We start from the raw sequence: 56047 nt of genomic DNA, 5'->3' as shown, positions 1-56047 counted from the left end.
CTATCCCGAACTGCATATGGCGACCCTCGCGGGCAACATGAGCAGCGCGGCATCGATCCGCGCACACGTCGTGGCGGACAAACCGGTGGTCGCCGAATGCGGCGGCATGCTCTACCTGCTCGACACCCTGACCGACGCGCAAGGCACGAGCACGCGGATGCTCGGCCTGCTGCCCGGTCACGCGACGATGCAAACGCGCTTCACGTCGCTCGGCATGCAGCAGATCGACGGCCTGCACGGCACGCTGACCGGCCACACGTTCCATTACTCGAAGCTCGCGACACCGCTCGAACCGCAGCGCTTCGCCACCCGCGCGCACAGCGAGACCCCCGGCGAAGCGGTGTTCCGCGTGGGCCCGATTGTGGCAACCTATATGCACGCTTACTGGCCCTCCAACCCGGCTTTCACGGCCGCCCTCTTTCATGGCGAAGCCTTTTGACGACTCCGAGCGCGAGGCGGTCTATCGCGCGATTTACGAACGCCGCGACATGCGCCACTTCGTACCCGATCCGGTCGATCCGGGCGTGCTAAGGCGTCTGCTCGACGCGGCGCATCACGCGCCGAGCGTCGGCTACATGCAGCCGTGGCGCATCGTGCGCATCACCGATGCGGCGCTGCGCACGGGCTTGCGCGACATCGTCGAGCGCGAACGGCTCGCTACCGCCGACGCGCTCGGCAAGCGCCGCGACGAGTTCATGAAGCTGAAGGTCGAAGGCATGCGCGACTGCGCGGAGCTGCTGGTGATCGCGTTGATGGACGGGCGCGAGCGGCACGTGTTCGGCCGTCGCACGCTGCCGGAGATGGACCTCGCGTCGGTCGCGTGCGCGATCCAGAACATGTGGCTCGCCGCGCGCGCGGAAGGACTCGGGCTTGGGTGGGTGTCGCTGTTCGATGTCGACGCGGTGCACCGGCTACTGGCGATGCCGGAAGGCGCGCGGCCGGTCGCGATTCTGTGTCTCGGCCACGTCGATGCGTTCTATAGCGAGCCGATGCTCGAAACGGAGCGCTGGGCGAGCCGTCTGCCGCTAGCCGATTGTGTGTTCGAAAACCGCTGGCCACGCGGCGAACCGGTGCCGGAATAACCGACACGCACGGCTCCGGCGACTCGAAGCTGCGTTGTTTAGCGCTGCAGCGGCTCCATCGACTCGACGTTCGGCGCACCGCTCGCCTTGTCGATACTGAGCTTCACACGCCAGTCGGCCGGCGCGTCGTACGGCAGCTTCGCAAGCGCGGTTTTCACGAGCAGCGGCAGCGCATGCAGCGGGTCCGCGTCGCGATCGCTATACACCGCGCTGACCTTGTACCGCTCGGTGCCGCTCGCATAGTCGAAAAACCGCAGCGTCAGCGCGTGCAGATACTTGCGCCCGAACAGCAGCGCGCCCGGACCGTCGCTGCCCGCGCCGCAATCGGCGGGCGCACAATCCCCACCGCCAATGCCGATCGACGCCGGCCGCGTGCTATACGCGATCGACAGCAGATAATGCGCGGGCTTGCCCGCCGTATCGACGAAGCCGTGTTTCGCCAACTCGTCGCGCAGCAGCTTTTCGACTTGCGGATGGTCGGCGCTGACGTCCTGTGACTGTGTGCGCGCGAGCGAATAGGTCTGCTCGCCTTGCAGCACGACGGCGCGATCGGCGCCGTTGGCGGAGACGGTGTGCACGTCGGCGCCGAGGCCCGCGCAAGCGGTGAGGCTCGCCGCGGCCAGCGCGGCACAGAGGTGAGCGATCTTCGCCATTTTCTGTCTTCTCTCTAGTCCATCGAATCCATCAGGAGGCATCAGGCGCGCGGTGCGCTCGTTTCATCGAGCGGCGCGTCGTCGAGCGCGGGCAGCCAGATCGTAAAGGCCGTCCCCTCGCCGGGCGCGCTGACGACTTCGACGCTGCCCCCGTGGCGCGTAACGACGGTTTTGATGAACGCCATGCCGAGTCCCGCGCCGCCCACGTCCGGCCGCTCTGCCTCGTGAAAACGGCGAAAGCGCTCGAATAGCCCCGCCTGCTGCTCCTTCGGGATGCCATAGCCCTGATCGCGAATCGTGCACGCCACGCGTGCCGCCCCGCTGCCCTCGCGCCTCGCCGCCGGCTGGCTCACGAAGCTGCACACGATGCGCGTGTCGGGCGGACTGTACTTGACCGCGTTGTTCAGAATATTGACGAGCGCGCGTGTCATCAGTGAGCGGTCGGCGCAAATCCAGGGATCGTCGTTGCTGTCGTCGCCGGTTTCCGTATGCAGCGTAATGCGCTTCGCGTGCGCCTGCGGCCAGACCTCGTCGCTCGCATCGATGACGAGTTCGGTCAGGCTCAGCGGCTCGAGCACATAGGCCTGCGATTCGGCGCGCGCCAGTTGCACGAAGTCGTCGGCGAGCGTGAGCGCGCGTTGCGCGTAGCGTTCGATGCGCTCGAGCACGCCGCGCGCGAGCGCCGGCTCGGTCCGCGCGCGCTCGATCTCGACTAGCGCAATGATCGACGCCTGCGGCGAGCGCATATCGTGCGACAGCAGCCGCAGCGCGTCCTCGCGCTGACGCTCGGCCGCATGCAGCGCCGATACGTCGACCAGACCGGCGATCCAGCCGGTCGTCTCGCCCTGCGCGTTGGTGCAGGTCGCATAGCGCAGCAGATGATCGCGCTCGTTCGTGTCGCGCACCTCGACACCCTGCGCCATCAGCGCCGCGAACTCGCCGCGCGTCGGATCGAGCGGCGCCGGCCAGTGCGCGTGTGCGTGCACGTTGCGCTGGTTGTCCGAGGCCGCGCCGGTATCGATCGTCTTCACGAGCGTGAGCCCGCCGAGCACCTTATGCATCGGCTGGCCCTCGGGCATCGGCGCACCGAGCCGCGCGAAATGCGCTTTCGCCGCGTGATTCGCGATCAGCACGACGCCGCCCACATCGCTGACGAGAATCGGCTCCGGCATGCTGTCGAGGCTGTCCCACACGAAGCGCTTCATGTCCTGCACCCGTTGCGCGGCCTCAGCCATCAGCGCCATGTGCTGCGCGAGCACGTCGCCGCCGAACTCGCGGCGGCGCCTCGGCGTTTCTGGCAACAGATGCGGCTCGTCGGCGAGACGTTGCAGCTCGCCGCGCAGATACGCCATCGTCATTTCGAGGCGTCGCCAGTTCCAGATCGGGTAGACGATCGCGACGCCGAGGATCGCCGGCACCGGCGACATCCACAGCCTGCCGCCGTACAGCAGCAGCGCGCTGCCGGCCACGGCGAGCAGCACCAGCGCGCCGGTCAGCATCAGCGAGCGGCGCGGCGACAGCACGAGGAAGCCGCCGAGCAACGCGGCGAGCGGCGCGAGTGCCGCCGCGAACACGATCCACAGCGCGACCGGCTGGATCTCGCGGCCGGTCAGCAGCGTGTCGAGCACGTTCGCGTGGATGTAGACGCCTGGCAGCGGACCGAGCTCGCCCGACACAGGCGTCGCGAAGCGGTCGTACAGACCCGACGCCGTCACGCCGATCACGACGATGCGCCCGCGCAACTGATCGGCCGGCACCTTGCCGGCGAGTACGTCGGCGAAACTGAACCTCGCGTAGTTCGCAGCGTTTGGGCCGAACGGAATCAGGAAGCGGTCTTCGCGGCCGTCGTCGCTGCCGCGCGCGGGCTCGTTCGAGCGACGCGGCGGCAGCCCGTTGCGCAGATGCAGCTTGCCGTGTTCGACCGCGTCGGCGGCGAGCACCGTCAGTTGCGGCCAGCGCGAGTGCTCGTCGCCCTGGAAGCGCGCGACGCTGCGCACGATGCCGTCGCTGTCCACTTCGAAATTGATGTGACCGAGCCCGGCGGCTGCCTGCGCGAGCGGCGTGACGGGTTCATCGACAGTGCGCTCGCCGCTAGCATCGGGCGGTGTCAGCAGCACGGGCAGATAGGTCGGGCTCAGCGCGATGGCGTGGGCGAGCCGGGCGTCGTCGAGGTTGGGCTCGGTGAACAGCACGTCGTAGATCACCGCGGCAGGTTTGGCCGCGGCGAGCTGCTCAAGCAGCCGCGCATGCACGCTGCGTGGCCACGGCCAGCGGCCGAGCGCGTCGATGGTCGCATTGTCGATCTCGACGACGACGATGTCCGACAGCAGCGGCTGCGCGCGCAACTTCAGGAACTGGTCGTACACCAGCAGATCGATGCCCGCGCCGACGCGCCCGAACGAAGTCAGCAGGATCACCGCGAGGCCGAGGCAGCCGACGCTGAGCCACTCGATCAGAAAGCGCCGGCCGGCCCGCCGTCCGAGACGGGCGCGCGGATCGAGGCTCAGTCGCGTAGAAGTGGCGGGCAAGGGACGATATAGTTGGGAACCAGAGGACGGACCGGCCAGCAGGCCGGCTCCGAGAATCTACCAGCGTCAGCGCGCCAGCGTAAAGGAGCGGACCGGGCTGCTTTTTTCGTAGAAGCGCCCGTTGTCGAACTGCTCGGCGACGATCGTCCAGTAGTAGACACCTGGCGGCAGATCGCTGATCACGAGCTCGCCGCCTGCGAGATCGGTGCGATCGATCACGGGATGGCTTAGATCAGCCGTCTTCGCCAGCACGAAGCGAAAACGCGTCGGCACGTTGCTGTGGCTGACGAACCAGCGGAACTCGTAGTCGTGGCTGCCCGCGCGCTGCGCGGCCGAAGCGTCCAGCCCGAGTTGGCGGCGCTCGAACGCATACACGCTTGGCAGGCCGTCGAGGCCGTTGCTATCGGTCGACGCAACACGCACGAAGTACGTGCCGTCGGGCAGATCGCCGAAGTCGGCGTGCGGCACGCTCACGCGTAGATCGCGCACCAGGTCGAGCTGATCGGCATCGTGCGAAATCTGCAGCCGATAGCCGAGCGCGTTCTCGGCCGGGTTGACGTCGAATGCGACGGTCTTGCCGTCCTGCACGCGCGCGGGCCGCGCGAGCGAAGGTGCCGGCAACAGTTGGAGCGGACTGCCGACCGCTTCGCCCGAGTGCGTGACGTTGCCGAAGCTTGCCTTGACCAGTTGGTCGGACGCCTGCAGCGGCCTGCCCGGCGCCGGCGTGGCGCTCTGGCCGTGCTGCGTGGCCGGATCGACGCCGACCGCGCCATCGAGCACGGCCACCGCGGTGGTCTGCGTGTCGCCGTTGTAATCGACGCGGAAGCGCGTACCGCGCACCCCGGCGACCACCGAAGGTGATCGGATCTGGAAACGATCGTCGCGTCGCGTCGCACGCGTGACCTGGCTTTCGACCTCGCCCGAACGCAACTGGAAGATGCGATCTGCCGCGCCGGTCAGCGTGATGTGCCGCAGCCTCTCAATATTGAGTTCGCCGTTTTGCGCGACCGTCACATACGAGCCGTCGGGCAGTTCTAGCGTCGCGAACCCGTTCACGCCGGTGCGCAAGTGATCGCCTTCGGCAAGCGTTTCACCGCTTTTCAACGGCAGATAAGGACTCGTGTCGAACGCGTGCTCGACCGGACCGCTGGTCGCGACCACGCGCGCCGTGTCCCGATCCTGGCGCAGCCTTTGGAACGGCAAACGCAGCACGATGCCGGCCGGCATGCGGCGCGGCGCGGGCACGTGATTGAGCCTGCTCAGCAGCGCCCAGTCGGACGGCTCGGCCATGTAGCGGGCGGCGATGTCGTACAGCGTGTCGCCTTCGCGCGTGGTGTACGAAGCGTAGACCGGCAACGCCTTCGCACCGGCCTTGCCGCGCGCGGGCTGCGCGTGCGCGAGCGCGCTCCAACCGGTCGCGCCCGTTGCGATCAGACAGGCCGCGGCAAGCCACGCGGCGGCGCGGCGGCCGGAGATAGCGCCGCTGCCCGACGCCGCCCCACCCACGCAGACGGTCACGCCTCCCCCGCTTCTTCAGTGGGTTCGTCGTCGGCGGTAGGTGGTGTGTCGGCTTCGATCCGCTCAAGGCGGTAGCCATAGCCGTAGATCGGTGTGAGCCGATAACCCTGCTCCGGGCGCAGACCGAGCTTGCTGCGCAACATCGACACGTGGGTGTCCATCGTGCGCGACGGGATGTCGGTGGCCTGCTTCCAGATCACGTCGAGAATGTGTGCGCGCGACAGCGGCCGGCTCATATGCTGAAACAGCAACAGCGCGAGTTCGAACTCTTTCTGCGTGACGGAGACCGGCGTGCCGCGCACGACGACGTGCTTCGCGCTCAGGTCGAACTCGAAGTCACCGAACACTTCCCTGGTTGCCGGCGGCTTCAGGTAATACGCGCGCCGCAGCAGCGAGCCGACCCTGGCGAGCAGCACCGCGCCCGACACGGGCTTGACGAGATAGTCGTCGGCACCGATATTCAGAATCGAAGTGATGTCGGATTCCCGGCCGCGGCTGGTCATGAACAGCACCGGCAGGCGCTCGGACAGGCTCTCGCGCACCCAGCGAAGCACCTCTTCGCCGGACATGTCCGGAACGTTCCAGTCGAGCACGAGCAGGTCGAAGGTCTGGCGACGCAACTGGCGCACCAGTTCGCGCCCTGCGCCATACGCATGACAGACGTGTCCGGCGGCGGATAGCGTTTGACACACAAGGTCGGCCTGAGCCGAATCGTCTTCGAGGACAGCAATTCTCATAACACCCCACAACGTAACAGCGCCTTTCGCGGCTGACGGCCGGCGCACCGGCTGACGACCGGGATGACGACATAGCGCCGCCGATCCGGCTTTCCATAAAATTCTGGCTGCTACTTTCTGACTAATGGTCCCTCGCCGTACCCTGCCATGACGCTGGTTTCATGAAGCGAAATCAGCGCATAAATGTAATTTCCATAGCGATTTATGCAGGGCAGATCATGATAATCGAAAACCCTCTTTCATCCCGCTTACCGGGTACCCAGCAATTCGTCGCGAAAAACCCCAATTGAAAAACGATTGCCGTGTTTCTTAGGTTTGCTCCAGTCTGCCAGCAGTGCGAGGCACCCGGACGGACGTCACAATGCGGACCGCAGACCCTTGCTGGAGCGGCTTTTCGGCGATGCCGCTTATCCGCCTTAAGATTCCTTTCAGATACTCTTATTTAACAATTGCTTGTTCAGTATAAGAATAATCTCAAAATAAATCGTTTAAAGATTGTTAGATTTCGTCTCGGGGCGAGTTGTCATTTGACGCAATCCTTATGCAGGTGCGCGAGACGCGCAGCCCGTTTTGGTATGAGGCGTTCGAGTGCTTCACATTGAATGGCCAATGCGATGACGCAATGCGTCAAAGGCAGTCAGCGGATGATGCGGGGCGCGCGTGTCGCGGGCAAAAAAAAGCGGCGTTGCCCCTGTCGAAGCAACGCCGCCTAAAGAACACTACACACGCTCGCCGGGGTCTAGCCGCACGAGTAATGTCACGTTAGCCCGGCGCGAAGCCGCGCTCAAGAAGAAAGAATTTCCTTTGTAACCGCTGGGAAAGTAGTTATTACGCATGGTCCGGAAGCACGCGACGCGCAAGTCTTGCACAGCGCGAGTTCGAAATTGGTATGAGTTGAAGCCTCCCGCGGCGGCCATTTACACACGCAGACGTTTTGTTACAGTCCGGCCCCCTTTAACGTTGCTGCAGCGCATCAGATTCCCCCGATGGATGCTGCGCATTGCCCCAGCATTGCCTCGTTCGATCATCCGCTCGCGCTCACCGCGCGCCCTCGATTTCCGGTATCGGTGCGAACAGCGCGTCGAGATCGTCGTCCGAGAACTTCGCGGCGCCTGCCGCGTCTTCCGCGAGAATGCTGTCGGCGAGCCCGGCCTTGTGTTCCTGCAGCTCGACGATCTTTTCCTCGATGCTGCCGGCCGCGATCAGCTTGTAGACAAATACCGGCTTGTCCTGTCCCAGCCGATGCGCGCGGTCGGTCGCCTGGTTCTCGGCGGCCGGGTTCCACCACGGGTCGTAGTGGATCACCGTGTCGGCGGCGGTCAGGTTCAGCCCCACGCCGCCCGCCTTCAGGCTGATCAGGAACAGCGGCACCTCGCCCTGCTGGAACCGCTCGACCGGCGTCACCCGATCAGCCGTGTCGCCCGTCAGCATCGCGTACGGGATCGCGGCCTCGTCGAGCGCCTCGGCGATCAGCGCGAGCATGCCGGTGAACTGCGAGAACAGCAGCACGCGACGACCTTCCTCGATCAGCTCGGGCAGCATCGACAGCAGCAGATCGAGCTTGGCCGAGCGCATCGCCCGCTCGCCGCCGCTCGCGGCCGCGCCGTCCGTGATGCCACTCGGGGTGCGCACGAGCCGCGGATCGCAGCACACCTGGCGCAGCTTCAACAACGCATCGAGCACGATGATGTGACTGCGCGCGAGCCCCTGCGCGCTGACCGCAGCGCGCACCTTCTGCTGCATCGCCGTGCGCACGGTTTCGTACAGGTCGCGTTGCGCGCCTTCGAGATCGACCGGGCACACGATCGTCGTCTTCGGCGGCAGTTCCTTCGCGACCTCGTCCTTGCGCCGGCGCAGCGTGAACGGCCGGATGCGGCGCGCGAGCAACGCGCGGCGCACGTCGTCGCCGTTTTTCTCGATCGGGTTGCGCCAGCGTCGCGTGAAGTCCTTCTGGCTGCCGAGAAAGCCCGGCAGCAGAAAATCGAACTGCGACCACAGCTCACCGAGATGATTCTCGAGCGGCGTGCCCGTCAGACACAGCCGATGCCGCGCCCGCAAGCCGCGAATCGCCTGCGCGGCCTTGGTGGTCGCGTTCTTCACGTACTGCGCTTCGTCGAGAATCAGCAGATGATAGTCGTGCTCGCCGAGCACCTTCTGATCGCGCCACAGCAGCGCATAAGTGGTCAGGATCAGCTCGTGTTCGCCGATCTGCTCGAAGCGTTCCTTCCTGTGCGGCCCGTTCAGGGCCAGCACCTTCAACTCCGGTGCAAAGCGGCGCGCTTCCTCGCGCCAGTTGTGCACCAGCGTGGTCGGCACGACGATCAGCGCGGGCTGCGTGAGCCGCCCCGCTTCCTTCTCCGCGAGAATGTGCGCGAGCGTCTGCACGGTTTTGCCGAGCCCCATATCGTCGGCGAGCACCCCGGCCAGATCCTGTTCGCGCAGGAACTGCATCCAGTTCAGGCCCTGGTGCTGATACGCGCGCAGCTCGGCCTTCAGACCGCGCGGCACCGCCACTTCGCGCAAGCCCGGTCCGGCTTGCAGACGGCGCGCGAGCTCGCGAATCGAAGCGTCGCCGCTGAACTGCCAGCGACCGGTGTCGTGCAGCGCATCGAGGCGGCCGGCATCGACCGCGGGCACGCGCAGCGGCGCGCCTTCGGCAAGCGCGCCGCCGAGCGAATCGAACAGATCGACCAGCACCCGCACCACCGGCTTCAGCCGATCGGCGCGCAACCTCAGACGCTTGTTCTCCTCGGTCTTCAGCTCGATCGGCTCGTCGTCGCGGATGCTCTCCAGCGCGCCAGACAGCCAGCGCCGGTCGCGCCGGAACAGATCGGCCAAGAGCGGCTCGAGCCGCACGTTGCGCTCGCCGACGCGGATGCCCATCTCCAGGTCGAACCAGCCGTCGCCGGCTTGCTGCGCGGTGCCGTCGATCGAGTCGATCTCGATCACGTTGTAGCGGAACTCGGGCGCCATCGTCACGCGCCAGCCCTTCGCGACCAGATCCGGCACCGCGTCGTTGACGAACTCGGACCACGCGTCGGCATCGGGCAGACCGAGCATGGTGTCGGGCAACAGACGCGCCGCCTGCATATTGCGCGTCGGCACCTTCTGCAGACCGGTCTTGCGCAATTCCAGCAAGCGCTTTTTCTCGACGTCGTAGCGCCGGCGGATGTGAATCACGTCGCCGCCCGGCAGCGGCACCAGCGTCACGCTGCTGTCGGCGTTGATGCTGACGCCGTCGTATTCGAAGCTCGCCGCGGCCAGCTCGACCGCGGCGGACTTGTGCTCGGCGGCCTTCGCGGCCTTCGCGGTTGTTGCGGCCTTCGCCGTTTTCATGCCCTTCGCGGTGCCCGGCAGCGCGTGGCTGTTCAGCGTCAGCACCGGCACCGGCTCGACATCGATCACCCGAATCGCGGGCGCGTCGTGGGTCGGCGGCAGCGGCAGCTCGGGCGCGATCTCGCGCAGCACCGACGCGACGAGCGGCGCCTCGGCGAGCGAGATCGGCGGCATCGCGAGGTAGTCGGGCAATTGCTGGAACGGCAGCGACAGCGGCACGACGCCCGCCTCGTTGGCGACGCCGTCCACGTACCAGACCGGCTCGGTCGGCAGCACCATGCTCGCGCGCGGTTCGGTGCGCAGCACCGGGCGCAGGCGCTCGTCGGCGAGCGGCTCCCATTCGATGCGCCCGGGCCGGTCGGCGGCGCGCGCGAGCGGCGTCGGTCGGGCCTTGCCCGGCGCGATCCTGAAGTCGAAGAACAGGCGGCCGGTCGCGATCAGCTTCTGCAACGTTTCCGCGCCACTCGTGCCGCGCAGCACGAACTGGCCCAAGTCCTCGCGCGAGCGGCCAAGCCACAGGCCGCGCAGAATCGACAGGTCTTCGTCGGACACGAAGCGCGGCTGCCTGAGCAGCGCGCCTTCGACGTCGCCCCAGCTGTCGCCGACTTCGACGATCACGCCGTCGGCGTCGCAACGCGCGCGATGCAGCACGACCTCGTGGCGCAGATGAAAACGCGACCAGTTGAGCCGATAGGCGAGCGTTTCCCTGCTCGGGGCCTCCACCTTGCGGGCGGCATTTTTTTCGGCGGCGGCGTCAGCCGCGCGGGCTCGCGCGCGAAAACGCTCGAGCCAACTGACCAGTTCGGGCCGCACACCTGGAGTCGAAGATGATGATGGTGATGGCGCCGGCGGCACGCCAGGGACCGTGATCCGTCGCGTGACGAACAGCTCCGAGGTGGCCGGGTCGCTGTCGTCCTCGACCTGCGTGATGATGTGATCCATCTCGTCGTGGTAGTCGAGTTCCGCGAGCAGCAGCGCCGCGACGTGCTTGCAATTGCGCCCGACCGGGCACGTGCATTCGCCTTTGGCCCACGGCGACCCGCCATCGGTCCGAAATCGGACCCGTGTCCGGTAAGGCTGGGGCTGCGAGCCCTGCACGTCGCCCGACAGCGTCTCGCCCTGCCATTTGACGTTGCTGACCGCGCCCACCGAGCGCGCCTTGGCGACGGTGTGCTCACCGAGCCATTCCGCAATGCTTTCCCGATCGAAGAAAACTGACGACATCCGCGTGCATTCCTGTTCAAACCGGCGAAGGCAAGCGCGCGCGGGTCGAACCATGCGACGGGAGACGCTCGCTCGCGACGCCCGGCCGATTCTGTCCAGCTGCGATTTGCCTGTGGTAACCGGCCATTTTACGCGTTGGACGAAAATCGCTGGGCCGGCCGATTCGCGCCGGTATCAGCGTCCTGCGCGGGCCATGCTGCCCCACACCCCGTCGCGCAGGATCAGCCCATGCAGCAACGCCGCCGCCAGATGCAGCAGCACCGTTGCGAACAACGCGAACGCGAGCCACGTATGCAGCGCGCGCAGCAGCGCGAACAGCGCGACGTCGTGCGGTGCGATCGGCGGCAGATGCAGCGGACCGAACAGCGTGACCGGATAGCCGGCCGCCGACAGCATCGCCCAGCCGATCAGCGGCATCGCGAGCATCAGCCCGTACAGCACGACGTGCGACGCATGCGCCGCGATTCGCTGCGGCTTCGACATGCGCGCGGGCAATCGCGGACTGCCGCGCGTCACGCGCACCGCGAGCCGCAGCAGCACGAGCAGCAGCAACGCGATGCCGAGCGGCCGATGCAGCGCGACCAACGCATCGTGGCTGCGCGATACCGTCGCGACCATGCCCACGCCGATGAACAGCATCGCGACGATCAGCGGCGCCATCGTCCAGTGCAGCAGCCGCGCGAGCGGACTGAAGTGAGTGCGATCGCCGGTCATGAGTGCTCTCCGTTTGGCTGGGTTCGATGGACCTCGGGATGCAGCGCCTCCTCGCGCGTGCGGCGTTGAAACGACTGCGCGTAGGCCGCCGAGCGCGCGGCGAGCAGCGGATCATTCGATGGCGCGATGCCGGCCGGCACGATCGTCGGATCGAAGTTGACGTCGCGGCAGGTGCCGTCTTCCTGCGACGTCGTGCGTTCGATCACGAGCGTCCCCGCGTCGATGCGCTGACGATCGTCGGGCCATTGCAGCGTCGCGTCGTTCGTCGGGTCGCCCGGCTGCGCGACGGTCAATATCAGATGCCAGCGCAAGGGGCCGTGTTGCAGACGCTCCTCGAGATCGGCGGCGAGGAAGTTCTTTGCGGCCTGCTGCTCGGCGGTGATCGGCGCGTATCGCGAATCTGGCACGACGGCCCAGCGCACCGCGCGCGTCGTGCCGTGAGCATCGGTAAACAGAAACGCGTCGATGCCGTAGTACGCGGCGTTCGCGAGGCTCGACGACGGCGCGTGCGACTTGACCCAGCGCTGGAACGGCTGCGTTTCGGGATTGGCCGCGTAGAACGCCTTCAGCTTCGCGGGGTCCGGTTTGCCGGTCGCGGGGTCGGGCTTCGAGGCCAGCAACTGCTGATAAAACTGCGCGGGCGTGTGCACCGCGAACACCGGCGTCGAGTTCATGCCGGTACGCCACTGTTCGCCATCGTGAAGCCGGAACTGCAGCGCGAGACTGCGCACCGGCGAGCTCGTATCGGGCGCGGACGGATTGCCGCCGGGCACCGCGAAGCGCCCCGACACCGGCGTGCGGCCCGGCGCGAACACTGCCGCGTGCGACAGCGCCGCGCCCTTGCCGTTGCTGTCGAAATAGCCGTCCACGCATAGGCCTTTGGCGTGATTGCGTCGATAGCCGGGATGCTGGCCCGCGACTGCTTCGAACGTATCGATGATGCGCGGAGCGGTGAGACGCGCGGGCGCGAGCCAGCCCGCGGTGTACGCGAAGCCGCCCGCAAGCGCGAGCACGACCGCGCCGATCGCGCCGAGCCGGCATGACACGCAGATCGGCCGCGGGCCGGAGCCGGGGGGATGGGGTTTGGGTCGGGAGGGTTGTGTCACGGAAACTCCTTGCCGGATGGATACCAACGTACGGGCAAACACGCCGCGCAACGATCTATTCCATCCGGCACCGGCGCGCCCGTTCAAACCCATTCGCGCGCCGGTGGCCGATGCTTCAACGGGTGCCAACAGCCGGCGCGCCCGAGTTCGCGACGTGGCTCGCGGCGGCCGCCGCTTGCGTGGCAAGCGCAATCTTGTGCTGCGCGACCTGACGTGCGAACACGGGACTGACGTCGGGGTACGACGCGTCGGTGACGTAGTCGAGACCGTTCTGCTGGGCCTCGATCAATTCCTGGTACACCTGAGCGCGTGTCTTGGACTGCGCAAACGCGCTCGACGAAGCGGCCAGAACGACGAACGACAAAGCGACGAACGAAAGCTTTTTCATGATCGACTCCAGTGAGTGTTGTGCGGGTTCGCACCAGGGAGAACCACGAGTCGGCAGCGTTTATTCCTGTATTCGCCGCGTGAAAAAAACATCGCCGGCGCGGGGAATAAATGCGCAAGCGCCTGTGTTTGCACTCGGATAGCAGTAATCAACACCGCGCATCACCATGACCTCGACTCATCGCCCGTCCGGCACTCCGCCGTCCGAAGACGACATCCAGGCCTATGCCGACGGCACGCTGACGCCCGAACGTGCCGCGGCGCTGCGCGACTATCTCAACAAGCATCCGGCGGAAGCACGGCGGGTGGCCTTTTACGACCGCTTGAACGCACAGATCCAGGCGACGTTTCGGACCACCGAGGAGCCCGCGCATGAGTACCTGGGCGGATCGCGCCGGCTTCGCATGCGCGCGCAACCGGCCGGTCCCGCGCGTCGAACGCTTGTCGCATTCATAGGCCTCGCGCTGATGGTGATCGCCGTCAGCGGCTGGCTCGCGGCGGCGCAGGTATCAGCACAAGCACTCGACAACGCCGCCGTGATGGCGCTCGCCGAAGCCAGCGCGCGGCCCTTTTCGTCGGCATCGCCGACGCGAGCCGATCCAGCCGCGCCGGATCTCGGCGCGATCGGCCTGCGCCTCGTCGAGCAACGCGTGCTGCGGCTCGGGCCATTGCAGGGCGTGGACGAGCTCGTCTATCTGAACGGCGATCAGCAGCCGGTGGTGGTGCTGTCGGCGGCAGCGCCGTTTGCGCGCGAAGAGCCGCAGTGGGCTGCGCGCCGCATCGGCGAATTGCGGCTGCTGACGTGGACCGCGCGGCGGCAGCGTTTCGTCGTCGCGGGCGATGCGCGCACCCACGGCCTGATGCGGGCCGCCGATCTGATGACCGCGCGCTGACGCCGGTGCGCGCGGGCCTCGCGGAATAAAATGCGCTGACAGGTGTTTGCAGTACGAACGCATCGCGCGACGGAAGCTTCCGCGACCGGCCCGGTGCGTATCGATACCGACGCGAGTGAAGCCGATGCCACCCCCACGCCCCCTGACCGGGACCGACCATGGATGTCCGTGACGAGCTGATCGAGCACGTGCCGCGTCTGCGGCGCTATGCGCGGGCGCTGATCAACAATCGCGAGCTCGCCGACGATCTCGTGCAGGACACGCTCGAGCGCGCGCTCGGCCGCACCCGTCTGTTCCAGCCGGGCACCGATCTGCGCGCATGGCTGTTCACGATCATGCACAACGTGTTTGCGAATCAGGCGCGCAAGGCGGCGGCGCGCGCGGTCCACGTCGCGGTCGACGACGACAGCATCGCCGAAAGCGAGCTCTCGGTGCCGTCGGGCCAGACGCGTTCGCTCGAAATGCGCGACCTCGACTACGCGCTGCAGCGTCTGCCGGTCGAACAGCGCGAGGTGGTGCTGCTGGTCGGTCTCGAGGAGATGAGCTATGCCGACGTCGCGCTCGCGCTGAACATTCCGATCGGTACGGTGATGTCGCGGCTGTCGCGCGGACGCGAACGGCTGCGAGCTTTGATGGCGGGCGCCCAGCCCGGTGCGAAATTACAGGTGGTGCGATGAGCGAGCCGCAAATGCCGATCGGCGAAGAAGACTTGCACGCGTACGTGGACGGCACGCTGTCCGGCGAGCGCCGTGACGAGGTCGACCGCGCGCTCGAACAGAATCCGGAGCTGGCCGCGCGCGTCAGCGATTACTTTTCTCTCAATGGGCTGCTTCACGACCGCTACGACCGCGTGCTCAGCGAGCCCGTGCCGAAGCGTCTGCAGACCGGCGCGCCGCGCCGCTCGCGGGCGGCCGCGAACTGGCCGCGTTATGCCGCGCAGTTCGCGGGCATGGCTGCCGCGCTCGTGCTCGGCCTGGGCATCGGCATGCACAGGAACGATCTGATTCCACCCGTTGCGATCGATCGAACCGATACCCGGGCCGACACCCAAGCCGGCGATCGTGCGGTCAGCGCGGACAGCGCCGAGGGCTTCGCGCGCCGGGCGGCGGTCGCGCATGTCGTCTACATGCCGGCGATCGACCGGCCGAGCGACATGAGCGCCGATCACGAGCAGGACTTCGTGCAATGGCTCGCGGACCGGCTCGGCACCGAGGTCCATCCGCCGATGCTGTCGAAGAGCGGTTTCATGCTGTCGGGCGGCCGCCTGCTGCCCGGCGACGATGGACCGACCGCGCAGTTCATGTATCGCGGACCGAACGGCGAGCGTGTCACGCTGTGCATCTCGCATCGTCGCGAGAACGCGAATACAACGGCGTTCAAGCTGTATCAGGCGGGGCCCGTCAACGTGTTCTATTGGGTCGACGGCGATTTTGGCTATGCGGTGTCGGGCGGAATCGATCGCAACGAGCTGTTGCAGCTCGCGCATGATGTCTATGCGCAGTTGACGGGTGCGGCGCATGGTTGAATCGAATGCGTTCCGCGCCGCGCGGTTCCGCGCATCAACGTAGTGTCTTCGCCTGCTCCGACGTCACCGCGTCATCGCGCGTGGCGCCGCGCAGTTCACGCGGCGTTGCACCCAGCAGGCGCGACATCCAGTGCGCCATATGGCTCTGATGCGCAAAGCCCGTCTCTAGCGCGATCTGGCTTGCGCTGAGGCGTCCTTGCAGCAGCAGCGTTCGCGCGCGCTCCACCCTGCGCTGTACCACGTACTGATGCACGGGCACACCGAGCGTGTCGCGAAACAGCACCTTGAAATGCGGCACGCTCAGTTGCGCCTGCATGGCGAGCTCGTCGAGCGTCAGACGCTGATCGAGATGCGCGTCGATAAACTCGATCACGCGCGCGGCCGTGCGCGGCGCGAGCGTCCGCCGCCGGTTGGCGGGCAGCGGTTCGACGCCGATCAGACGCACCAGCATCGCCGTGCACAGACTTTCGGCGTACAGCGGATCGGATGCATCGTCCGCTTCGAGCTCCGCGCGCAGCGCCCAGGCGAGATGCTGAAAGCGCGCATCGCGCATCTGGAAGCGCGGACGCAGCTGCGCGTCGGCCGGTTTCAATGCGAGTTGCTCGACGGTCCGTTGCGCGAAGTCCTCGGCAAACCAGACGCTGAAAATCGTGCAGGCGGCGTCATCGCTCCACTGACCTTCGAGCCCCGCGGGGATCACGTCCGCGTCGCCGTGCGCCTGAATCCGCGTATGGCGGCGCGCATCGCACAGACAGCGCGCGGTCACCGGCGCGCCGACGTGCACGCCCACACGGTGATGGATGAACGCCGGCATCCGATGCAAACCGGCCGACACGTTGACCAGATCCGCACCGAAGCCATGCCAGCCGAGCGCCCTGCTGGTGCGTACGGCGATGCGCGAGCCGCTGTGCGGCGCAGGCGCGGGAATCGGGGTGACGGCATTCATCGCTGGTCTCCTGAGTGACTTGAATGACGGCGAGAAACCTGCATTGTGCGGTGTTTTCGGCGGCTTCGCCGGCGTGACGAAATTTCGTAACGCGCCAACCGCCCACGCGATCCGCGCGACCTGCGCGGCATCGCAGTAAATAATCATCCATATCTGCGCAATGTCATCCGGATCTGAGCGCCTCGCGGGCACCGCGTCCCTACCATCACGCCATAGCGATCCTCACAAGGAGCACAACGTGTTCGTCATTTTCGGAGCGGCCGGTCATGTGGTACAGGCGAGCGCAGCCGCGTTGCGTCGCGCGGGCCAACCAGTACGCGCGGTGGTGCGCGACGCAGCACAAGCCGAAGCACTCGCGGCAATCGGCTGCGAGATCGCGCTCGCCGACCTCAACGACGCGGGATCGGTCGCGCGCGCGATCGACGGCGCGCAGGCGGTGCAATGGCTCTGTCCGGTGCCGCGTGCGCATGACGATCCCGCGGCCGCCATGCGGCGCATCATCGACGCGGGTGTCGGCGCGTTGCGCACGGCCGCGCCGCCGCGGCTCCTCGCGCTATCCGACTACGGCGCCGAACACTCGGACGGCACCGGCATCACGACGCTGTTCCACTACCTCGAAACGCAGTTGCGCAACGTCGCGTCATCGCTGATCTTGCTGCGCGCCGCCGAGCACATGCAGAACTGGGCGCGTGTGCTGCCGGTCGCGCTCGGCCGGGGCGTGCTGCCGAGTCTGCATGATCCGCTCGACAAGCTGTTTCCGACCGTCGCCGCCGAGGACGTCGGCGCGCTAGCCGCGCAGTTGCTGCTCGATGAAGCGCCGTCGCACGAGACGCCGCGGGTGGTCAGTATCGAAGCGAAAGAACGGGTGAGCGCGCTCGACGTCGCGCGCACCCTGGCGGAACTGTCGGGGCGGCCGGTGATCGCCCAGCGGGTGCCGCGCGACGAATGGGGTGGCGTGCTGCGCGGCGCCGGGCTCGGCGAGCGTCACGCGCAATTGATCGTCGATCTGTACGACGCGCACAACGCTGGCCGCATCGACGTGGAGGCGAACGTGAGCGAGCGACGCTTCGGCGCGACGACGTTGCGACAGGTATTGGAGGCGCTGCTATCGCGCGTGGGCGGTACGCAAGCGGCGGCGCGGTGAGCTGCATGGATGTCCGGCAAGCGGACGGCGTGGCGCGAGCAGCGGCGTACCCAGACTCACGCGGCGAGTGCTGGCTGCGCGCGGCGATAACGCTTTCGAGCCTGATCGGCTGCCGCGCGCTTGCGAACCTGCTCGCCGCGATTCCCGATAGCAACGACGATTTCGGCGTGTTCTAGGTTGCTGGCGTTCCGGCTTACTGCAGCTTTTGTCACACTGCGCGCGGCGCGGTCACCGTGGCCCATCTCTCGACAATCCTGCGATTCGCAAATCGCCACAGCACGAAGCCGTGGAACTCGATCTTCTGCCCGGACGCCGCGTCGGTCGCGCGCCAGGTGTTTCTGACCATCACCTTGTCCCGCCCAGCGAGGATGTCTTCGACAGTGACATGCAGGTCCGGCCATTTTTTGTAAAGCTCCGTCATCATCTCAATCGCGGCTTCGGGGCCGACCTGGGGACCTGACGGTTCGTCGTGGTCGAGGAAATCGGCGCTCAGGTTCTGCCGCGCAACTTCCGCTTTCTTCCGGTTCACGAAGTTCTCGAAGTGCTCGATCACGAACTGCTTCATTTCTTCGAGCGTGAATCCCGGATCGCCTGCCGGTGGCACGGGTAATGGCTGCATGGCTCACCCCTCGCTGGTCAATAGCTTGAACGCATGCCGCCATTCGTTGCGCAGGAAGCCCGGCAGACACCACAGCATGCAAAGCGGTTCGAGCGCGCGTGCCGAGACAATGCTTCCGCAATCGTAGGGTTCCCAGCCGAACTCGCGGATGATCGCGGCAACCCGTTCCTTCGCCTGTTCGTCGTTGCCGCAGAGGAACATGGTCGGCGTGCCTTGCGGGAACTGCGGATCCACCATCAGCGCATTACCGACGCTGTTGAATGCCTTGACCACGTGCGTACGGGGAATCTGGGCCTGAATCTGCTCGCCGACTGATTCGTTCGGACCTGTCGTATATTTCAGCACGCCGTTGACCGGTGGCTCATCGGCGAGCGGATTGGTGGCGTCGATCAGGGTCTTGCCGGCGAGATTGTCCGCTCCCGCAAGCTCGATCACGTTTCCCGCAATGCGGCCAAGGACTGCCAGCACCACGATGTCGCCGAAGCGGGCGGCCTCGTCGAACGTACCGGTCCTTGCGCCGGCGTGATTGCGCGCCCATTCCTGCACGTCGTTCTTGCCGGGCGTGCGCGTACCCAGCATCGCTTCGTGCCCATGCTTGAGAAAACCTGCCGCCAGTGCCCGCCCGACATCACCTGAACCCAATACACCAACTTTCATTTCACCCTCTCCTCCGCCGGCGATCGCCAGCATCACCTGCGCGATCAGGAACGCGCGCCGCCAGGCAGTTTCCCGCTATATCGCGCAATAACGAGAAGCCGATTCTCGTGCCGAACCCGCGTGTGTATGCGAGTTGTACGAGCAGCATGGCAGCAGGTTCAGTGTAGCGCGCAAGCGTGAGGGGACCGGCGTCGATCGGCTCGGCGCCGATGTCGCCAACCAGTTGCGCGACGACCGTCCGTGCGTTTGCGTCGTCGCCGCAGACAAACACACCTACCCGCTCGCCACCGACTCTTACTTCCGTCGCATGCAGCAACTCCGCGAAAGGCGGGATGGCCTTGACCACTGTTGCCCAGGGGGCCAGCTTCGCGATCTCTTCGGCGCCGGAAGTCGTCGTGCCGACGACGAGACCACTCATGTCGGGCCTCAGCGCATTGGTACAGTCCCACAACACCTTCCGCCCGGGTGGCGTGCCGACCTGCGCGAGCGCGTCGGCCGCGGCGCCCCAGGGCGTCGCCAGCACCGCGACATCAGCGAATCGCACCGCTTCGGCGACGCCGCCGACCTCCGCGCCCAGCTCCGCCGCCGTTGCCCGGAGCTTCTCTGTGTCGAGACTGAAACTCAGCATCACTGAGTGCCCCTTGCCGAGCAGATGCTTCGTGAGACCGGTTCCGACATTTCCCGCACCGATGATGCCGATTTTCATGGTCGAGCCTCCTACCTATCGTCAGGCCTGCGAAATGTTTGCCCAGATGGACTTGTATTGCGTATAGCTCTCGAGCGCTTCGGCACCTTGCTCGCGGCCGTAGCCTGACATCTTGTAGCCGCCGAAGGGTCCGCTCGGGTGGTACTTGTGCCAGGTGTTGATCCAGACCGTGCCGGCCTCGATGCGATCCGCGAGCCGCAATGCGCGGCCCAGATCGCGAGTCTGGATGCCTGAGGCGAGCCCATACGGCGTGTCATTCGCGATGCGCACGGCCTCCTGTTCGCCCTGGAACGGAATGACCGGCAGCACCGGTCCGAAAATCTCCTCGCGGCTGATGACCATATCGCTCGTCGCGTCGGCAAACACCGTGGGCTCGATGAAGAGCCCCTTGCCGTTGATCCGGCGGGTGCCGCCGCCGGCTACGAGGCGGGCCGTCGATGACTTGCCGGCGTCGATGTACCGCTGCACCTTGTCGAATTCCGCCCTCGACGCAATCGGCCCGACCTGTGTGCGCGGATCGAGCGGATCGCCCAGCACGGCGGCCTGCGCCATCCGCGCCAGCTTTTCGACGACCTCGTCGTAGACCGGCCGCTCCACGAGCAGTCGCGAACCGGCGACGCAGACTTCGCCCTTGTTCCAGAAGACACCCCAGAAGGCCGTCTGGACTGCCGCATCCACATCGGCATCTGCAAACACGATGTTCGGCGACTTGCCGCCGAGTTCCATCGTCGTGTGTTTCAGCGTGTCCGCGCCGTTGCGCATAATCGTCTGGCCGACAGCGGTCGAACCGGTAAAGGCGATCTTGTCGACGAGCGGGTGTTTCACGAGCGCGTCGCCGAGCGATCCGCCGGGTCCCGTGATCAGGTTGTAGACGCCTTCCGGCACCCCTGCATCGAGCATCACCTGAGCGAGCGCGAGCGCGGTCAGTGGCGTATCGGACGCCGGCTTGTGCACGAGGGTGTTGCCGGCTGCCAACGCCGGCGCAACTTTCGAGCAGGTGAGCGCCAGCGGAAAATTGAAAGGCGTGATCGCTGCGACCACGCCTAGCGGTTCGCGACGCGTCAGGATACGGATGTGTGGTTCGTATGACGTGCGATAGGCGCCTCCCATCGCGTGCATCGCGATCCCGCCGAAGAAACGGAAAAGGCCCGCGCAGTGGGGCATGATGACGTCGACGAAATCGCGGTACGGCATGCCCATATCCATCGATTCACGCAACGCGAAATCTTCCGCCCGCTCTTCGAGCAGGTCGGCCACGCGAAACAGGATTCTTGCCCGCGCTTCATGATGCATGCGCCGCCAGGCGCCAGTCTCGAATGCCCTGCGTGCTGCTTTGACCGCCGCGTCGGCGTCCGTCACGGTCGCCTTCGCGAACTCCACGACCGTCCCTTCGGTGGTCGGATCAATGCTCGAAAGGGTTGATCCGTCGGATGCGTCACGCCAGTTGCCGTCGATAAGAAGCTGACCGCGCGGCATGCACTTGCGCCGCGGGAGCGCCGTCGCTTCCTGGACCATGATCGATCTCCTGACTGTTGCCAAGTGGAGACCATTTTCAGCGCCGGGGCAGTGCTCGTCTATGCTACCCGGAGAGAAAACAGTTGTGAGCGGAGGTGCAAAATGAAAGCGGACGGAGCCAGCTCGATTGACCTCTTGCGGGCATTGAAGACCTTTACCGCGACGGTCGATCTGGCGAATTTCTCGGCCGCCGGCCGCCAGCTCGGGGTCACACCCGGCGCTGTGAGCAAACAGATTGGCATGCTCGAGGCGCTGGTCGGCTGCCGGCTGTTTCAGCGGACCACGCGGCAGCTGTCGGTCACCGAGCAAGGGCGGCGGCTCTACGCGCAGGTGCGGCAGCCGACGCAGCAGATCGAGGACGCAATCACGACGTTGTCATCCGACGAAACGCAGTTGAGCGGAGCCGTGAAGGTATCGTTGCCGATCGCATTCAGTCGCGCGGCGCTGCTGCCCGTGCTGGGCCGATTCAGGGAGCGCTTCCCCCAGATCGAGCTCGATCTGCGTTTCGATAATCGCCGCGTGGACCTGATTTCGGAGGGCTATGACTGCGCGATCGGTCAGCTCAAGGATACGGATTCGAGTGTGGTCGCGCGAACGCTCGCACCGTTGACGTTGATTCTCTGCGCGGCGCCGGCATACCTTGAACGGCATGGGGAGCCCTCGTCCGTCGAAGAGCTGGAGCACCACGAGCTTGTTTCGTTTCGTTCGCCGAATACCGGACGAATTCAGACGTGGAAGTTTCAGGCGCGCACGAGGGAGATCGTGCTTCAGCCTCGCTCCCGGCTCGTCGTGACGGACACCGAGGCCTTGACCGAACTCGCCGTCGCGGGCTGTGGCATCGCCCTGTTGGGCGCACATCACGCGGCGCCGTTGATCGACGCCGGCAGACTGAAGCATGTACTGCCGGGATGCGCCGAGCGGCGCAGCGACATCTGCGTCTACTACCCCGCTCGCAGGCATCTGCCGCCACGCGTCACGGCATTTGTTGAATTTGTCGTGGCGCAAGTGCGGGAAAGCGAACCGGTGAAGCGCGCGATCGCGATCGGACGGCGGCACGAGGCCACGCAGGCGGAAACACAGGCTCCCGGGTAGGCTGCCGGGCGGCGGAACGGGGAGCGGTCCTTTCCCAATCGACAGCTGGTTCGCCGCCTTGAAACCTCCGATCAAGGTAGCAAGTCATCGCGCTTCGCGCGGGCACTTACCGGCCTCAACGGAACACTTCCCGGACGGGCCTCCGCCCGCATACCTATGCCAAAAACTACGCTTAATTCCCTCGCAACTCCTTCGCATATTGGTGTCGCATTTCGGCAACAGAGAAACCGGAGGCGCTGGACTTGGCCATGCATGGCCGGACAAGCAGTTACTAGCCAAGAAAGATCGTCCAAACCATGCATCTCCAAGGAACTCACGTCAATGAACAAGTTTTTCCGTTGTGAGACGTTCGCAGCGTTTCTTGGCGAACGGCAGATTCCGTAGTGCGACCGCCCTTCACGATGCCTCGTCGCTGATAATCCCTCGGATACCTGCGACGCCCTACGACATCGGTTGGCAAAACACAGCATCGAAAAGACCCCCGTCAACCGGTCTCATGCTGCTCCCAATTGGCCGAGTCGCTGATAGAGCGATGGTAGTAGAAGACGGTTGCAACTGGCCTCGCGCTGCGTGAAATCATGAAATGACAAGAGACTATCGTCCCCGCGTGCAACCGCGCTGCTGATGCCGAGCAGGACGAAGTCCGAATTCTGGTGGGGCGCCTCGTCGTTTCCGTCGAAGCCATCGGCAATCCGGAGCGGAGCCAGCGGCGAGTTGGAGAGCGAAATACCCTGGCCGGCAAGCATAACGGTGCCGTCTAGCCGAACAAGCCCTCCACCCCTTCCAAGAGCGCCGCCGCAGTTCTCGCGATCATGGCCAATTGTCCCGCCGCCACTACGTTCATAACGTGCCGGATTGGGCCAACCATTCGGTGGCGTCTTGGGGAGTGGTCAATGCACCAAGCACCCGCAATAAATCCCTGCCCTCGTTCGTAATCGAAAATTCCTGCCAACCCGGTTCGCGCTCAATCCGTTGCGCGAGTCCCGCATCGTGAAGCGCAGTCATGTCAAGATCCTCCACTTCCACGTCGACCTTGACCGGCGCATTGGCGAGCAGCATCAATGCCGCCATCTCGTGCGCGCTCAGACGCGGCGAACCTGACTCCGGATTCTCTACACCTGTTTTTTTCATCAGCATTCCTTCTTAAATGGAGCGATGTCAGCCCCTTTGCGGCAACCACATGCGCTGCGATGACTCCGCATGACGCACGACGCAAGTCGGACACGCGGCCAGATTCCGCTTGCTTGCTACCGAAACCCGTGCAAGGTTCGAAGTGGCCGCACTTCGCCCACGGACAGTCGCAATACCACTATCTACGTGGCGCGATAAGATACCTGGAAAGTAATTACGATGTGCACCGCCTGGCTGATTTGCAAGACGGTGGCTCAAAGGAAAGAGACGCAGACGTCCTGCCTGTCAGGCAGCGAAACTATTCGGGGGACGGGAACTTCAGATGGCGCTCATATGAACGGCTTCATTTTTGGATATTCAATTACGCAGTGGCGGACCGGCAATTAAAAACATCCTAAAGACCCAAAACTACTCTGCCGCGGCAAATCCGTCCTCCCATTCCACATGCAGCACGACGAGCCAGTGGCGCGGGCATTCCGGCCGGATCACGACCGCGCTGCCGCGGGCTATCGCGGCGGGGCTGACGAACCCAGATTCGACCGCGTCCTCCCACGCGTGCTTCGCATCCGTCCGAATCGGCGTCAGTTGTTATCGAAGTGGGCGTGCACCGCATAGCGCCTCCTGCCTCACCGGGAAAGGATGATCAGCGGCGCAAGCGATGCGAGGTATGCAGCAAGGCCAACAACGGCCCAGCCCGACGCGACCGCGAGACAGGCAACGAGCGCACCCGCGGTACCGATCGCGCGCATGAATTGCAGACGTGCGCACTGGCGATCAAATCCCATTCCAGAATCGTCCGGATTTCGACGACTGGTTCGAAGTGTAAAGCGCACCAAAGTAGACATGCGGTAGACCTGTTGGAGCATTGCGACTTTCCATGCACTAGAGCTTACGACACTCAATCTAAAAATCGCGTAAAAGGGATTCGGCGCTCCATAAACGTTCTGTTTCTGCCGACGCGTTCCACCTGATTCACCGGGTTGCCCCTTAATGCGCCGTGCCGACGGCCACCCGATGCCTGACGAAGATGACCCTCTAACACCCTCCAGCCTTTATGAGGTTTATCCGATTTTTACGTGCACTACTGATTTTTTTGGAAAACTTCAACGATATCGTCTTTACAGTGCTTGCATCCGGGCTCCTCCCTGATCATATGCACGAACATAAACCTGGTGTTGCCAAAGCATGTCGGAAGTACGCAATATTGCGCCTTGCCTTGATGACGGTGGCCCTCGCACTATGCAGCCTCTTGCACTACGCGCATGCGCAAACGTTAGGCGCCTCTGCTGCAAGCGAGGCTCGTCCCTTTTCGAGGCCCGACGACATCGTCGCAGCGCTGCGCGCGCAGTTTCGCGTGTCGGCTGCTGACTCGTTGAAGATTGCACACGCTGTCCTGACCGAAGCGAACCGCTATTCGATGTCCCCTATTCTGCTGTTGTCGGTGATGGCTGTCGAATCCGGCTTCGACCCGCATGCGGTGAGCGCGGTCGGTGCACGTGGGCTGATGCAGATACTGCCCGCCGCCCATCCGCAGGCGTTCGCTAGCGTCAACGAACTCGACGATCCCGCCGTCAATGTCCGCATCGGCTCGTCGATATTGCGCGATTACCTTGACGCTTCCGGGGGCGACGTTAACGCCGCGCTGTGGCGGTACAGCGGCGGCGAAAAGGGCTATGCGCGCCGCGTTGGCATGCATATGCAGCGTTTTGCGATATTGCTGGGCACACAAAATGAGTAACGAACGATAGGATCAAAACCGCTCCAATTCGACCACCAACCGTTGGGGAACAGTACAAAGCGCTTCTTCGTTTCCTCGAGGCGAAAGACTACTTCTGAAGAACACAAACGGGACCGTTAGGTGTGTGGACGAATCTTGCTTACAGTTGACGTTGCATTGAACTGCCTTGCTCCCGGTCCGTCACGTACCGCAGCATCTTGCGCCTCGAAATCGGCAAAGAGTTGACATACAGCGTGCGGGTCCGCGCAGGCGCGGAGTCGCTCCCGGAACCGTTGGTCACAAAAGCGCTCAGCCACTTCAGCGAGTAAATGCAGATGCGTCATGTTCGCCCACTCCGGCACAAACAGCACTACCAGGTCGGTCACGGGCTCGCCGTCCGGCGCATCGAATGGAATCGGCATGACAGGACGCACATACAGCACCACGGGACCCTGCAGTCCTTTGATCTGGCCGTGAGGCACGGCCACACCCTGACCGAGTGCAGTCGAGCCCAAAGCTTCGCGAGCAGAAAGGCCGGCCATCACGGCCGGTGCCTCCAGGCCATAGCGTTGCTCCAGTAGTTGTGCAAGACGTGCGAAAAGCGATTCGCGATCAGCAGCCGCCAGATTGAGCCAGACATGATTTTCGGTCAGCAACTGTGCGATCGTATCCCCGTCCGTAACTCGTCCCTTCCGTCCGCCAAGGGCGTCGGCATGCGGCGACTCCGGGCGTTGTATCAGCTTGCTCCACCTATCGGTGGGTGTATCTGGCACTTCCAGCAATTGCGCAATCTCCGCGGTCGGCGCCAGATGGGTCACGCGCTGCATCGCCTCCTTCAACGCCGATCTCGGCAGGTAAAGTATGAGTCGCACCCGGTCCGTTCCGTGCAGTGGCGTCATGCGGATCGTCCACGACTGGCCGGCGCAGTCGCGGATCAACGCCAGACGCAACGGCATCGCATGCCGTGCGTCGAGCGTGATGCGCATCACCACATCGCGGCCTGTAGCCGGCTGGGACGCGCGATGAGATGCGATGTGTCTCAGAACAAAGAGGGCCTTCAGGCCTGCCAGAGAGTGTTTCATGTTGTGCCTCGATTTACCGTTGCCCTTTTTGTTCGATTCCGCGGCTTTTGGCAGCGACTATGCAGGCGGACCATACCGGTGGCGCAGCTCGAGGTTAATCTCGAGAACGTTGACAAGAGGCTCGCCGACCAGCCCGGCAAACGGCGCGTAGTTCGCAGCGCCCAACGTCGATGACCCCGACGCCGAGGCATCGTATGAGACCGCCGATGGCCGCGACTGGAAGTATTCATCCTTCGTGAACGGCTGGGCGATCAGTAGCGAACCAACCGGCTTCCCGTCGGGACCATCCACGATGCTGCCGTTCGCCTGAAACCGGAACGCCGTTTGGCCGATGACCCACAGGATGCCGGGATAGATACCGCACACCAGCACAACCGCGAATCCCAGTGTCACGCACGGTGTGCCCGCCTGTCTCTGCAGGTTCGCTACAGGTATAGAACGGCCAAAATAAAAATGGTGTAAATCTGGGGAGCTGCAAACGTATCGACCGTATAGACGTGCTGCCTCGCCACACTCTTTACGACATTTTTTCTTGTGGCACGCCGAGGCCAACCCTAGACTGCGGAAAAGAAACGAAAGTCTGGAGAGATCTCATGTCGAGGCCACGTACGACCGGCGCTGAACACATTCCCCTAGCTCACATCAAACGGGGTATTCGCAATGTGGTGCTGAGACGCTTCGATCCGTCGTGCGACTCATACGCTCAGCTCACCACGATGCTGCATCTTGCGTTTTCGCGGCTCGGCACGATGGGACTGAACTGTACCTGTGTGGATCAGGATGTGGCTGTCACGGCGCGGCGCGCGCAGGCCGGCGACTGCTTTGTGGTGGTCAGCGACGAGAAGGTGGTCGGCACGATGACACTGTATGCGCCCGACAGTGAATCGGCCTGTGAACATTATCATCGGCGCGACGTCGCGACGATCCGACAACTGGCCGTCGATCCGTCATGGCACAACCGCGGCATTGGCAAATCACTTCTGGCATTCGCCGAACACTGGGCCGCGACGCGCGGCTACTCGGAACTCGCCCTCGACACACCATATCCGGCAGCGCACCTGGTCGCCTTCTATCGCCGCCAGGGATTTCGCATTGTCGACGCGGTGCATTTCGCCGGAAAGGTCTACGAGAGCGCGATTCTCAGCAAGGCGCCCGTGGTTGCGCGAACGCTGGCCGCGTGGACCCATCAGATCGCGCTCCCCAGCGCTCGCTTCGTCCGCTTTGCCGCGTGAAGCGCAGCCGTATGCACGAACCTCCGCGTCGCAATGACAATCGAGGACCGAACGATGTGCAGGACAGCGCTCGCCAGAAGACGGCAATGCGTGCGCGCGGCTGGCGCAAGCTCGTGCTCCTGACCGTCGCCGCCAATCAGGTGTTGACCACCGCCTTCGTGTTTTTTGCGCAGCAGGTCGATTCCGGCCTGACGATGATGGACACGCTGATCTTCAGCTGTGTGACGTGCGGACTTGTCAGCTCCTGGCTTCGGACTGACGCGCAGCGTGCGTGGTGCAACGCCGTGGAGAAAGGCTATGTCGGCCAGCGCCATGCCACCACCGGAGAAGACGTGCTGAAGATCGCCGAGAAATGTCCTCGACGCTGGCTCGTTGTGCTGCACATTGAACTGAACCCGGAACTCGCAGGAACCGCCTGACACGACAAACAACGCTCTCCCGATCCCGCATTGACGAGATTTTTACGAGGCGCACTACGGTCTTTTCATCGAATTGACGTCTCACGAGCTGAAATACAGATGGAACACCGCTTTTCCTTCTGCGGTGTCTGCGGGGAGGGGCATGATTGCAAGTGCCGGCTTTCAGATTGGTCTGTTCCTAGTCGTCCTGATCGCACTCGTGAAGCCGCTCGGGCTTTATATGGCGCGCGCGGCCGACGGCCAGGCACCGTTGCTTGCCCGGTTCGGGCGGCCGCTCGAGCGGCTGATCTATCGCGCCGCCGGCATTGATCCGAACGCCGAGATGGACTGGAAGACCTACGCGGTCGCGCTGCTTCTCGTGAATGCCGTGGGCCTGTTCTTCCTGTATGCGGTGCAACGCGTGCAGCAATGGCTGCCGCTCAATCCCCAGACGCTGCCGGCCGTGAGCCCGGATTCCGCATTCAACACGGCTGTCAGCTTCGTGACGAATACGAGCTGGCAGGGCTACTCAGGTGAAGCAACATTGAGCTACCTGAGCCAGATGCTCGGAATTACCGTGCAAAGCTTCCTCTCCGCCGCGAGCGGCATGGCCGTGATGTTCGCGCTGATGCGGGGGCTCGCGAGGCGTGGCGCGCAGACCGTCGGCAATCTGTGGGTGGATCTGACCCGCTCCACGCTCTATGTGCTGTTGCCGCTTTCGGCCGCGTTCGCACTGGCCTTCATCGGGCAAGGCGTGATCCAGAACTTCGACGCGTCTCGCGAAGTTCACACGTTGCAGGCCGTCACGTGGCAGCAGCCCAAACTGGATACGCAGGGCCAGCCCATGCACGACGCTGCGGGCAACGTGCTGCAGCAGTCCATCACATCGCAACAACAACTGCTGCCGATGGGCCCCGTCGCCTCGCAGGAATCGATCAAGCTGTTGAGCGGCGATGGCGGCGGCTTCTACAACGCAAATTCCGCGCATCCCTACGAAAACCCCACCCCGTTCAGCAACTTTCTGCAGATGCTTGCGATCCTGCTGATTCCGGCCGCGCTGTGCTACACGTTTGGTGTGGTGGTCGGTGACCGGCGGCAAGGCTGGGCGCTGCTCGCCGCGATGAGCGCGATGTTCGTCGTCGCCGCTGCGATTACGATTCACGCGGAACAGCATGGCGTCACGCATCTATTCGCGCCGGGAGCCGGTGCGACACACAGTGCCGTCATTCAGGGCGGCAACATGGAAGGCAAGGAGCAACGGTTCGGCGTCGTGACCTCGGCGCTTTACGCCACCGTGACGACGAGCGGCGGCGACGGCGCCGTCAATGCGATGCACGACTCGTTCACGCCGGTTGGCGGACTCGTGCCGATGGTGCTGATGCAGACGGGCGAAGTCGTGTTCGGCGGACCGGGCTCCGGCCTCTTCAGCATGGTCGTCTATGCGATCCTGGCCGTCTTCGTTGCTGGACTGATGATCGGGCGTGCACCGGAATATCTCGGCAAGAAAATCGACGCATTCGAGATGAAGATGGTCGCAGTCGCGCTTCTCGCGACGCCGATGCTGGTGCTCGCCGGCACTGCGATTTCCGTGCTGTTACCTGCTGGAGTCGCGGGTATCGCGAACCCCGGCGCGCACGGGTTCAGCGAAATTCTCTATGCGTTTTCTTCAGCGGCGAACAATAACGGTAGCGCGTTCGCGGGCCTGTCCGCCAATACTCGGTACTACAACTGGATGCTCGCCATTGCCATGTGGTTCGGCCGGTTCGCCGTAATCGTCCCAGTGCTGGCGATTGCCGGATCGCTCGCGGGCAAACTGCGGCGCACGGCGGGTCCGGGTACGCTGCCGACGCACACTGGGCTCTTCGTCGGGTTGCTCGTTGGCACGGTCGTCATGGTTGCCTCACTGACTTACCTCCCAGCGCTCGCGCTGGGACCAATCGCCGAACAATTGAGCATGGTGCTCACCCACTAGTGCGTGGATTCGCGTCTGGCGCGTGCCGTATCCAACACCATGCCCCGTCCATTTACGACGTTCATATCTAGCCGTACTAGAGGACAGTTGCGCGTTAAGCGGTTCACTTACTCGTACCCCGCAGTCTGCAACCGGAAAAATTGCCTGTGTCAGAACTCCGGATCGGCCATCCTTGCGAATTTACACATTTTTTACTTCGCCTCGCCTAGTTTGGACAGTGGCGATTCTCGCTGCCTTCCGGCTGTGCCGGGTCAGTTATGGAGAACGGAGATGGACGTGATCTACATCGCCGGCATCGTTGTCTTCTGCGGACTTTGCCTCGCGCTCGTCAACGGCTGCGAAAAACTGCATCGGCGCGTATCGGGGGGCCGGCCATGAACGCATGGATGATCTGGCTCGCCTCTGCTGCGACGCTTCTATTGCTTGTCTACCTCGTGTACGCGCTGCTGCGTGCGGAGGACCTGGAATGAACGCGCATAACACCCTCTATCTGGCACTCTTCGTCGTGGTGCTGATCGCGGTCGCGATCCCGCTCGGCCACTATATGAGCGCTGTGCTTGACGGTTCATCGGTTGTCGTACGCAAGCTTGGGCGACCGGTTGAACGAATTCTTTACCGGCTTGCAGGGGTCGATCCCGACGCTGAAATGTCGTGGAAGGAGTACGCGTTCGCCGTACTCATTTTCAATGCGCTTGGCACGCTCGCCGTGTACGGCTTTCTGCGGCTGCAACAATGGCTGCCGGCCAACCCGCAGGGTTTTGGTCCGATGACGCCAGACGCCGCTTTCAACACCGCAGTGAGTTTCGCGACCAATACTAACTGGCAAAACTATACGCCGGAATCCACGGTCAGCTACCTCACCCAGATGGCGGCGCTCACCGTGCAGAACTTCCTGTCCGCAGCGACGGGTATTGCGGTGGCCATTGCGCTGATACGCGGCTTTGCCCGTCACACCGTCAAGACGATCGGCAATTTCTGGGTCGATCTGACGCGCACCACGCTGTTCATCCTCATACCGATCGCGTTCGTGATAGCGCTGGTGTTCATCAGCCAGGGGGCGATCCAGAATTTCAGGTCATACGTCGATGTGCCGACGGTTCAGGTCACGACCTATCAGGTGCCAAAGACCGACGCGCAGGGCAATGCGGTCAAGGACGCGAAGGGCAACCCCGTCATGCAGGACGTGAAGGCCGACAAACAAACCATCGCCATGGGCCCGCTGGCGTCACAGGAAGCCATCAAGATGCTTGGCACCAACGGTGGCGGATTCTTTAATGCAAATTCCGCTCATCCCTATGAGAACCCGACGCCGCTGGCCAATTTTGTTCAGATGGTGGCGATGCTGGGCATTGGCGCGGCCTTATGCATCGTGTTTGGCAGAACGGTCGGGGACAGCCGGCAGGGCTATGCGGTACTCGCCGCAATGACCATCGCGTTCGTGATCGCGTGCTGGGGCGAAATCAGCTTTGAACAGTCCGGTAATCCCCTGTTCGCGTCGTTGCACGTCGATCAAAGCTCTTCTGCGATGCAGCCGGGCGGCAACATGGAAGGCAAGGAAACGCGCTTCGGCATCGCCGATTCTGGCATCTTCACGGTTGCCACCACCTCCGCATCGTGCGGCGCGGTCAACAACGCGCACGACTCACTGACGCCCATGGGCGGCTTCGTGCCGCTCCTGATGATGCAACTGGGCGAAGTGGTTTTCGGCGGCGTGGGGTCGGGCCTCTACGGGATGCTCGTCTTTGCGCTGCTGGGGGTATTCATCGCCGGGCTGATGATCGGGAGAACGCCCGAATACATCGGCAAGAAGATCGAATCCTATGAGATGAAGATGGTGGCAATCGCGATACTCGTCATGCCGATGATCGTGCTGACAGGTACGTCGATCGGTGTGCTGTCTCCGCTCGGCACTGCCGGCATCGCCAACCCGGGGGCACACGGGTTCTCGGAGATCCTCTACGCGTTCACGTCGGCCACCAACAACAACGGCAGTGCGTTCGCGGGACTCTCTGTCAATACACCGTTCTATAACGTGCTGCTGGCTATCGCGATGTGGCTGGGCCGATTCGTTCCGGTAGTCGCAGTCCTCGCGATTGCCGGGTCCCTTGCGGAAAAGAAACGCATTGCGACCACGGAAGGCACGCTGCCCACGCATGGACCGCTGTTCGTCGTGCTGCTGCTCGGCTCCGTGCTGCTGATCGGTGCGCTCACCTTCGTGCCCGCGCTTGCACTGGGCCCGGTCGTCGAACATCTGTCGATGATTTCAGGTCACTGAATTCGAGGAAAGCATGACCACTTCCATTGAACCGCCTGTCCATCGCCCCGACAACCTTGGCCAGGCACGTACCGCCGCACGCTCGATGTTCGATCCGGCGCTCGTGAAACCCGCGATTGTCGATTCGTTCAAAAAGCTGACGCCACGCACGCAGTTGCGCAATCCCGTGATGTTCTGCGTGTACGTGGGCAGCATTCTCACGACCATCCTATGGGTGGCCGCCCTCGCCGGGCAAGCCGAAGCGCCAGCGGGCTTTATCCTCGCCATTACGTTGTGGTTGTGGTTTACGGTGTTGTTTGCAAACTTCGCCGAGGCACTTGCGGAAGGACGCTCGAAAGCGCAGGCGGCGTCGCTGCGCAGTGCGAAGCACAACGTGATGGCCAAGAAACTCAACGAACCGCATCCGAAAGCAGCCGTGCGCTTGATGGCATCGACCGATCTGCGCAAGGACGATGTCGTGCTGGTCGAGACCGGGGATACGATTCCGGCCGACGGCGAAGTCATCGAAGGCGTCGCGTCAGTCGATGAGTCGGCGATCACGGGCGAATCCGCGCCCGTCATCCGTGAGTCAGGCGGTGACTTTTCATCGGTCACGGGCGGCACGCGGGTCCTTTCGGACTGGATCGTCGTGCGGGTCACCGTCAACCCCGGTGAAGCCTTCCTCGACCGGATGATCGCGATGGTCGAAGGAGCCAAGCGGCAGAAGACGCCAAACGAAATCGCGCTGACGATCCTGCTGGTTGCGTTGACGCTCGTCCTGCTGTTCGCCACCGCGACGCTGCTGCCGTTTTCGATGTTCTCGGTGCAAGCCGCGAAAGCAGGTCAGGTCGTGACGATCACCGCGCTTGTCGCCCTGCTTGTCTGCCTGATCCCGACCACGATTGGCGGTTTGCTGTCGGCGATTGGTGTCGCGGGGATGAGCCGGATGATGCAGGCGAACGTGATTGCGACGTCGGGGCGTGCGGTCGAGGCCGCCGGCGACGTCGACGTCCTGCTGCTCGACAAGACCGGCACGATCACGCTCGGCAACCGCCAGGCATCTACCTTCATACCGGCACCGGGTGTGTCGGAGCATGATCTCGCCGATGCGTCGCAACTCGCCTCGCTCGCCGACGAAACGCCGGAAGGCCGTAGCATCTCCGTGCTGGCGAAGCAACGCTTCAATATGCGCGAGCGCGACATGGCGTCGCTCCACGCAACGTTCCTCGGGTTCACCGCGCAAACGCGGATGAGCGGAGTCGATCTGCCGAACCGGGAGATCCGCAAGGGCGCATCCGAAGCAGTGAAACAGTATGTCGAGGCGCACGGTGGCCGTTATCCCGCGGAAGTCAACGCCGCGGTGACCGATGTTGCACGGCGCGGCAGTACACCGCTGGTCGTTGCCGACAAACCCGGTGGTCACGACAGCGAGGGTAGCGGCCCGGCACGCGTTCTCGGCGTGATCGAACTGAAGGATATCGTCAAGGGCGGTATCAAGGAGCGCTTTGCGGAACTGCGCAGGATGGGCATCAAGACCGTGATGATCACGGGTGACAACCGGCTGACGGCTGCGGCGATTGCAGCTGAAGCCGGTGTCGACGACTTCCTTGCCGAAGCGACGCCCGAGGCCAAGCTGAGGATGATTCGGGAGCACCAGGCTGAAGGACGGCTCGTTGCGATGACGGGCGACGGCACCAACGATGCCCCCGCGCTCGCGCAGGCCGATGTCGCGGTAGCGATGAACTCGGGCACACAGGCCGCCAAGGAAGCCGGCAACATGGTTGATCTCGACTCGAATCCGACCAAGCTGATCGAAATCGTCGAGATCGGCAAACAGATGCTGATGACGCGCGGATCGCTGACGACGTTCTCGATCGCCAATGACGTCGCGAAGTACTTTGCGATCATTCCGGCCGCGTTCGCTTCGACCTACCCGCAACTGCGCGTACTGGATGTCATGCGTCTTACGTCCCCGTCGTCGGCGATCCTGTCGGCGGTAATTTTCAATGCGCTGATCATTGTGTTCCTGATCCCGCTTGCGTTGAAGGGCGTCAGATATCGTGCGCTGGGTGCGGCGGCGCTGCTGCGGCGCAACCTGCTGATCTATGGCCTGGGCGGCATTATCCTGCCCTTCCCGTTCATCAAGCTGATCGACATGATACTGGCCGCGTTTGGATGGGTCTGAAGCACCTGGAAAACTGTGACCGCCCGATCCCCGCATCCGGATCTGGCTGAATGGAAAGAACGCTTGAGTACACGACCATGAAGAATTCATTGCGCCCCGTGCTGGTTCTGTTTGTGTTCCTGACGGTGATCACGGGCATCGTCTATCCGCTTGTCGTAACAGCGGTCGGACAAGTGCTGTTCCCGCATCAGGCCAGCGGCAGCTTCATCGAGAAGGACGGCAAGGCAGTCGGCTCGGAAATCATCGGCCAGCAGTTCGACGCGCCCTATTACTTCTGGGGACGGTTGTCGGCCACGACGCCGAACCCGTACAACGCGCAAAACTCGGGCGGCTCGAACCTGAGCGCCACCAACCCCGCCCTAGCCGATGAAGTAAAGGGACGCCTCGCAGCGCTTCACGCCGCCGATCCGTCCAACACAACGCCTGTGCCTGTCGATCTGGTCACGTCATCGGGCAGCGGTCTCGATCCGGATATTTCACCGGCTGCCGCCGCGTATCAGGCGGCTCGCGTTGCAAAGGCGCGCGGGCTGTCTGAGCAGCAGATCAACGAACTGATCGCACAGAACACGTCGGGTCGGCAACTTGGCGTATTGGGCGAGCGTCGCGTGAACGTGCTGAAACTCAACCTCGCACTCGACCAGCTCAAGCCGATGCATTGAGTTTCCCCAGGCCGACAGCGCACGGCATATAGCAAACGTATGAACCTCGACGACATGATGACGGGATAACCCGCAGGGGGTGTGATGAACCGGCCTGATCCCGACGAACTGCTGGACCGCATCCAGCGCGATGAAGAAAAAAGCCAGCGCGGCCGGCTCAAGGTGTTCTTTGGCGCATCGGCCGGAGTCGGCAAGACGTTTGCGATGTTGCAGGCTGCCAGATACCGCAAGGAGGAAGGCGTCGATGTCGTCGTCGGAATCGTCGAAACACATGGACGCAAGGAAACGCTCGCCCTGATCGAGGGGCTGGAGGTCATTGCGCCCGCGCGAATCGAATATCGCGGACGCCTGCTTGCCGAGTTCGATCTCGACGCAGCACTCGCGCGCAAGCCGCAGCTGATTCTCGTCGACGAGCTGGCGCATTCGAATGTCCAGGGCAGCCGGCATCTGAAGCGCTGGCAGGATGTGCATGAACTGCTCGACGCCGGCATCGACGTATATACGACCGTCAATGTCCAGCATCTCGAGAGCCTGAACGACGTGGTCGGTCAGATCACCGGCATCCGCGTGTGGGAAACGGTACCCGACCGCGTGTTCGATCTCGCGGACGAAGTGACGCTGGTCGACCTGCCGCCGGAGGAACTTCTCGATCGCATGCGTGATGGCAAGGTTTATATGCCGCAGCAGGCGGAGCACGCCGTCCGCAATTTCTTCCGCAAGGGCAATCTGATCGCGCTGCGCGAACTCGCGTTGCGCCGCACCGCCGACCGCGTGGATGCGCAGATGCGCGAGTATCGTGCGGATCAGTCGATCGAGCGTATCTGGCAGGCGCGCGAGCGCATTATCGTGTGTGTCGGTGCCGGACCGGACAGCAGCAATCTCGTACGTGCGGCGGCGCGGCTCGCGTCGAACCTTAGGGCTGATTGGCTGGCAGTCTATGTCGAGACGCCGAAACTTCAGCGGCTTCCCGATGCGATACGCGGACGTACGCTCGACGCACTCAAGCTCGCAGCCGATCTGGGCGCGGAAACCGTCACGTTGCAGGGCGAGCAGGTCGCAAAGACGCTGATTGCCTATGCGCGCATGCGCAATGTGTCGAAACTCGTCGTGGGCGCAGCCGTGTTGCGCGGATGGCGCGGATGGCTGGGACGGTCCACGACCGAGCGTCTGATCCGCGCAGCCGGTGATATAGATATCTCGCTGATCAATTCGGGTGCGGTGCGTGAATCCGCCGCCCCTCGCGGCGCGGCAGGCAGCTTTGTCGCACCGGCCGAGGATCAACGCGGGTTGCCGCTGGTTTCCTATGGGTATGCGGTGGCGATCTGCGCGGTGATCACTGCTGTCGCCACTCTTCTGGTGGACAGGATCGCGCTGGCAAATCTCGTCATGCTGTATCTGCTTGGCACGATCTTTACGGCAGTGCGTCTGGGCCGTGGGCCAGGCGTGCTGCTTTCGTTTCTCGGCGTGGCCGCGTTTGACTTCTTTTTCGTTCCACCCCGGCTTTCATTTTCCGTATCGGACACACAGTATCTGTTGACGTTCGCGGTGATGCTTCTGACATCGCTGACGATCAGCCATCTGACGTCCAGTCTGCGGCGACAGGCTCATGTCGCAACGATACGCGAGCGCCGGACCGATGCGATGTTCGCGATGACACGCGAGCTCGGCGCAGCCCTCACCACCGCCCTGATCCTCGAGATCGGCACGCGCCATGTCGCCGAGGTTTTTCAGGCGCGCGTCGCGATCCTGTTGCCCGACAGCGCCGAAAAGGTGCGGCAGAAGGTTGAAAATCCGGACCCCGCTGTGACGCTGGCCGAAGGGGAACTCGATTGCGATATCGCGCAGTGGGTCTATGACCAGCAAAAGCCGGCCGGCCACGGAACAGAAACGCTACCGGCAACCGCGGCACTCTACCTGCCGCTGCGCGCGCCGATGCGTACACGCGGCGTCCTCGCACTGCTATCCCCGGCGATGGAAGGGTTTGCAACACCGGAACAGCGCCGCATGCTCGACACGTTTGCGGCCCAGATCGCGCTCGCGCTCGAGCGCGTTCATTATGTCGAGATCGCACAGGACGCGCTGGTCAGCATGGAGTCGGAACGTCTGCGCAATTCCCTGCTGTCCGCGATCTCGCACGATTTGCGTACGCCGTTGACCGCGATCGTGGGCTTCGCCTCTTTGCTGGCGGAGCCGGGCTACGTTCAAAAGGACGAGCAGCGTGCTCCCAATGAACTCGGCGAGGCAATCTATGACGAGGCGATGCGGATGACCGCCATTGTGACCAACCTGCTCGACATGGTACGTCTTCAGGAAGGCAGCATGCGACTGAACCGCCAATGGTCGTCGCTCGAAGAAGTGATCGGCGCCGCGCTTGCAGCTTCGCGCCGTCCGCTCTCCGGGCGCAAGGTATCGACACATGTGCGGTCCGATCTTCCGCTGGTCCAACTCGATGCCGTACTGATCGAACGACTCTTCGCCAACCTGCTCGACAATGCCGCGAAGTACACACCCGCCGGGTCGCCCATCTTCGTCAATGCATCCGCCGTCCAGGAGAATGGCAATCGTTATGTGAGAGTCAAGGTGGAAGACAGCGGACCGGGTCTGCCCCCCGGCATGGAATCCCGCATATTCGACAAGTTCACCCGAGGTGAGAAAGAATCGGCATTACCCGGCATAGGTCTGGGTCTTGCGATTTGCCGCGCCATCGTCGAGGCGCATGGAGGAAAAATTGGCGCGGCAAATCGCACCGATCCGAACGGAAACGTGCTCGGCGCCTGTTTCTGGTTCATGTTGCCGGCTGACGAGGCCCCACCGGGAGAAATCGGGGACGCCGCAGATGCGCTCGACGAAGGCACGGCGCAGCAGCAGTCGAAAAACGTACCCGGCGAGCCATGAACCGCACCCAGGCGTCATGAGCGACCCGTTCGTTACAGTCGTACTGATCGAAGACGACCCGCATATTTGCCGGTACGTGCGGATGTCGCTGCAGGAAGAGGCGATGCGCGTCCTCGATGTCAACACAGGACAGGAAGGGATTGCGATGACGGCAAGCGCGAGGCCGGATCTCGTGATCGTCAATCTCGGACTTCCGGATATCGACGGTCTCGACGTGATCCGGCAACTGCGCGAATGGTCCGACGTGCCTATCGTCGTCCTGTCGGGGCGTACCCGCGATGAAGAAAAGGTCGCGGCGCTCAACGCCGGCGCGGACGATTATCTGACGAAGCCGTTCAGCGTTGCGGAATTGGAGGCACGGATTCGCGCGCTGCTGCGAAGGCAGAATCGCTGTGTGATTGCAGAGTCGGCCACGGTGTCCTTCGGTTCAATCACTGTCGACCTGGTAGCGAGGTCGGTACAGTGCGACCGCGAAATTGTCCATCTGACGCCGCTCGAGTACCGGCTGCTCGTTGCGCTCGTGCGCCACGCGGGCTGCGTGATGACGCATCACCAGCTTCTCCAGGAGGTCTGGGGACCTTCTCATGCGGAAAACGCACATTATTTGCGGATCTATATGGGTCACCTGCGGCATAAGCTCGAGCGCAATCCGGCACAGCCCGAACACATCGTGACTGAGACAGGCGTCGGATATCGGCTGGTCGGCGTCAGGTAGCCAACAAGCTTCGCCTGGAAAACTCGGTGGGACTTGCTGCTGGATTCGGATAGCGATCAGAATTTGACGCAATTTTTATGCGTCGGCTTTCGGCTTTTACGTCGTCGCAGTGCTCTCCGTGCTTCAATTAAGCCAAGAGCCGCCCGACGTGCTCGTAAAGGAGAATTGATGTGCTGAAGTTGCTCATTCCAGTACTGGACGACAAGGGCGCTCTAGAAGCGGCGCGCCATGGAGCGTTCCTGTTTTCCGAAAAATGCGTATCAGAGGTGGAGGTGATCGAAGTCCTTGACGACCTGGCACAAGGTCGCGTGGCAGCATTCCATTCGCGGTCCGCGTTGCGCAAACTCGAGAGGGAGCGATCAAGCGATGCGCTGATGCAAACGCGCGCGATCCTCGACGAGTCCGGCGTACCCTACACCTGGAAGCGTGTCTTCGGACCGCCGGAGCGAACGATCGCGAAGTACGCGGCTAAGGATCATGCCGACATCGTCGTGCTCGATGCTAGCCGCCTTGGATTTTTTCACAGATGGACGGTGCTTGCAAAGCTATGGCGCCTGTCCTCAACGCCGGTCACGATGCTCCACTGACTTCCACACAACACATCTCGCCGCCAGCGGATTCCGCCAACGTGCCGGTCTCCCTTCGGCCGATTCAAACATGCTCTCCCGTCGCGTCCAGCCCGGCGAGACGATATCCAACCTGCAATTCGGTAATCAGGAATTCCGGCCACGCCGGATATTCCGGGTGGTGCGTCGAAGATCATGAGCTGACCAATGCGTGACGGGCAAACGAGGTCGATCATGGTTCGGAGCAATCTTGCAGTAAGGCTGATGGTAGTAGACGCCGTGCTGGACCACGGTCTGATCCATCGCCACCCCGCGCGAGGAAGGAAATAGAACCTTTCCCTTGGCCTGATCGAGGCGTCGCCGCACGATTACTTCGGCGCGGCCTATCAGCGGCACGCGCAGATCCGTTGCTTTCTCGTTGTGTGGCACTTTGGTCTTTTGCCTGGGGATCGTCCACCAAAGACCGTCGCCTTCGTCCGCGATCTCGGTGCGGTCCATACTGACGAGCCCCCCTCGTGCCTGTCCAGAGGTAGAGCGTCAAGGCATCAGCGACGGTCAGACTGAAATTCGGCAACCACCGAATCAATGTGCCAAGCTCGTCTACCGATAGCACCCTTTTCTGTGTCCCGGTGTATTTGCCTTCAATCTTGCGCCCTTTGCTCTTCAGTTGCCCTCGTAGAACTTCCTTCCACCAATTCGCGGTGTTTTCAGGAAGACGACCGGCATCTAATGCGTAACGCCAAGGCATTGGCTCAATATGGACGAACCCGGACAGGTCTCAACTTCCTGTTATTCGTTCTCGTCGAAGTAGTGAAGCGGCCTTTCCTGACAGGCCTCCGCTCCCAAACCTACGCCAAAAACTACGCTGAATTCCCTCGCAACTCGTTGGCATATCGGTGTCGTATTTCGGCAACAGAGAAACCCGAGGTGCTGGAATTGGCCATGCATGAACTGCCTAACTGAGACGGCCGGCGGCTGATCGGCCAAAGCGGTCGGTCGCCGATCAGCCGCTGTGCGGCGGCTGCAGGTCGCTTCACTGACGTTCACAGGGGGTACGGGTCAATGAGGGCATTCGCAAATGGGAATGAGTCATATCGCCTGCTCGCACGGTTCGGACACTCGCCTCCGGCACGAACAGCGGCTGAATCAGCCACAGACGACCGCCGACTTAAATGCCAAAGGGCGTCGAGCAACCAGCACTTCCTTTGGAAGTGAAATATCCGTCCCGCAAGTGCGCAGCAAGTGAAAAAACTGTTGTGTTTTCATCGGCGCGCTTGGAGTCGATAGACCACGTCGCCATTTCGTTCATCAGACGACGAGACACCCCGGGTCCGCCGCTCATGTCAGTTGCGTGGTCATTTCTCAGTGAATTTCTCCGATAATCCGTCTGACGCGTGGCGGTAGGAGCACCAAGTCGGCCGCTACCTCGGCATCTTTGAGGAGCGTCTTGCGCGGCATGCCTAGCTGCGCACGCATGGTCAGCCCACGCGCTAAATCCGTGACTTGGGTTGCGCGCGCGGCGACCGGAAAGTCAGGTGGGATTTCTCCCGCGCTGATCGCGTCCCGGAAACGGCGCTCCACCAGCGCCGCACCGCCCGCGACCGCGCTCTGCAGGAACCGCTGAACCTCAGCGTCGTTCACAAGCGGCGCGACGCAAATCATAAGACAGCCCCGGGCGGACCCCTTCTGGGTCGCACTTTCGACGGCGTACTTCAGAAAGTCCGCGATCGAGTCGCGAAGACTCTGTGGCGAAAGGAGTGCCTTCGCGGCTGCTGCGCCCTTCCGTTCTGCGTACGCCTTAAGGACCCGCAAGAATATCGCCCGCTTGTCCCCAAAGACGGCATACAGGCTCGGCCGTCCCACACCCATCCCGGTGACGAGATCGTCAATCGTCACTCCGTCGTAGCCTTTCGACCAGAACACCTGAGTCGCCTTTTCCAGCGCCCGCGTCTCGTCGAAGCTGCGCGGTCGTCCCACTGGCCTAGCGGTATTTTGAATCATTTGGTTCAAAACTCATTGACAATTACCATCGCATCAATTTATAACCGAATAGTTCTAAATTATCAAGCCGACCTTGGCCTCGCAGGGCCTTACGACTCGACCATACCCTTTGACACGGAGACGCCCATGGAACATTCAATCGCGCTCGTCACCGGCACCACCTCCGGGGTCGGTCATGAGGCAGCCCGCTTGCTCGCCACCAACGGCTACCGTCAAATCATCGTCACCGGGCGCAGGTTGGCCCGGGTTCAAGAAACAGCCGCTCAGCTCGCGGCTCAGACCAGGACACAGGTATTCACGCCGCTGGAGCTGGAGCTCGACGAGCCGACCAGCGTTCAATCCGCCCTCGCTGAACTCGTCAAGCGAGGTCAGCCGATTGATTTCCTACTGCTCAATGCCGGGATGGTCCCGGGTAAGCAGCGAGTGATCACTGCGGCGGGCGTCGAGGCTTCTCAGGCCCCGCTCATCGGCCATCATCAATTGGCTGTCGGACTGCTCCGCGCCAACCTGCTGAGCCCCAACGCGCGGATTGTTATTGCCAGCGCGGAACCTGCCCGAGGGGGCGTACCCATGTTCAAGTACACCGACGTGGACGCACTCGCTGCCAAATACCACGGAGGCGACCTGGCCGCTGCTATGGAAGCCCTGCTGCGCAACGGGCCGAACGTGAAGTATGTTCCCAACAATGCGTATGCCGACGCGAAGCTCATCGTTGCTTGGTGGGCTGCGGCGCTGGCGCGTCGGCTACCCTCCGGCATGGCAGTGTACGCTGTCTCACCCGGTGCGGCGACCGCTACCAAGGTTTCGCGAAAAGCTAGCCTGGCCGTGAAGTATCTGTTTATCCCACTCGCGAACCTTATTCCCGGCATGAATCAGACGCCGGATACCGCAGCCCGTCGGTACCTTCAGGCGGCGGAGTTCGGGACCGACGTCTCAGGGCAATTCTTCGCCTCGGCTCAAGGGAAGTTCTCAGGCCCAATTGAGGCGCAGCGCCACCCACACCTCCTCGATGGCGCTAATCAAGAAGCCGCGTGGCAGGCCGTCGTCAATGTCTCGGGCGTCAACTTGTCGAACCTCGCATCCTTTTCGCCAAATATCGTACAAAACAGTTCAAAACTAGCAAGACAACCCTAACGGAGGAAAGCACCATGGAACGGTATGGAGAAAAGCGAGCAGTGGTTATCGGCGGTACGACCGGCATGGGCCTCGCGACGGCAAAGATGCGCTCCTCGATGGGGAAGCGCGCGTTGTGGTGACGGGTCGCTCGAAGGCTGGTCTGGAATCGGTGCAAAAAGAGCTTGGAAAGAACGCCATCGTGGTTTCGAGCGACGCGCGGTCGCTGACGGACATCGACGCCCTCGCCTCTCGGGTGAAAGCCGAGTTCGAGACCTTTGACCTGCTTTTTGTCAACGCCGGGTTCAGCATTCCAACGCCTCTCGATAGCGTGACGGAGGCCATCTACGACGAGATGTTCAACCTGAATTCCAAAGGACCATTTTTCGCGATCCAGAAGCTCGTGCCGCTGATCAACCGGGGAGGCTCTGTCGTCCACACGACCTCCGTCGCCAATGTCAAGGGACTGCCTGGCCAGGTCACATATGGAGCCGCCAAGGCTGCGCTGCGATCATTCGCTCGGACGCTCGCTGCTGAGTTGGTTCCTAGCGAGATTCGCGTCAACGCCGTATCGCCCGGTCCCATCGACACGCCGATCCTCGACAAAGTGTTTCCCGATAAAAACGTGGCCGCCCAGGTTAGGGAGAAGACGATCGGCATGATTCCCATGAAGCGCTTCGGAACTTCGGAGGAAATCGCCAAGGCCGTTCTCTTCCTCGCGTTCGAGGCAACCTTCACGACTGGGGCCGAACTGCCGGTCGATGGTGGTTGGTCGCAGCTTTGAATTCGACACGTCGGCGGCAAAGGGCCAACCTCCGCCACCACCTTCGGAGGAGCCTGTGATGGCACACACAGCGAACCATTCGGTCCCAGAGCACGGAAGATTTCGCCGCGCCCTCGCGGCAGTCTGGGCCTTCCTGCAAGCGATGGATTCCACCAGCTTCGACTACACGCTCGACCGCATCGAGGGCCTGGAAAACGAGGTGGGACAACTGAAGGAGGAATTGCGCCAAAGCCCGGACCCGGGGGCAGTCGATGCGCACATCCGACATGCAAGCGCGAATAAAGACTCATCCGTGCTCATACAAAAATCCACCGTGCATGTGCTTGGTGGCTTCTGCTCCGAGGGCGAGTACGCGCGAGCCCGACACGAGGCCGCGCGCGCGCATTTGCGCGAGCGCGAGCCAGATGGCAGCGGAGCCCGTGTTGCCGACCCGGTCGGCGTTCACGAAGACTTTGCCCGGCGGCACGTCGAAGTGCGCCGCCAGTTGCACGCCGATGCGCCCGCTTGTCTGATGCGGGACGATCCAGTCGACCGCATCCAGCGTGACACCCTGACGCGCTGCCGCCGCTGCACCTGCGTCGAACAGCGCTGTCCCAGTTTGCGCGATCCGCCTATAGTCGTGCGCAAACGCGAGCGGTGAAGCAGCCAGCGCGGGATGGTCTGAGCCGCCCGCGCGCATCTCGAGCCCAGGCGGCCTATGAAGGCCGATCGCACCGAACCACGCGGCTCGCACGCGCGGCGTGCCAAGCCGGAGCGGTGCCAGCACGATCGCCGCGGCCCCGTCGCCCATCTGCATTAGATTCACGCGCTGATCGCGGTCGAGCGCGGCGCACGCGGGATCTAAGAATAACGAACCCGTTTCCGAGCCGACTATGGCCACCGGCCGGGCTTCGGGACGAGTCAGCATCCCGAATGCGATCAACAGTGCGTTCGCAAACCCGGTACAAGCCTGGCGCAACTCAACGTGCGGGCCCGTGTAATCCAGTTCGTCCGCGACTAGCGCAATGTTCGGCGGAAGCGGTTGCGCGGGCGTTGCCGTGTGACCGATCAGATAGCCGAGTTCGCCGGGCTCGATTCCGGCTTCGTCCAGCGCGAGCCTCACCGCCTGTGCGGCAAGCTCCGGGTTGCGCGCGCCAGCAAGCGGGGCTTCTGCGCGCGCCCGGAATGCGCGGCTTACGTGCCGTGTTTCGATCGCAAGGCGGCGCGCGGTCGCGATCACCGAGCGTTCGGTCAGGCCCGGCGCAAGCGGTCTGACGCGCTCGAACAGGGCGTGATTGTCGACCGGCGCGCCGGGTAGCGCGAAACCTGTGCCGAGCACAGCCACACTGCCGCATGCATATGCGTTCCGACTCGCGTCAGCCATCACAACAGCCCTCCAGGCAAGCGCTTGACGTCACGAATCAGCGCATCGGGATCGACGCACAATCGGTCGAACGCCGCACCGCCCAGACCCAGCAGAGCCGCGAGCGCATGACGTGCGATGGCGCCTGAACGACGTAGTCGGTCACCGCTGCCCCGCTCGCGCACGATTGTCCGCGTCACCGCGACGTGGCGCGCTTCGTCGCGACGGATCCGGTGAAACAGCTGGGCCAAAGCCGGGTCCTGCGCGAGCGCAGCGTGAGGCGACGTTAACCGCGACAGTATTGTGCAAACCGCCGAATCGACCGCGGCGATCCGCGCAAGGTGCAGCGTCTGATCGCGCGCGGACAGTTGCAGATGAAATCGCCGCGCCGCGGCACGTAGCACCGCGCTGTCAGCCGGCTGCGGCAGCAGGATGCATAGCTGCCGCAGCAGCGCGTCGTGCGTGCGCTCTTCCGCTTCGATCATGTACAGCGCGGCCGCTTCAGCACGCTGCGCGGGGTCCCCATCCGCACGGCCCGCGAGCCGGCAAAACGCGATGGTGGCCGCTTCCTCGCCGCAGCACAGCAAAGGCAGCATGTCAGCGAGCGCCTGCGCTGTCCGTTCGTCGAGCCGCGGCGCGGGGACTTGTGCTGTCCGCGAGCCGGATGTGCGCGGCGGTACAGTAAAGCACGCTGGCGCTGGAGCGGTATGGGCTTCATTGTCGCAAATGGCCATGTCCGTCTGTCTCCCCATCGAATCTCGCTGCGCCTGTCGCGTCCGGCGCACGCAGACCTGCGCCGCGTTCAGCGACGGGCCCCGTTGCAGACGCAACGAACACGCCGGGCTGCGCGTACTAAAAACGGGTCGTCAGATCCGTCAGCCAGTCCGGCGCAACGGCGAGCACCAGAGCTTCGAACTGATGGTCAAGACCGGTGATGATCAGCATCCCCACCGCGACCAGCAATCCACCGAAGACCCGCCTGCCGTTCCCGCCGACGCGCATTAGCGTGTCGCGCCAGCGTGGCACGAGTCCTCGCGCAGCGAGCGCAATCACGACAAGCATCGACGCGATGCCAATCCCGAACGCCAGAATGGTCAGTGCAGCCGTGCTGACATCGTGCCCTTCGCTCGCGAGCGCAGTCGCCGCCCCGAGCGTCGGGCCGACACACGGGCTCCACACGATGCCGAGCAATGCTCCGATCGCCGTCTGGCCCAGCACGCCGAAGTGTTCCAGTTTGGTCTGGCTTCCACTCGCCCGTGCAGCGACCGGCGCGATGATCCGGCCGAACGCCGTCTCCGCGCGTTTGAACAGTGTCGCGAGGCCAGCCAGCACCATCACGACGGCGCCGATGATTCGCACCTCGTCCGCATCGATCCCGCTCGACACGCCCGCGAGCGCCACCGTCAGCGCGACCGACGCGAAAGACATGACAAGTCCTGCGGCAAGCGCAAGCGGTCCCTAGCGGCTTTCCTGTGCGGCGCTGCCTAGCACGATGGGCACCAGCGGCAACACGCACGGCGAAAGTATCGTTAGCGCGCCAGCAGCGTACCCGAGCAGCAACAGGTTGAACGAGGCCGCCATGATCAACGCACTGCACTGTTAAGCAACGCCTCGATCTTCGCGGCATCGGTCTGGAACGCCAGGCGGCCGGTCTCGGTCTGCCCCCGGTACGCGATTAGTGTTCCCTGTTTTGATACCTGAAGGCGCTTCCATTCATCCTTTTGCTTGTCATAGTTGAGGCGAAAGACAACCAGTCTGTCATAGCGCGGCGCGGCGACGAGTTTCCTGATCGTGCGGTTTTGTGAAAGGCAGACAGGGCACCACCATGCATGAACGTCAACCAGCACCGGCTCACCCGCGGCTTGTGCGGCGGCGAACGCGGTGCTGTCGAATTCACGAAAATCGGCCGCGTGCACGGGTGCAGCGACGGACGCGAGCGACGCGAGGACGAGCGCCGCGGCGGACACCTTGATTGCGTTCATGCTTGCTGCTCCGAAAGGCACGAAAGCACAGAGCACTGCTTTGCGAACGGTTTTCATGTTTGCGCCATCGAGAAAGTGCCCCGCCACGCTGGCGGCTGCATCGCTTCGAGGCGCAGCACTGGATCCACTGCCCGCGCTTCACGCCGCGCGAGTGACCACCGCCCGCGCCGCGATCCCGCCTGAACCTCTGGGAGCCATTCTCGCGGGCGGACTTCACGCGTCCATCAATGGAAGATCACAAATTCGTCACAGGCGGACTAGCAAAGCTGGATCCTGGTTGGACGGTGGTAGTGCTGTAGGGTGTCGATCAAATGCTTTGCCGGTCATCGTCCGCAATTCGAAGAGGATTGGTCAATCGCTTGCGTGTGGCGGCTGTCTCTTCCTGGCCCGACCTCCACTGCTAGCGCAAGGTTATGCGCTCCCACAATCCGAATCAGCTCGCCCAAGCCATCTCGCATCTCGCGCAGGTAAGGTCCAGCCTCTGGCGTTACCGCACGTCTCGCCCTGCCTGGTAATTTACTGCGCCCGATCGACGCCGAAAAGCCGTCGGATCCATTCCGTGCTTTGCATGAAACGCTTGGGAGAAGTTGCTTCGACTTGAGAATCCGACCATTCTTGCGACCTCGACGACCGAAAGAGCAGTCGTGGCTAGCAATTCCGCCGCCTTTCGTAACCGCACGACCTTCAACATGGCCATCGGCGGCTGCCCGAACGCCTTCATGAACTGTGCAGCGAATGCCGAACGGCTCATTCCGGCGATATCGGCTAAGCGTTCCACTGACAAGGGCGATGCCGGGCGTTCAAGGATCGCTTCAAGTGCTCTTGCGAGTCGCCTGTCGGCGAGGCCTGCTGCCCACGGAAGGTCTGGGCCTCCGGTATCGATTTGCCGTCGCACTACCATGATCAAACACTGTTTAAGCAGCGCCTCTACCAGCGCTCGCGAACCGAGCCCGGGACGCGCGCATTCCGCTAGCAGCAATACGAACTGATCCTTTAAGCCTGACTTCCCGTCGAACTGTGCGACCAGCGGCCGACGCATCGTCCTGAATGGGTCACTGCCGAAATGCGTGCCCAGGTTCAATTCGCCGCACGCCGTCGCGATGCCCTCTCGTCCTCCGCCGACCTGGATAGTCGGTATCGTCTCTCGCGAAGGCCAGTCAGTGAGACGCCCATAATTTGTCTCACTTGTAGTCAACGAACTGCCACCTTCGAGCCGATAGGTGGCTCCGGGTGGCAACAGCACGAAGCTATGTGTACTCAGAGAGATGCGCTCCCCGTCTTGCGTCACCAATGCCCCACTTCCTTGCATGCAGTAGTGAAGGGTGACCGTCTCGCAAGCGTCGAACCGGGCACTCCAGCCATCGCGTATGTCGCAAAGCGTGAAATTTGCCACGCCGATGTCTAGTGCCGCCAGAAACCGTTCCAGAATCGGAAGCCCGAAGAGGCTATGGTTACTCATGGACGAATTCGGACCAATTCGAGACCACATGGAACACGGTCATCTCTACCATGAGCATGCACGTCATTGATTATGGAGAATCCCATGTTCGACATGAAGCATCTCACACAACTGAAAAAGCTGGATGAAAACGCACCCGATACGATGAAAAGTTTCTGGGCGTTCGACAAGGCGGTCTTTGAAGAGGGCGCTCTGAGCGTGCAACAAAAGCAGATCATTGCGGTTGCTGTCGCGTTGACGACGCAGTGCCCCTACTGCATTGAACTGCACACTAAAGCCGCTCGCGACGCCGGCGCTTCCGATGCGCAACTTTCCGAAGCCGCTCTTGTGGCGGCGGCTATCCGTGCAGGCGGCGCTATCACCCACGCCTCGCATTTGTTCCGAAGCTAGGCTCGCTCGAGGGTCCGGTCTGGATCGGGCTCTCGAACCCGACGCGGAACCACTCAAGACCGAAAGAGACATCCCGGTGCGTGGGCAGACAAAAATGATCTGCGAACTCGCCTCCATTGATAGAAGCATTCAATTGACTCGGGTCAACGGACAGGCTTTCCGAACATCCGCGTCCATGCGGCCCGAATGCGTCGGGCGCGGTCTTCGAAGATATATGAGGCAGCCAACGTCAGTAGACCCGAAATCACACCCGTCGCGACGTGCTCGGCGAAGGGGATGCCGTAGTGACTCGCGTGTGAGTAGGCGTCGCCTAACGTCGTCAGGAAGCCGACGACCAACGCATTGCCGTATCGGTGCGCGTAAAGCTTCGCCGCCGGCGTGAAAGTCAAAAGTACGGCCAGTATTCCGGTGAACAGCCCTGTTTGTAGTGCAATCGTCCAGTGAACAAGGCTCATGACATTGCCCCAGCTTCCAGGCATGCATGTCATGCACGCGCTGGTCGGCTGCCAGAAACGCTTGATATACAGACCGGTCCGGTGCTTCCATTCGCTCAACATCATGTGCTCCGAATCGATGATCCTGTCACAGCGGGCGCAGCTATCGCGGTCGCGGACCTGCGCGCACGCCATCAATACGGACCGGTCTGCCGAACCATCGGGTCGGGTTGTTTCATCCGGTTTGCGGTTCTGCCGTCCTTTGGCCGGTAGAAATGGGACCAGATGGATGCGTATGCCGCCGCGGCGCCTGAAGTCAGACATGGTCGTAAGCTGTGGAAAAGGCAAGCGGCATAAAAAGAATTTCAGGCCGCCGCGTAACCTTTGGTCGCGCCAGAACGAAATTTCTTACAAGGTGGCGCGTTCGCGATCTCCACCCCAGAAGGCACCATGAGCAAATCCGCTTCGATCATCTCGTCGCTGTCTGCCGAAATCGGCTCCGTTCGTTTCGACGGGACAAATACGTGACCTATGTTTGACCGGCACGTTAATTTCGTCAGCCACACTATTGTTCAGCGGTTGGGCTTCGTTAAGCATCCGCTGCTGCTACTGAATGAGGCGAGGAAAAATCATGAACACGGGCTATCAGTCTTTACGTTCTCTGGTTGACAAATGGCTGGCACCGACTGCGGCCACACCGGCTCGCGTTACCCGGTCCGGCCGCCTGAGATCGAATCGCCGTCGCTACGTCTGCGTGGCAGCGACGCGACAAAGTGGCACGCTGGCGATCTACTTTTTCCACCATGACGATGGCTGGTGCGTGTTTCCGCCGAGCGAGAACTCGCCAGCCCTTGGCGGCCGCCTACCCACATTGGCTGGGTAGCTGGACCACGCAGCCAGATGGCCGCGCCGACCTGAGTCGCAAAGACAGAGAGAACGAACATCGTCGCGCCGGGAAGCGCGACGAGAATTTTCTCGGCGTGGCCTGATGCCGCATTGCCATGCGGTCACCCGGATTGGCGGCGGCACAGGCCCGCTGCCGTCAATGCCCTCGATACAGCTCGAGAAGTTGCTTTTGCATCTCCATCATGGAATGCATGAAGTCGCTCTCCATCTTTGCCATTGCCTGGTCGTGCTTCATCGCGGTCTGCATCATCCTGTGCTCCATCTGGACCACCTTGTCTCGCTGCTGCGGCGTCATTTTGTCCATCGACATCGTAGCGGGGGTGTCCCACCACGGCCCATAGCTTCCGCTGTGTCCGATACCACCCTGCGCGTGTGCGGTACCGACCGCACACAACAAAGGTACCAAGGTGCACAGAACTGCATTGCGAACGGTTTTCATGTCTGCTCCATCGGGAAAGTGCGACGCCAGGATGGCGGTCGAATCGCTTCGAGGTGCAGCACTAGAGCGACTGACCGCGCTTCTCGCGCGGCGCTTAGCCTCCAGCCTGAACCTCTGGAAGCCATTCTCGTGAGCGGACTTCACGCGTCCATCAATGATGGATCACATATTGGTCACGGGCGGAGTCGCCGGTTTCTTCTCGGTCTCACGCCCTGGAGACGTGATCTCGGCTGCGTCGGAGCGCGTGAGGGAATCGAGCGCGGCCTTGCGCTCGATTTCAGCAGCCGCGCGTGCCGTGAATATCTGATACACCGCGTCCGTCAGGACATCCTCCTGCCTCATTTCCTTGTCGTTGAAGAACGCCATATGCCCAATGATGCGGCCTCGGCTGCCGAATATCGGGATCCCATAATAGCTCTCATAGTCTTTTTCGCGCGGGAACAGCTCGTGAACATGCGATGAATAAAAAACAGGACGGCCCCCATCAAAGATTGCCTCACACGGCGTGCCGGACAGTTCGAACTCGATGTTGTCTACGAAGTCGCCGCGCCGCCAATAGGCGAGTGTCTGGACGCGCTTTGGGGGCCAATCTATGCATTCGGTGACGAAAGCGCAAGGGACCTCCAGCGCAGCGGCAAAGCTGCGCACCATCCCTCGAAAGAATGCTTCCCCACCTGTGCCTGAAGTCCCCTCGACGATGTGGTGCAACACGCTCTCGATATGCTTGACGCGCGTGATATCCGTATCCAGCGCGACGATGCGCAACGCCTTGCCATTGGCATGGCGGATAACCGTGCCCAGCGAACTCACCCATCGGTACCGCCCGTCCCGATGCAGAAGCCTGAACTGTTGCTCGAACCGCGTGACATTAGATTCCAGCCGGCAATTCAACGTCGCCTCGACGGCTGCGAGGTCGAGCGGATGAACTATGTTCCGCCATGCCTGAAGAGAATCGGAGAGCTCATCCTCGGTGTAGCCGAGCATGCATTTCCAGCGTGGAGACAGCACGAACTCGCCCGTCTGGAGATTCCACTCCCACGCGCCATCGTCTGAGATCCGCATCGCCAGTACGTAGCGCTCCTCGCTATACTGCAGCGCGGATTCCAGTTCGCTGCGTTTGTCATTGGCAATCTGCACCGCCTGGCCGAGCGCGTCGACCTTGTTGCTCGCGCGCTCGAGCGTTTTCCGCACCGCTTCAACCACATCCTTCCCGGAATCGAGCCCGCCATGGTCCGCTCGAGAACCATACGTCTGCAGAACGTTGCGAAGAGGGCGCCGCAAAAAGATCTCGAACGTCACACTTACCGCCGCAAGCACCACCGCAATACCGGTCGCGACGACGGCGAGCAACCCCATCCGTGCGTGTCCCGTGGGGCTGCCAGGAACCCATCCGACAGCCAGCCACGCGAGCAACACGAGGCCGCAGGCGGTGGCTGGCAGAACCAGCTTCATTTTGAGGCTCATATGGAGTGCCCCTCCACGGTGGGTGTGCTCGCCGAATGGATTCGGTCCTTCGAAGATAGGCCAACATCCCGCGCGGCACCAGCCGTCTGCGCCGGACGCGGTCCGCGGCGGACAAAGAGTTCACGCAATCGTGACGGCTTCGTGATCTTTGGGCGCGAGACTAAGCTTCATCAGCCGCCCGGAGCGTTCCGCCATGCTTACCCCTCCTTCCCGCTTTGCGTCGCGTCAGCATGTTCCACCAGCGACGGGCGTCGGATTGCGCGCCGTACACTACCAGCAGATCCTGACCGAACGCCCAGCCATCGCATGGTTTGAAGTGCATAGCGAAAACTACTTCGGCGCGGGCGGGCAACCGCTCTATTACCTCGAGCGCATTCGCCACGACTACCCGCTGAGCCTGCACGGTGTCGGGCTTTGCCTGGGTTCGACCGGGCCGCTGGATCAGGCGCATCTGCAGCGCCTCGACAATCTCGTGCGTCAGATCGAGCCAGGTCTCGTCTCCGAACATCTGAGCTGGGGACGCGTGCAGCAGCGGTTTCTGAACGATCTGCTGCCGTTGCCTTTTACAGAAGAAGCGCTCGCCGTCGTCTGCGACCACATCGACGAGGTGCAGGAACGGTTGCGCAGGCAGATTCTGGTGGAGAACATTTCGAGGTATGTCGAGTTCCGGCATTCGACGATGCCGGAATGCGAGTTCGTCTCGAGCGTCGCCAGGCGCACAGGATGCGGCATCCTGCTGGATGTCAATAATCTGTATGTGAATAGTTCGAACCACGGCGTCGATCCGCTCGCCTACATCGACGTGCTGCCCGCTCGGGCCGTGAAGGAGATCCATCTGGCCGGCCATGACCGTGCGGGTACATTGTTGATCGACACGCACGGCACACGGGTTGCCGAGCCCGTATGGTTCCTCTATCGCTACGCGATCGAACGTCTTGGCCCGATCGCAACGTTGATCGAGTGGGACACCGACATTCCCGCGTTCGACGTGCTGATGGCGGAAGCCCGCAAAGCGACGGCGATCATGGAGAATTGCGATGCCTTCATTGCATGACGTGCAGGCCGCGTTTGCGGCCGCGATATTTGAGCAGGACACGTCACACACCGACGGCCTCATCGTCGGCACTGACACCAGCGAGCGGCTTGCGGTCTATCGCAACAACGTGTATCGCAATTTCTTCGAAGCGCTGCGGGCAGTCTATCCCGTGGTTGAATGCCTGGTCGGCGAGCGTTTTTTTGCCCACGCTGCGAGCCGGTACATTCATGACACCCCTTCGGCCAACGGGGACATACAGTGCTTCGGTGCCTCATTCCCGGGTTTTCTGGCGAACTTCCCCCCGGCGGCGCCACTCGGTTACCTGCCCGACACCGCCGCGCTCGAATGGTGCATGCACGAGATTTTTCACGCCGCGGATCATCCGGCGCTGTCGCTGTCCCAGTTGGCGACCCTGACCGAAGTGGACTGCTCGATGTTGAGGTTTCGTCTCCATCCAGCATGCCGTCTGCTCGCCTCGGACTTCCCCGTTCTGAAGATCTGGCAGATGAACCAGCCGGATGCCGGGACAGACCAAACCGTCAATGTGCAGGCTGGGGGCGACCTTCTGCTCATCCGGCGCTCGGGCTTCGCAGTTGATGTCGAGCCCCTTGGACGTGGCGAGTTCGCGATCCTTCAGGCCCTGTTCGACGGCGCGAGCGTGGACGACGCGTATGCGTTCGCACTCCGGGCGGATCACGATTTTCACCTCGGCGAATTCATCCAGCGCCGTATCGTCGATGCGACGCTCGTGGACTTTGCTGTTGGACCTGGCGCGAGCGAATCCGACAGACCGCGCTGCACGGCCCATTGGCGCGTATCACCATGAAGCTGACCGTGATGGGATGCAGCGGCGCATTCGGCGCCGGGCAGCACACGACATCGCTCCTCGTAGACGACGACATACTGATCGATGCTGGAACGGGGGTCGGTGAACTGGACGTCGACGCGATGACGCGCATCAGTCAAGTATTCGTGACGCACTGCCATCTCGATCACGTCTGTTCCATTCCATTTATCGTCGATGCCGTCGGTCCCGCGCGCGGCGCACCTCTCATCGTATATGGGCTCGTCGAGACACTCGACGCGTTGCAGACGTGCCTGTTCAACAACCGCATCTGGCCTGATTTCACTGCGCTGCCCCATGCCAATGCGCCCTGGTTGCAATTCCGCCCCATCGAGACGGGTCAGTCCCTGCGCTGCGGAACCCGGCTACTGACCGCGCTGCCGGCGTTTCACACTTCGGGCGCGGCGGGGTACTGCGTCGACAGCGGCGCTTCGAGCCTGGCATTTACGGGTGATACGGGACCGTGCGATGCCCTTCGGGAAGCGCTGGAAGCGGTCGGCAATCTGCGCTATCTGCTGATCGAGACGGCGTTCTGCGAGCACGAACGCGCCCGCGCCATCGCCTCGCGGCACCTGTGCCCGAGCCTCATCGCCGCCGAGCTATCGAAACTGCGGGCGCGGCCGGACATCTTCATCACCCATATGAAGCCGCACGCCGCCGCAACCATCATGAGCGAAATTGAACAGCTGATACCCGATCGACACGTCACGCTGCTCCAACGCGGACAGGCATTTGAGTTCTAGCCAACCGGCTGGGCTGCCAAGGCTGCCGGCAGTTCGACGGTAAACGTGGTCCCCCGCCCCAGCGCGCTCTCTACACGGATTTGCCCTCCGTGCAACTCCACAATGCGCCGCGCGATGGCGAGGCCGAGACCGGCGTTGCCGGCGTCGCCGGATTCTCCACGATCGGCGCGATAGTAGCGGTCGAAGACGCTGCCCAGATCGTCCTCATGGATTCCCCGCCCGCTGTCGGTGACCTGCATTGCCACCCGCTCGCCAGCGGCTCGCACGCTGACCGTGATCTTCCCGCCCTCCGGCGTATACCGCATCGCATTCTCGATCAGGTTTTCCAGGACGCGCTCCATCATGCCGATGTCGGCGTCAATCGGACACTCGGTGCTGACGTCCGCGCTCAGTATCTGGCCACGCTTTTGTGCGCTCAGAGCCAGCTTCTGCACCACGTCCTGGGCGAGTTCACCAAGCGGAAACGCTTCGACCTTCGGCCTGACCTCGTTGGCTTCCAGCTTGGTTAAATCGAACAGGTCGCGTATCAGTCGGCCAAGCCGTTCGCAGTGCTTCACCGCGATCTGAAGGTAACGCATCCGGTCTTCCGGTGAGAGTCCATCCGCCTTGATCAGCATGGTCTCAAGGTAGCCCTGCATCGACGCGAGCGGCGTTCTCAGGTCATGCGATACGTTGGCGAGCAGCTCGCGACGCTCATGGTCCACACGCGAGAGTTGCGCGAGCTGCAAGGCAATGCGTTCCGACATTTCCTGAAACGCGGCAACGAGCTGCCCTATCTCGTCGTCCGACCCGCCCTCCGGTTCGATCCGTGCCGGCGTGGCAAAGCCGCTGGCGCGAAACGCTTCAATGGCAGCAGCGAGCCTGCGCAGCCGGATCGTCAGAAAGCGGAACACAACGAGCGCGGCAATCAGGCTAAACAGCACGGTACCCAGGATGAGGTCAGTCGCGAGCTCGAACAGACGCTGCGTCTCGAGCATGCGTTGCGACGCGAGGATCATGATCGCGCCAATAGCGATGAACACCGTCATCAGCACAGCAGCAAGACGGCTGTAGAGGGTGGCGAACAAACGCCTGTCAGCTGCCGGATGCATTGCAGAACTTGTATCCGACGCCCCATACCGTCTGGATGTATTCGGGCGAGTTCGGGTCGATCTCGATCTTCGCCCGCAGGCGGTTGATATGCGAGTTCACGGTGTGTTCGTAACCGCTATGGCTGTAACCCCACACCTGGTCGAGCAGCTGAGTGCGCGTATAGACGCGCCCGGGGTTGCGCGCGAAATGGAGCAGAAGCTGGAACTCCTTGGCAGTCAGCTCGATCGACGCGCCACGCACGGTCACTTCCCGCTTCTCGACGTCGATCTTCAGGTTTTTCGATTCGATCAGCGTGTGCTGGCTCGAATCCGGGCTTGCAAGCGTGTCGACCAGGCGGAAGATCGCCTTCACGCGTGCAGCGAACTCGAGGACGCTGAACGGCTTGGCGAGGTAGTCGTCCGCCCCCATCTCGAGCCCCAGCACGCGATCAAGCTCGGTTGAGCGCGCGGTCAGCATGAGGATCGGGGTATAGCGGCGTTCAGCACGCAGGCGCCTGCAGATCTCGAGGCCATCGATGCCGGGGAGCATCAGATCGAGCACGACCAGGTCGTAAGGCCGCGCGAGCGACTCGGCAAGACCCGCTCTGCCGTCGTTCACCACAGTGGTTTCGCATGCAAGCCCGGCCAGCTGCACGCGGACCAGCTGCGCGATGTCATTGTCGTCTTCGATGACCAGCACGTTCCTTGACATGGCTCCCACCTTCATTCGAGCGCCAGGCGCCTACGCTGCGCCCTGCCTCTGGCGCAACGTACTCCTTGCCTTCAACCATTCTACTTCGCGACGCGCGCGTGTCTAGCGCTTGCAGCGCATTGCCCTCGTGCCGCGCGCCG

Annotated in this window: 53 protein-coding genes and 2 pseudogenes (1 of these 55 running past the window's edge); 25 read left to right on the top strand and 30 right to left on the bottom strand. The window is 63.0% G+C overall.

Translation table 11 applies throughout. The annotated features are described in order from the left end of the window. On the top strand, window positions 1-439 hold the final stretch of the coding sequence (locus AB3X86_RS31710) for a cobyrinate a,c-diamide synthase (protein ID WP_368599006.1). It extends 914 nt beyond the left edge of the window; the window shows 439 of its 1353 coding nt (coding positions 915-1353); its start codon lies off the left edge, out of view; it ends in the stop codon at window positions 437-439. Continuing rightward, complete coding sequence (gene bluB / locus AB3X86_RS31705) at window positions 423-1082, top strand: 5,6-dimethylbenzimidazole synthase (RefSeq protein WP_368599005.1); 660 nt, start codon at window positions 423-425, stop codon at window positions 1080-1082. Before AB3X86_RS31710 ends, bluB begins: the two co-directional genes overlap by 17 nt. A 38-nt stretch (window positions 1083-1120) precedes the next feature. On the opposite strand, the gene AB3X86_RS31700 is transcribed toward bluB, so the two are convergent. The 8 genes from AB3X86_RS31700 to AB3X86_RS31665 all read right to left on the bottom strand — a co-directional run bounded on the left by AB3X86_RS31700 (window position 1121) and on the right by AB3X86_RS31665 (window position 13286). Beyond that, a complete protein-coding gene (locus tag AB3X86_RS31700) occupies window positions 1121-1735 on the bottom strand; it encodes a DUF4136 domain-containing protein (protein ID WP_368599004.1) in 615 nt (204 codons plus the stop codon). Window positions 1736-1776: 41 nt separating this feature from the next. Next, window positions 1777-4263 (bottom strand): CHASE2 domain-containing protein, encoded by a 2487-nt coding sequence (locus AB3X86_RS31695; protein ID WP_368599003.1) that lies wholly within the window; start codon window positions 4261-4263, stop codon window positions 1777-1779. Between the two features lie 66 nt (window positions 4264-4329). Next, the gene (locus AB3X86_RS31690) at window positions 4330-5781 is read right to left on the bottom strand and encodes a FecR domain-containing protein (protein ID WP_368599002.1); all 1452 of its coding nucleotides are present in this window, start codon (window positions 5779-5781) and stop codon (window positions 4330-4332) included. Further along, window positions 5778-6518 (bottom strand): response regulator transcription factor, encoded by a 741-nt coding sequence (locus AB3X86_RS31685; protein WP_176368854.1) that lies wholly within the window; start codon window positions 6516-6518, stop codon window positions 5778-5780. The genes AB3X86_RS31690 and AB3X86_RS31685 overlap by 4 nt, the downstream gene beginning before the upstream one ends. Before the next feature lie 1038 nt (window positions 6519-7556). Next, the gene (locus AB3X86_RS31680; RefSeq protein WP_368599001.1) at window positions 7557-11078 is read right to left on the bottom strand and encodes an SNF2-related protein; all 3522 of its coding nucleotides are present in this window, start codon (window positions 11076-11078) and stop codon (window positions 7557-7559) included. A 174-nt stretch (window positions 11079-11252) separates the two neighbouring features. Then, the gene (locus AB3X86_RS31675) at window positions 11253-11792 is read right to left on the bottom strand and encodes a cytochrome b (protein WP_368599000.1); all 540 of its coding nucleotides are present in this window, start codon (window positions 11790-11792) and stop codon (window positions 11253-11255) included. Then, window positions 11789-12898: a catalase family peroxidase gene (locus tag AB3X86_RS31670; RefSeq protein WP_368598999.1), complete on the bottom strand. Its 1110-nt coding sequence runs from the start codon at window positions 12896-12898 to the stop codon at window positions 11789-11791. The genes AB3X86_RS31675 and AB3X86_RS31670 overlap by 4 nt, the downstream gene beginning before the upstream one ends. A gap of 115 nt (window positions 12899-13013) precedes the next feature. Further along, a complete protein-coding gene (locus tag AB3X86_RS31665) occupies window positions 13014-13286 on the bottom strand; it encodes a DUF4148 domain-containing protein (RefSeq protein ID WP_368598998.1) in 273 nt (90 codons plus the stop codon). A gap of 166 nt (window positions 13287-13452) precedes the next feature. Here AB3X86_RS31665 and AB3X86_RS31660 point away from each other — a divergent pair, with 166 nt between their 5' ends. The 3 genes from AB3X86_RS31660 (at window position 13453) to AB3X86_RS31650 (ending at window position 15703) form a co-directional block, all read left to right on the top strand. Further along, window positions 13453-14178: an anti-sigma factor gene (locus AB3X86_RS31660; RefSeq protein WP_368598997.1), complete on the top strand. Its 726-nt coding sequence runs from the start codon at window positions 13453-13455 to the stop codon at window positions 14176-14178. A 158-nt stretch (window positions 14179-14336) separates the two neighbouring features. Next, window positions 14337-14855 (top strand): RNA polymerase sigma factor, encoded by a 519-nt coding sequence (locus AB3X86_RS31655; protein WP_176105843.1) that lies wholly within the window; start codon window positions 14337-14339, stop codon window positions 14853-14855. After that, window positions 14852-15703 carry an anti-sigma factor gene (locus tag AB3X86_RS31650; protein WP_368598996.1) on the top strand — a complete coding sequence of 284 codons (852 nt, stop codon included), beginning with the start codon at window positions 14852-14854 and terminating at the stop codon, window positions 15701-15703. The genes AB3X86_RS31655 and AB3X86_RS31650 overlap by 4 nt, the downstream gene beginning before the upstream one ends. 34 nt (window positions 15704-15737) lie before the next feature. Here the strand turns inward: AB3X86_RS31650 and AB3X86_RS31645 are convergent, their stop codons facing one another. After that, entirely contained in the window at window positions 15738-16649 is a 912-nt protein-coding gene (locus AB3X86_RS31645; RefSeq protein WP_368598995.1) for a helix-turn-helix domain-containing protein, read from the bottom strand. Between the two features lie 238 nt (window positions 16650-16887). Between AB3X86_RS31645 and AB3X86_RS31640 the strand changes: the two genes are divergently transcribed. Together AB3X86_RS31640 and AB3X86_RS31635 are read left to right on the top strand one after the other, a co-directional pair. After that, window positions 16888-17793 (top strand): NAD(P)H-binding protein, encoded by a 906-nt coding sequence (locus tag AB3X86_RS31640; protein WP_368598994.1) that lies wholly within the window; start codon window positions 16888-16890, stop codon window positions 17791-17793. A 5-nt stretch (window positions 17794-17798) separates the two neighbouring features. After that, window positions 17799-17969 (top strand): hypothetical protein, encoded by a 171-nt coding sequence (locus tag AB3X86_RS31635; protein ID WP_368598993.1) that lies wholly within the window; start codon window positions 17799-17801, stop codon window positions 17967-17969. 32 nt (window positions 17970-18001) lie between these two features. Here the strand turns inward: AB3X86_RS31635 and AB3X86_RS31630 are convergent, their stop codons facing one another. Genes AB3X86_RS31630 through AB3X86_RS31615 form a run of 4 tightly spaced genes read right to left on the bottom strand, consistent with a single transcriptional unit; the run spans window position 18002 to window position 21290 of the window. Then, a complete protein-coding gene (locus AB3X86_RS31630) occupies window positions 18002-18358 on the bottom strand; it encodes an ester cyclase (RefSeq protein ID WP_368598992.1) in 357 nt (118 codons plus the stop codon). A gap of 57 nt (window positions 18359-18415) precedes the next feature. Next, window positions 18416-19102, bottom strand: a complete 687-nt coding sequence (locus AB3X86_RS31625) for an NADPH-dependent F420 reductase (protein WP_368598991.1) — start codon at window positions 19100-19102, stop codon at window positions 18416-18418. Next, window positions 19071-19775: an NADPH-dependent F420 reductase gene (locus AB3X86_RS31620; RefSeq protein WP_368598990.1), complete on the bottom strand. Its 705-nt coding sequence runs from the start codon at window positions 19773-19775 to the stop codon at window positions 19071-19073. Before AB3X86_RS31620 ends, AB3X86_RS31625 begins: the two co-directional genes overlap by 32 nt. A 21-nt stretch (window positions 19776-19796) precedes the next feature. Beyond that, complete coding sequence (locus tag AB3X86_RS31615; protein ID WP_368598989.1) at window positions 19797-21290, bottom strand: aldehyde dehydrogenase; 1494 nt, start codon at window positions 21288-21290, stop codon at window positions 19797-19799. Between the two features lie 24 nt (window positions 21291-21314). Between AB3X86_RS31615 and AB3X86_RS31610 the strand changes: the two genes are divergently transcribed. Further along, window positions 21315-22382, top strand: coding sequence for a LysR family transcriptional regulator (locus tag AB3X86_RS31610; protein WP_368598988.1), 1068 nt, complete (start codon window positions 21315-21317; stop codon window positions 22380-22382). Window positions 22383-22876: 494 nt separating this feature from the next. Here the strand turns inward: AB3X86_RS31610 and AB3X86_RS31605 are convergent, their stop codons facing one another. From AB3X86_RS31605 to AB3X86_RS31595, 3 genes are all read right to left on the bottom strand, one after another. Then, the gene (locus AB3X86_RS31605; protein ID WP_368598987.1) at window positions 22877-23128 is read right to left on the bottom strand and encodes a hypothetical protein; all 252 of its coding nucleotides are present in this window, start codon (window positions 23126-23128) and stop codon (window positions 22877-22879) included. Window positions 23129-23222: 94 nt separating this feature from the next. Continuing rightward, window positions 23223-23513 (bottom strand): hypothetical protein, encoded by a 291-nt coding sequence (locus AB3X86_RS31600; protein ID WP_368598986.1) that lies wholly within the window; start codon window positions 23511-23513, stop codon window positions 23223-23225. Window positions 23514-24139: 626 nt separating this feature from the next. Next, the gene (locus AB3X86_RS31595) at window positions 24140-24379 is read right to left on the bottom strand and encodes a hypothetical protein (protein ID WP_368598985.1); all 240 of its coding nucleotides are present in this window, start codon (window positions 24377-24379) and stop codon (window positions 24140-24142) included. A 227-nt stretch (window positions 24380-24606) separates the two neighbouring features. Between AB3X86_RS31595 and AB3X86_RS31590 the strand changes: the two genes are divergently transcribed. Continuing rightward, entirely contained in the window at window positions 24607-25251 is a 645-nt protein-coding gene (locus AB3X86_RS31590) for a lytic transglycosylase domain-containing protein (RefSeq protein ID WP_368598984.1), read from the top strand. A 116-nt stretch (window positions 25252-25367) separates the two neighbouring features. Here the strand turns inward: AB3X86_RS31590 and AB3X86_RS31585 are convergent, their stop codons facing one another. Then, on the bottom strand, window positions 25368-26312 hold the full coding sequence (locus tag AB3X86_RS31585; RefSeq protein WP_368598983.1) for a PTS sugar transporter subunit IIA: 945 nt from the start codon (window positions 26310-26312) through the stop codon (window positions 25368-25370). Window positions 26313-26369: 57 nt separating this feature from the next. Then, the gene (locus AB3X86_RS31580) at window positions 26370-26705 is read right to left on the bottom strand and encodes a potassium-transporting ATPase subunit C (RefSeq protein ID WP_368598982.1); all 336 of its coding nucleotides are present in this window, start codon (window positions 26703-26705) and stop codon (window positions 26370-26372) included. Between the two features lie 200 nt (window positions 26706-26905). Between AB3X86_RS31580 and AB3X86_RS31575 the strand changes: the two genes are divergently transcribed. The 10 genes from AB3X86_RS31575 to AB3X86_RS31530 all read left to right on the top strand — a co-directional run bounded on the left by AB3X86_RS31575 (window position 26906) and on the right by AB3X86_RS31530 (window position 39209). Then, on the top strand, window positions 26906-27544 hold the full coding sequence (locus AB3X86_RS31575; protein ID WP_368599020.1) for a GNAT family N-acetyltransferase: 639 nt from the start codon (window positions 26906-26908) through the stop codon (window positions 27542-27544). A gap of 56 nt (window positions 27545-27600) precedes the next feature. Next, entirely contained in the window at window positions 27601-27963 is a 363-nt protein-coding gene (locus AB3X86_RS31570; RefSeq protein WP_368598981.1) for a hypothetical protein, read from the top strand. A 142-nt stretch (window positions 27964-28105) separates the two neighbouring features. After that, a complete protein-coding gene (kdpA, locus tag AB3X86_RS31565) occupies window positions 28106-29914 on the top strand; it encodes a potassium-transporting ATPase subunit KdpA (RefSeq protein WP_368598980.1) in 1809 nt (602 codons plus the stop codon). 374 nt (window positions 29915-30288) lie between these two features. Continuing rightward, window positions 30289-30384 (top strand): potassium-transporting ATPase subunit F, encoded by a 96-nt coding sequence (locus AB3X86_RS31560; RefSeq protein ID WP_008918365.1) that lies wholly within the window; start codon window positions 30289-30291, stop codon window positions 30382-30384. Continuing rightward, window positions 30381-32189 (top strand): potassium-transporting ATPase subunit KdpA, encoded by a 1809-nt coding sequence (gene kdpA, locus AB3X86_RS31555; protein ID WP_368599019.1) that lies wholly within the window; start codon window positions 30381-30383, stop codon window positions 32187-32189. The genes AB3X86_RS31560 and kdpA (AB3X86_RS31555) overlap by 4 nt, the downstream gene beginning before the upstream one ends. 85 nt (window positions 32190-32274) lie before the next feature. Next, complete coding sequence (gene kdpB / locus AB3X86_RS31550) at window positions 32275-34353, top strand: potassium-transporting ATPase subunit KdpB (RefSeq protein WP_368599018.1); 2079 nt, start codon at window positions 32275-32277, stop codon at window positions 34351-34353. A 77-nt stretch (window positions 34354-34430) separates the two neighbouring features. Further along, window positions 34431-35012, top strand: coding sequence for a potassium-transporting ATPase subunit KdpC (gene kdpC, locus AB3X86_RS31545; protein ID WP_368599017.1), 582 nt, complete (start codon window positions 34431-34433; stop codon window positions 35010-35012). Window positions 35013-35096: 84 nt separating this feature from the next. Continuing rightward, window positions 35097-37907, top strand: a complete 2811-nt coding sequence (locus AB3X86_RS31540) for a DUF4118 domain-containing protein (RefSeq protein ID WP_368598979.1) — start codon at window positions 35097-35099, stop codon at window positions 37905-37907. A 16-nt stretch (window positions 37908-37923) separates the two neighbouring features. Beyond that, window positions 37924-38622 carry a response regulator gene (locus AB3X86_RS31535; RefSeq protein ID WP_368598978.1) on the top strand — a complete coding sequence of 233 codons (699 nt, stop codon included), beginning with the start codon at window positions 37924-37926 and terminating at the stop codon, window positions 38620-38622. A 170-nt stretch (window positions 38623-38792) separates the two neighbouring features. Continuing rightward, entirely contained in the window at window positions 38793-39209 is a 417-nt protein-coding gene (locus AB3X86_RS31530) for a universal stress protein (RefSeq protein ID WP_368598977.1), read from the top strand. A gap of 147 nt (window positions 39210-39356) precedes the next feature. Here AB3X86_RS31530 and AB3X86_RS31525 read toward each other — a convergent pair. Together AB3X86_RS31525 and AB3X86_RS31520 are read right to left on the bottom strand one after the other, a co-directional pair. Beyond that, a pseudogene (locus tag AB3X86_RS31525) lies at window positions 39357-39930 on the bottom strand (alpha/beta hydrolase); the annotation flags it as partial. 620 nt (window positions 39931-40550) lie between these two features. After that, window positions 40551-41189 carry a TetR/AcrR family transcriptional regulator gene (locus tag AB3X86_RS31520; RefSeq protein ID WP_368598976.1) on the bottom strand — a complete coding sequence of 213 codons (639 nt, stop codon included), beginning with the start codon at window positions 41187-41189 and terminating at the stop codon, window positions 40551-40553. Between the two features lie 126 nt (window positions 41190-41315). Here AB3X86_RS31520 and AB3X86_RS31515 point away from each other — a divergent pair, with 126 nt between their 5' ends. Both AB3X86_RS31515 and AB3X86_RS31510 read left to right on the top strand, forming a co-directional pair. Then, the gene (locus AB3X86_RS31515) at window positions 41316-42323 is read left to right on the top strand and encodes an SDR family NAD(P)-dependent oxidoreductase (protein WP_368598975.1); all 1008 of its coding nucleotides are present in this window, start codon (window positions 41316-41318) and stop codon (window positions 42321-42323) included. Between the two features lie 151 nt (window positions 42324-42474). Further along, window positions 42475-43086 carry an SDR family oxidoreductase gene (locus tag AB3X86_RS31510; RefSeq protein WP_368598974.1) on the top strand — a complete coding sequence of 204 codons (612 nt, stop codon included), beginning with the start codon at window positions 42475-42477 and terminating at the stop codon, window positions 43084-43086. A gap of 286 nt (window positions 43087-43372) precedes the next feature. Here the strand turns inward: AB3X86_RS31510 and AB3X86_RS31505 are convergent, their stop codons facing one another. From AB3X86_RS31505 to AB3X86_RS31485, 5 genes and pseudogenes are all read right to left on the bottom strand, one after another. Then, window positions 43373-44449: a 3-oxoacyl-ACP synthase III family protein gene (locus tag AB3X86_RS31505; RefSeq protein ID WP_368598973.1), complete on the bottom strand. Its 1077-nt coding sequence runs from the start codon at window positions 44447-44449 to the stop codon at window positions 43373-43375. Then, window positions 44449-45024: a hypothetical protein gene (locus tag AB3X86_RS31500; RefSeq protein ID WP_368598972.1), complete on the bottom strand. Its 576-nt coding sequence runs from the start codon at window positions 45022-45024 to the stop codon at window positions 44449-44451. Before AB3X86_RS31500 ends, AB3X86_RS31505 begins: the two co-directional genes overlap by 1 nt. Before the next feature lie 256 nt (window positions 45025-45280). Beyond that, window positions 45281-45865, bottom strand: a pseudogene (locus AB3X86_RS31495) (cytochrome c biogenesis CcdA family protein); the annotation flags it as partial. Between the two features lie 146 nt (window positions 45866-46011). After that, window positions 46012-46410 carry a thioredoxin family protein gene (locus AB3X86_RS31490; protein WP_368598971.1) on the bottom strand — a complete coding sequence of 133 codons (399 nt, stop codon included), beginning with the start codon at window positions 46408-46410 and terminating at the stop codon, window positions 46012-46014. 487 nt (window positions 46411-46897) lie between these two features. Then, complete coding sequence (locus AB3X86_RS31485; RefSeq protein WP_368598970.1) at window positions 46898-47869, bottom strand: helix-turn-helix domain-containing protein; 972 nt, start codon at window positions 47867-47869, stop codon at window positions 46898-46900. 84 nt (window positions 47870-47953) lie between these two features. Between AB3X86_RS31485 and AB3X86_RS31480 the strand changes: the two genes are divergently transcribed. Next, window positions 47954-48259, top strand: a complete 306-nt coding sequence (locus AB3X86_RS31480) for a carboxymuconolactone decarboxylase family protein (protein WP_368598969.1) — start codon at window positions 47954-47956, stop codon at window positions 48257-48259. Between the two features lie 143 nt (window positions 48260-48402). Here the strand turns inward: AB3X86_RS31480 and AB3X86_RS31475 are convergent, their stop codons facing one another. The 3 genes from AB3X86_RS31475 to AB3X86_RS31465 form a co-directional block, all read right to left on the bottom strand. After that, complete coding sequence (locus tag AB3X86_RS31475; protein WP_368599016.1) at window positions 48403-48816, bottom strand: hypothetical protein; 414 nt, start codon at window positions 48814-48816, stop codon at window positions 48403-48405. A 919-nt stretch (window positions 48817-49735) separates the two neighbouring features. Continuing rightward, window positions 49736-50038, bottom strand: coding sequence for a hypothetical protein (locus tag AB3X86_RS31470; protein WP_368598968.1), 303 nt, complete (start codon window positions 50036-50038; stop codon window positions 49736-49738). Window positions 50039-50200: 162 nt separating this feature from the next. Beyond that, complete coding sequence (locus tag AB3X86_RS31465; RefSeq protein WP_368598967.1) at window positions 50201-51490, bottom strand: PAS domain-containing protein; 1290 nt, start codon at window positions 51488-51490, stop codon at window positions 50201-50203. 205 nt (window positions 51491-51695) lie between these two features. Here AB3X86_RS31465 and AB3X86_RS31460 point away from each other — a divergent pair, with 205 nt between their 5' ends. Genes AB3X86_RS31460 through AB3X86_RS31450 form a run of 3 tightly spaced genes read left to right on the top strand, consistent with a single transcriptional unit; the run spans window position 51696 to window position 54125 of the window. Continuing rightward, window positions 51696-52556, top strand: coding sequence for a DUF692 domain-containing protein (locus AB3X86_RS31460; protein ID WP_368598966.1), 861 nt, complete (start codon window positions 51696-51698; stop codon window positions 52554-52556). After that, window positions 52540-53364 carry a DUF2063 domain-containing protein gene (locus tag AB3X86_RS31455; protein WP_368598965.1) on the top strand — a complete coding sequence of 275 codons (825 nt, stop codon included), beginning with the start codon at window positions 52540-52542 and terminating at the stop codon, window positions 53362-53364. The genes AB3X86_RS31460 and AB3X86_RS31455 overlap by 17 nt, the downstream gene beginning before the upstream one ends. Beyond that, complete coding sequence (locus AB3X86_RS31450; protein ID WP_368598964.1) at window positions 53361-54125, top strand: MBL fold metallo-hydrolase; 765 nt, start codon at window positions 53361-53363, stop codon at window positions 54123-54125. The genes AB3X86_RS31455 and AB3X86_RS31450 overlap by 4 nt, the downstream gene beginning before the upstream one ends. Here the strand turns inward: AB3X86_RS31450 and AB3X86_RS31445 are convergent. Both AB3X86_RS31445 and AB3X86_RS31440 read right to left on the bottom strand, forming a co-directional pair. Next, on the bottom strand, window positions 54122-55192 hold the full coding sequence (locus AB3X86_RS31445) for a sensor histidine kinase (RefSeq protein ID WP_368598963.1): 1071 nt from the start codon (window positions 55190-55192) through the stop codon (window positions 54122-54124). The genes AB3X86_RS31450 and AB3X86_RS31445 overlap by 4 nt on opposite strands. Before the next feature lie 7 nt (window positions 55193-55199). Then, the gene (locus AB3X86_RS31440; protein WP_368598962.1) at window positions 55200-55907 is read right to left on the bottom strand and encodes a response regulator transcription factor; all 708 of its coding nucleotides are present in this window, start codon (window positions 55905-55907) and stop codon (window positions 55200-55202) included. Window positions 55908-56047: the final 140 nt, after the last annotated feature.

It is taken from the genome of Paraburkholderia sp. BR14374 (assembly GCF_040948685.1).
In the GTDB taxonomy this organism is placed as follows: domain Bacteria; phylum Pseudomonadota; class Gammaproteobacteria; order Burkholderiales; family Burkholderiaceae; genus Paraburkholderia; species Paraburkholderia youngii.
Note: the sequence above shows the minus strand (reverse complement) of the source record. Positions and strands in the feature narration are given on the sequence as shown.

Excerpts from the sequence above, each read along its gene's own strand:
- AB3X86_RS31480 (WP_368598969.1), top strand. The coding sequence starts at position 47,954 with ATGTTCGACATGAAGCATCTCACACAACTGAAAAAGCTGGATGAAAAC.
- AB3X86_RS31450 (WP_368598964.1), top strand. The coding sequence starts at position 53,361 with ATGAAGCTGACCGTGATGGGATGCAGCGGCGCATTCGGCGCCGGGCAG.
- AB3X86_RS31440 (WP_368598962.1), bottom strand. The coding sequence starts at position 55,907 with ATGTCAAGGAACGTGCTGGTCATCGAAGACGACAATGACATCGCGCAG.
- AB3X86_RS31665 (WP_368598998.1), bottom strand. The coding sequence starts at position 13,286 with ATGAAAAAGCTTTCGTTCGTCGCTTTGTCGTTCGTCGTTCTGGCCGCT.
- AB3X86_RS31470 (WP_368598968.1), bottom strand. The coding sequence starts at position 50,038 with ATGAAAACCGTTCGCAATGCAGTTCTGTGCACCTTGGTACCTTTGTTG.
- AB3X86_RS31490 (WP_368598971.1), bottom strand. The coding sequence starts at position 46,410 with ATGAACGCAATCAAGGTGTCCGCCGCGGCGCTCGTCCTCGCGTCGCTC.
- AB3X86_RS31605 (WP_368598987.1), bottom strand. The coding sequence starts at position 23,128 with ATGCTTGCCGGCCAGGGTATTTCGCTCTCCAACTCGCCGCTGGCTCCG.
- bluB (WP_368599005.1), top strand. The coding sequence starts at position 423 with ATGGCGAAGCCTTTTGACGACTCCGAGCGCGAGGCGGTCTATCGCGCG.
- AB3X86_RS31645 (WP_368598995.1), bottom strand. The coding sequence starts at position 16,649 with ATGAATGCCGTCACCCCGATTCCCGCGCCTGCGCCGCACAGCGGCTCG.
- AB3X86_RS31475 (WP_368599016.1), bottom strand. The coding sequence starts at position 48,816 with ATGTTGAGCGAATGGAAGCACCGGACCGGTCTGTATATCAAGCGTTTC.
- AB3X86_RS31595 (WP_368598985.1), bottom strand. The coding sequence starts at position 24,379 with ATGCTCCAACAGGTCTACCGCATGTCTACTTTGGTGCGCTTTACACTT.
- AB3X86_RS31630 (WP_368598992.1), bottom strand. The coding sequence starts at position 18,358 with ATGAAGCAGTTCGTGATCGAGCACTTCGAGAACTTCGTGAACCGGAAG.
- AB3X86_RS31620 (WP_368598990.1), bottom strand. The coding sequence starts at position 19,775 with ATGAAAATCGGCATCATCGGTGCGGGAAATGTCGGAACCGGTCTCACG.
- AB3X86_RS31675 (WP_368599000.1), bottom strand. The coding sequence starts at position 11,792 with ATGACCGGCGATCGCACTCACTTCAGTCCGCTCGCGCGGCTGCTGCAC.
- AB3X86_RS31625 (WP_368598991.1), bottom strand. The coding sequence starts at position 19,102 with ATGCTGGCGATCGCCGGCGGAGGAGAGGGTGAAATGAAAGTTGGTGTA.
- AB3X86_RS31455 (WP_368598965.1), top strand. The coding sequence starts at position 52,540 with ATGCCTTCATTGCATGACGTGCAGGCCGCGTTTGCGGCCGCGATATTT.
- AB3X86_RS31540 (WP_368598979.1), top strand. The coding sequence starts at position 35,097 with ATGAACCGGCCTGATCCCGACGAACTGCTGGACCGCATCCAGCGCGAT.
- AB3X86_RS31660 (WP_368598997.1), top strand. The coding sequence starts at position 13,453 with ATGACCTCGACTCATCGCCCGTCCGGCACTCCGCCGTCCGAAGACGAC.
- AB3X86_RS31575 (WP_368599020.1), top strand. The coding sequence starts at position 26,906 with ATGTCGAGGCCACGTACGACCGGCGCTGAACACATTCCCCTAGCTCAC.
- AB3X86_RS31685 (WP_176368854.1), bottom strand. The coding sequence starts at position 6,518 with ATGAGAATTGCTGTCCTCGAAGACGATTCGGCTCAGGCCGACCTTGTG.
- AB3X86_RS31650 (WP_368598996.1), top strand. The coding sequence starts at position 14,852 with ATGAGCGAGCCGCAAATGCCGATCGGCGAAGAAGACTTGCACGCGTAC.
- AB3X86_RS31535 (WP_368598978.1), top strand. The coding sequence starts at position 37,924 with ATGAGCGACCCGTTCGTTACAGTCGTACTGATCGAAGACGACCCGCAT.
- AB3X86_RS31615 (WP_368598989.1), bottom strand. The coding sequence starts at position 21,290 with ATGGTCCAGGAAGCGACGGCGCTCCCGCGGCGCAAGTGCATGCCGCGC.
- AB3X86_RS31560 (WP_008918365.1), top strand. The coding sequence starts at position 30,289 with ATGAACGCATGGATGATCTGGCTCGCCTCTGCTGCGACGCTTCTATTG.
- AB3X86_RS31700 (WP_368599004.1), bottom strand. The coding sequence starts at position 1,735 with ATGGCGAAGATCGCTCACCTCTGTGCCGCGCTGGCCGCGGCGAGCCTC.
- AB3X86_RS31485 (WP_368598970.1), bottom strand. The coding sequence starts at position 47,869 with ATGAGTAACCATAGCCTCTTCGGGCTTCCGATTCTGGAACGGTTTCTG.
- AB3X86_RS31500 (WP_368598972.1), bottom strand. The coding sequence starts at position 45,024 with ATGCTGCCTTTGCTGTGCTGCGGCGAGGAAGCGGCCACCATCGCGTTT.
- kdpC (WP_368599017.1), top strand. The coding sequence starts at position 34,431 with ATGAAGAATTCATTGCGCCCCGTGCTGGTTCTGTTTGTGTTCCTGACG.
- AB3X86_RS31585 (WP_368598983.1), bottom strand. The coding sequence starts at position 26,312 with ATGAAACACTCTCTGGCAGGCCTGAAGGCCCTCTTTGTTCTGAGACAC.
- kdpA (WP_368599019.1), top strand. The coding sequence starts at position 30,381 with ATGAACGCGCATAACACCCTCTATCTGGCACTCTTCGTCGTGGTGCTG.
- AB3X86_RS31680 (WP_368599001.1), bottom strand. The coding sequence starts at position 11,078 with ATGTCGTCAGTTTTCTTCGATCGGGAAAGCATTGCGGAATGGCTCGGT.
- AB3X86_RS31635 (WP_368598993.1), top strand. The coding sequence starts at position 17,799 with ATGGATGTCCGGCAAGCGGACGGCGTGGCGCGAGCAGCGGCGTACCCA.
- AB3X86_RS31655 (WP_176105843.1), top strand. The coding sequence starts at position 14,337 with ATGGATGTCCGTGACGAGCTGATCGAGCACGTGCCGCGTCTGCGGCGC.
- kdpA (WP_368598980.1), top strand. The coding sequence starts at position 28,106 with ATGATTGCAAGTGCCGGCTTTCAGATTGGTCTGTTCCTAGTCGTCCTG.
- AB3X86_RS31600 (WP_368598986.1), bottom strand. The coding sequence starts at position 23,513 with ATGAAAAAAACAGGTGTAGAGAATCCGGAGTCAGGTTCGCCGCGTCTG.
- AB3X86_RS31505 (WP_368598973.1), bottom strand. The coding sequence starts at position 44,449 with ATGGCTGACGCGAGTCGGAACGCATATGCATGCGGCAGTGTGGCTGTG.
- AB3X86_RS31465 (WP_368598967.1), bottom strand. The coding sequence starts at position 51,490 with ATGAAGCTGGTTCTGCCAGCCACCGCCTGCGGCCTCGTGTTGCTCGCG.
- AB3X86_RS31460 (WP_368598966.1), top strand. The coding sequence starts at position 51,696 with ATGCTTACCCCTCCTTCCCGCTTTGCGTCGCGTCAGCATGTTCCACCA.
- kdpB (WP_368599018.1), top strand. The coding sequence starts at position 32,275 with ATGTTCGATCCGGCGCTCGTGAAACCCGCGATTGTCGATTCGTTCAAA.
- AB3X86_RS31515 (WP_368598975.1), top strand. The coding sequence starts at position 41,316 with ATGGAACATTCAATCGCGCTCGTCACCGGCACCACCTCCGGGGTCGGT.
- AB3X86_RS31520 (WP_368598976.1), bottom strand. The coding sequence starts at position 41,189 with ATGATTCAAAATACCGCTAGGCCAGTGGGACGACCGCGCAGCTTCGAC.